Below are 56,856 nucleotides of genomic sequence, written 5' to 3'. Positions count from 1 at the left end.
CAGGGAGATGGATCGCACCAATGAATTATCAACAACTGCGTGAAAAGCTTTACCAGATCATTTTTGGCACAGATACACCCCTGGGGCAGCGTTTTGATATTTTTCTAATCTATGCCATTTTGATCAGTGTGCTGGCGGTTATTCTGACCACTGTAGATGCCTTGAATAGCCGGTATTCCACCACCTTTTTCGTGATTGAATGGTTTTTTACCGGGCTTTTCACCATTGAATACGCACTGCGTATATTCTGTTCCCCCAACAGGCCGAAATACCTGTTTAGTTTCTACGGCATTATTGATCTGGTCTCTATTATCCCGTCCTATCTGGCGTTGATGATTACTGGTGCCCATTACCTGATGATTATTCGTCTGGTGAGGGTGTTGCGCATTTTCCGGGTACTGAAGTTAGTGCGTTACCTGTCCGAAGCCGATGTGTTGATGCGTTCTCTACACCAGGCAAGGCGTAAGATTTTTGTGTTCTTCAGTGCAGTACTGGTACTTAGCACGTTGTTCGGCTGTCTGATGTATGTCGTCGAGGGCCCTGACAACGGTTTTAGCAGTATCCCCATCAGTATTTACTGGACCATTGTGACGATTACCACCGTGGGCTATGGAGATATTACGCCGCATACCGTAATCGGCCAGTTAATCTCAACGCTGGCGATGCTGACCGGTTACTCCATAATTGCCATTCCCACCGGGATTATCACGGCAGAACTTGCTAACGAAATACAGCGCGAGAAGTCCCTGTATCCCTGTCCTAATTGTGTCAAGGCCGGCCATGACCGCGATGCAATTCATTGCAAATGGTGTGGCGCGAGCCTAGGTACATTGGAAGAACGCCACCCGCCCACAAAGGAACTCTAGCCAGTGAATCACTGGTACCTGGACGCAGTGCAGAGACTTTCCTCTGGTCTGGAGCAGTTATCGGAGTTCTGGTTGTTGCTGTATGTGCTGATGGAGATCATCGGCATTATCTTTGCGCTTGAATCTATTTTTAAATCTCGAACTTCCCAGGGGGCAATCGCCTGGGCACTAGGCCTGGTCTTCCTGCCTCCACTGGTGGTGCCCATATATCTGTTGTTCGGGCAACGGCGCTTTTATGGCTACGTTGAAGCGCGGCGCAAGGGAGATCTAGAGATCCAGCGTATCGCCCAACGACTTTTGGCAGAAATGACTCAGCACTTCAGTTTGCCAGGTGAATTGCCCGCGGGTATGCAGCTGCTGGAAAAGCTGGCCCTGATGCCATTTACCCAGGGAAATCAGGTGAGTCTGCTGATTAACGGAGACCGCATTTTCAGTGAAATTTTTGCTGCTATCGACCGGGCGGAAAATTACATTCTAGTGCAATTTTATATTGTTCGAGATGATCAGCTGGGTAGAAAACTTCTCGAGCGGCTGGCTAAAAAGGCACAGCAGGGAGTCAGGGTTTATTTTCTGTACGATGCCATCGGCAGTTTTAGTCTTACCCGCCGTTTTTTGCGGCAATGTCGCAAATCCGGCATTGATATTCAGTCATTCCACACCTGGCGTTGGTTCCGGCGACGCCGCTTTCAGGTCAATTTTCGCAATCATCGCAAGATCGTTGTGGTGGATGGACATGAAGCCTATGTGGGGGGCGCCAATATTGGTGATGAGTATTGCAATGCCCATCGCCACCTATCTCCCTGGCGCGATACACACCTGAAACTGGAAGGTCCTGCAGTGCAGGGCGTTCAACTGTCTTTTATGGAAGATTGGCACTGGGCCACCGGGGATGTGCCGGCAATGAACTGGCACCCGGCCGGGGTTGATGGTGACAAACGGGTATTGGTGTTACCCACCGGGCCTGCTGATCTCCAGGAGTCCTGCCAACTGATGTTCCTGCATGCGATTAACAGCGCCAATCAGCGCCTGTGGATTGTCAGCCCTTATTTTGTGCCTGATGAATCTATCGTCAAGGCCCTCAAACTGGCTGTGCTCCGGGGGGTGGATGTTAAAGTGATGCTGCCCGGCATAACGGACAACCGCGTGGTGCAGTTATCCTCCTATGCGGTGCTTATGAGTCTGCGTTTTTCTGGCGTAAAGGCTTACCAGTATCGTGAGGGTTTTTTACACCAGAAGGTTGTGTTGGTAGATGATGATCGTGCGTATGTGGGTACAGCCAATTTTGACAACCGCTCCTTCCAATTAAATTTTGAAATCACCGTCATGATCCGAGACAAGGTTTTTGCGGGGCAGGTTGAACAGATGCTGGAAAACGACTTTCTCTGTTGCGAGGAATTGAGTGCCGCTGAACTGGAGCAGCGCAGCCTGCTGTTCAGGGCGACGGTAAAGCTTGCACAATTATTTTCACCAATTCAGTAGTTGTGCAAAAAATAGAGTACGATAGCGACTCTGCAAATTTGGATGGAAAATCCTATGTCACTGTTCTCGGAACTGTTAGGCGATTGCTCCCCGTACATCTTTAATCTGGTTTACGATATCGATGTTCGGATGCTGTTTATTGAGTGCCTGGATGATCCATCTGATGAAGAACCGTCGCTGCGTATCGTGTTTCCCGAGGTGACAGCGTACGCGGAGAGTAATCAGGCAGATGCGATGGATGATGAGCTGATGGATGACCTGGTGAGTATCGACTGGACCAATGAAAACCAGGTGACGATCTTGACGTGTAAAAAGGAAATTGTGATTGATATGACCGGAGCCCCGTTTACCGAAGAAATCGAGTAATCCCCGGCAGGGCGTTATTCCGGGGTCTCTTCGTTCTCTTCGTCCTCTGGCCCAAATACTTCTTCACGCCAGTTGGGGCCTACATTGTGCTCAATGTATTCACGGATGAGCTGACGAACCTTCTGGGAAGGTGTAACATCCTCTTTCGAGCAAAGCCTTTCAAAGGTTGCTTTCTTCTTCGGATCGATCAGTAACGTCAATCGGGCTGTACGGTTTTCCATAGGTGTGATCCACCGGTATCATTATTCTGTATGTTAATTAAGTTAACATTCTTCTGACAGCGTGTGATCGTAATTTGTCTGCGTGTTAATCTCAACCCTTAATTTCATCCAAGCAGCGTAATCAATATGGCTCATCGAGCACACCTGTTTTCCCTTAAGCTTGGTCATGGCTTGCGCACTGCGCTGGCGACTGAACCTTACACAAAAAACCGCTTGCTCAGTGATGCCATGGCTGGCATTACTGTGGGTATCATCGCGATTCCCTTGGCGATGGCATTGGCCATTGCCAGTGGGGTTGCCCCCCAGTACGGTCTCTACACTGCCATTATAGCCGGCCTGCTCATACCTTTGGCCGGTGGTTCCCGTTACAGCGTTTCCGGCCCCACGGCAGCATTTGTGGTAATTCTTTATCCTGTCGCACAACGGTATGGATTGTCCGGGCTGTTGGTGGCCACGGTCCTTGCTGGCTGCATGATGGTGATTATGGCCTTGTTGCGCCTGGGACGCTATATCGAATATATCCCCGAGTCAGTGACCCTGGGTTTTACAGGGGGGATTGCGGTAGTCATTGCCACCCTGCAGTTAAAGGATCTGTTAGGACTGCAGGGCATTGTTATGCCCTCTCATTTTCCAACAGACAACATCTATAAGTTTCTAGCAACTTTTGGCTTGGTGCTAATGGTTAGCTCACTGACTTTGTTGATCTATACCTATCAGGCAACGAATGATGTAGCTTTTAAAAATGCATCGGCAATATATGATTTGGATATTAGCAATAGACCTGACGAAGATAAGAAAAGAAGAGCGAAGCTCCTTAACCGGGAAGTTGAAATTACAGTAACCAATCGAAATGTCGCGAAGTGGTTCTTTTCAGGTCTATTTGGTCTTGGCTTTTTAGCTTCTATCGTTGGCTTCGAACGATGGTACAAATATATACAACCAGAGCACGATCGGGCGATAAAACTGCAAAACCAAAAGTTAGAGTTAGAGTTAGAGTTAGAGTTAGAGCTGGCCTCCCTTAACAAGTTAAGCCAGCAGGACGCGCAAAATACGCGCGCCCCTGCTTGAAGCGTTAGGCAACAAAACAACTTCAAGTCACAGTTTGAGGTCAGCTTGGTTGAAGTTCGATGATAGGCCGTAGTTGGAGTTCGTGTTGCTGAGAGTCAGCAATGAGATATGAGAATGGTGCCCAGGAGAGGACTTGAACCTCCACCCCCTTGCGAGGACCAGCACCTGAAGCTGGCGTGTCTACCAATTTCACCACCTGGGCATTCCGAGGAGCAATTGCTGCTCTTTCAGAGGTGGCGAACTATAGTGATCGTTCCTGCGATTGTCAATTATCGACAGTAAAAATATCCCGTTATCTTCGTTGTCTTACATGCCTTCGTCGGTACGAAAATCATTGGCTTGTGTGCCGGTATCTGCTGTTATGATATATAAACCTGAGCTGTTTCCTCCTGTTAGAGAGATTGAATGAAAAAACATGTTCGTAATGACCCTCATGCCGAGCGCGAGGCTGCCAAATACGACCGACCCATCCCCAGCCGTGAATATATTCTCGACTTCCTCAATGAGAGTACCGGCCCTCTGACTTACGAAGAACTATGCACGGAATTCGGCATTCAGGACGAGGATGCCCGTGAGGCGCTGCGCCGCCGGTTGATCGCCATGGAGCGTGATGGCCAGACAGTGCGCAATCGCCGCCATGCTTATGGCTCTCTGGACAAAATGAACCTGATCAAGGGGCGGGTCGTTGGACACCCCGAGGGTTTTGGTTTTGTGATTCCATCCAGCGGGGGCGATGATCTGTTCCTCTCCAGTCGCCAGATGCGACGGGTCATGGATGGCGACGAGGTCTTGGTCAGAATTGCCGGCTGGGACCGTCGCGGTCGCCCTGAAGGTTCTATTGTGGATGTGGTGGAGCACCACACCACCACGCTGGTTGGTCGATATTTTGTAGAAAGCGGCATTCATTTTGTCCGCCCCGATAACCCCCGCATGACCCAGGACATTCTGATCCCCACGGAGCAGCGGAGTGAGGTTGAGCCCGGGCAGATTGTGGTGGTTGAAATTACCACTTTCCCAAGCCGCAACAACCTGCCTGCAGGACGTGTGGTCCAGGTGCTTGGAGAGCACCTGGCGCCGGGTATGGAAATTGATATTGCCATTCATAATTACGGTATACCCAATGCATGGCCTGACGAGGTAATTGCCGAGGCTGAGGCCATTCCAGAGACGCTGTTGCCGGAAGATGGCCAGTACCGGGAGGATTTGCGCCAGATGCCGTTCGTTACCATTGACGGTGAAGATGCGCGGGACTTTGATGATGCGGTCTTCTGTGAGCCGCGCCGTAATGGGTGGCGTTTGCTGGTGGCTATTGCTGATGTGTCCCATTACGTTCAGGTGGGTAGTCCCCTTGATCGGGAGGGTTATCAACGGGGTAATTCCGTGTACTTCCCCCAGAACGTAGTGCCGATGTTGCCGGAAAAGCTGTCCAATGGCCTGTGTTCGCTGAACCCGAATGTGGACCGTCTGACCATGGTCTGTGATATGACACTGGATAACGGTGGCAATATCACCAAGTACCAGTTTTATGAGGCCATCATCCATTCCCACGGGCGGCTGACATATACTCAGGTTGCCGCCATGATCGCCCAGCGGGGCGATCGGGATAGCGGTGTTCGGAAACAGTTCCACGCGTTGACGGCACATGTGGACCACCTGCATGAACTTTATTTGATGTTATTGCAATCCCGAGAGGTTCGCGGTGCCATCGACTTTGACAGCCGGGAAACACGCATTCTGTTTGATGCTGAGCGCAAGATTCAGCAGATCATTCCCTCGGAACGCACAGAAGCTCACCGCCTGATTGAGGAATGTATGCTGTGCGCCAATGTGTGCGCGGCCAGCCTTCTGCAAAAGAGCAAACTGCCGGCGTTATACCGGGTTCACCAGGGGCCTCGCCAGGAAAAACTGGCAGACCTGAGAGAATTTCTGGGCGAGCTGGGGCTGGGTTTGCCGGGTGGCGATGAGCCAACTCCCAAGGATTTTCAGAGGGTTTTACGACAGGTGGCGGGGCGCCCAGATGCGGGCGTAATTCAGACGGTGATTCTGCGCACCATGAATCAGGCGGTTTACGATCCGGAGAACGAGGGTCACTTTGGCCTCAACTACCCGGCCTACACGCACTTTACCTCGCCGATACGCCGTTACCCAGACTTGTTGGTGCACCGGGCAATCCGCTACCTGATCCGCAAGAAAGGGCGAGCCAGCCACGTGAAAAAGGTGGACGGCGCCCCATTGCTCAAATCCGCTCAGATTTATCCCTATGACGAAGCCTGGATGGTAGGTGCTGGTGAACATTGCTCCATGACGGAGCGCCGTGCCGATGAGGCTACCCGTGACGTGGTCAACTGGTTGAAATGTGAGTATCTGTTGTCTCGGGTTGGCGAGGAATACAATGGCGTCGTGGTTTCGGTTACCGGTTTTGGCCTGTTTGTCCAGCTCACGGAATTGTTTATCGAGGGACTGGTACATATCACCGGCCTTCCGAAGGATTATTACTATCATGAGGCAGCGCACCACCGACTGGTGGGCGAGCGTACCAAGCGTGTATTTGGTCTGGGTGACAAACTGCTGGTGCGAGTCAGCAGGGTAGACCTGGATGAAAGAAAGATCGACTTTGACCTAGTGGAAGAGAACCGCCGAAAATCCAGAAAAGGCGTAACGGTGACCCCCAAGGCTCTGGAGATGGCGGTTGAACATGAGCAGGAAAGAACACGCCGTCAGCCCCGAGGAAAAAAACGCGCCACTTCCGGTCAACCCCCGGGGAGCACACCGGCATCCAAACCAGGTAAACCGAGACCTAAAAAAACGGGGAAATCCAGCAGTTCCAGGCGACGCAAGTCAACCGCCAAAAAGCGCTAGTGATGGTAAGCAAAAAGAACCGGGGCACCGGTTAAAGACGAGTTAAATAATGGCAAAAACAGGACAGGAGCAATCCCAGGCCCAGGGGCAGTGGGTTTTTGGTATGCATGCGGTGCAGGCAATATTGAAAACCTCCGCAGACAAGGTGCGGGCCTTGAAAGTCATGAAGGGGAGGGATGATCAGCGTCTGCAGAAACTGTTAAACCTGGCGGACATGCATAGCATTGAGGTGCTACGTGTGAGTCGCAAAGAGCTGGATCAGTTGACTGAAGGCGAGGGCCGCCACCAGGGCGTTGCCGCATTCTGCGAAAGTGGCGACATTCAGGACGAGCACTTTCTTTTTGGGTTGCTGGAGCAACTTCAGGTGCCGCCTTTCCTACTTGTGCTAGATGGTGTTACCGACCCCCACAACCTGGGGGCCTGCCTGAGATCTGCAGATGCAGCGGGTGTGCAAGCTGTGATCGTGCCTAAAGACAATTCCGTGAGCCTAACGCCAACCGTGCAGAAAGTGGCCAGCGGTGCTGCTGAAACAGTCCCCCTGATTGTCGTCACTAATCTGTCGAGAACCCTGAAGCAGTTGCAGGAAAAGGGTCTGTGGATTGTGGGCACTGCTGGCGAGGCAGACAGCCTGGTTTATCAGGCGGACCTGAACGGGCCGCTGGCGATCGTGATGGGTGCTGAGGAAAAGGGCTTGCGGCGGCTGACGCGGGAGCACTGTGATGTGCTGGTCAAACTGCCGATGGCTGGTGCGGTCAGTAGCCTGAATGTCTCTGTGGCTGCGGGTATTTGCCTGTTTGAAGCGGTGCGCCAACGACACTAACGACCGTGCCTTAGTGAGGAGAAACCCCTATTAACCGCCGTCGTCATCAAATTCCCCAGCGGGTTCTGGAGAACAACCAGATGGCCACCCGAAACCTGGTGTTGAATTTACCCAATGTGATCAGCGCTCTCCGGGTAGCGTTGATGCCGGTTTTGGTCCTTCTGGCGCTGGAGCAGAAAGTGATTCCCTTTCTGGGGGTGTTGGCTTTTTCACTGTTCAGCGATTGCCTCGATGGCTATCTGGCCCGTCGTTTAGGGCAGGTTACCGAGCTGGGGACGCGCCTGGATAGCTGGGCAGATCTGAGTACCTATGCTGCCATGTTGATGGGATTGAAAGTATTGTGGCCGGAGGTTTTTGTCCGAGAAGCCGGTTATCTGGTGGCCGCATTCAGCGCCTGGCTGGTGCCTCTCCTGGTGTGCCTGGCCCGATTCCGGTGTCTGCCGAGTTACCATACCTGGAGTGCAAAGCTGGTAGCCATTTTGTTGGCACCGGCTTATTTCGTGGCGGTGATTTGGGATAGCTCCCTGTTCCTGCGCGGGGTGTTGCTTTTTTATCTTTGGGTGGCTTTCGAGCAGCTGGTGATTACTTGTATCCTGCCCCACTGGCAGAGCAACGTGGCTGGATTCTGGCGTGCTGCAGCCGTGGCCCGCGGCAGCCAGCCCCTGGAAGAGCTGGCTGCAGGTCAAAGCGAGGGAAGTTCACCTTAGAAAATACAGTGCTTGGTGAAGTCGGCGGCTTCGTTGGCAGTCCACTCACCCTTGGGTTTTTCCTTCATGTCATTGCACCAGGCTTCACTGCCAACCTTGGCGCAACCAGCCAAAGACAGTGAGAAAATGGCGGCCAGCAACAGGGTAAACTTTTTCATCGATAACTCCTTTCCATAAACGTGCGTGAAGGCTGAAATCATAACTGCTCAGACTTCGCACTCCTAGTCTATAAGTGCCTGAATTTTCCTTGAAATTACAGTTTCATCCCCGTAGAATGCCCGCCCTTGGTCTACTTGGGCCAAGACACTCCTTGCTGCACCGCATGGGGCGGGCAGCTACTTACCCGTAAGGAGGCACAATGCGTCACTACGAAATCGTTTTTATGGTTCACCCGGATCAGAGCGAACAGGTCCCCGGGATGATTGAACGCTATACCGGTACAATTAATACCGGCAATGGCAAAGTCCACCGTCTTGAAGACTGGGGTCGTCGCCAGCTGGCCTATCCCATCAACAAAATTCACAAGGCTCACTATGTTCTGATGAACATTGAGTGTGGTCAGGACGTTCTGGACGAGCTGAATTCTAACTTCCGTTATAACGATGCAGTTATTCGCAGCGCAGTGTTTAGCTGCGACGAAGCGATTACTGCCGAATCGCCCATCATGAAAGCCGAAAAGTCTGAAAGCCGTTCCGAGCGCCGCGAGCCTCGTCCGTCTGACAGCGAAGGCGTCACTGAGAAAGCAGATACTAAGTCAGAAACAGACGAAGAAACTAAAGCGTCTGCTGATGAAGCAACGGAAGAGGAGGAATAAGCAATGGCTCGTTTTAACCGTCGTCGCAAGTTTTGCCGCTTCAGCGCGGAAGGTGCCCAGGAGATCGATTACAAGGATCTGGACACCCTGAAACAATACGTTTCCGAAACCGGAAAAATCGTACCAAGCCGTATCACTGGCACTAAGGCCAAGTATCAGCGTCAGCTGGCTACCGCCATCAAACGTGCCCGTTTTCTGGCTCTGCTGCCCTACACGGACAGCCATAAGTAAGTATTGGTAAAACCAACCTATGCGCGCCTTGGCTGAATTTATCATGCGCGGGCGCCTGCAGGCGGCACTGGTTGCCCTGGTAGGCAGTCTGGTGCCGATGCTCAGTCCGGCAACGGTCTCTTTGGTGACCTTGAGCCGGGGCGTAAAAGAAGGCCTGTTAGTAATGTTGTGGGGTTTGTTGCCCCTACTGATGGCCTTTTACGGCAGCGCTATCAACCCGGTGATTACGCTGGCGACCATGGCAGGGCTGCTGGTCGTTGTGACGTCATCAGAAGTACTCCGTGTCACCGTGTCGTGGACGAGTACCTTGACGGTGATGATGGCGCTCAGTGCGCTGTCGGTTTTGTTACTGAATCTGTTGTTTGATAGTTCGGTAGCGAACCTGGAAGTGGCTGTGGCAAACATGTTCAGCCAGTTGCAAAAACAGGCAGGAGATTCGGAAGCGGCATTCATGCCGGGCCGGACATTCCTGTTGGGTGTGATTGGCTATGTGGTTGCACTAACTACCGTGATCAGTCTGATTCTGGGTCGCTGGTGGCAGGCACAACTCTATAATCCCGGTGGTTTTCGGGAAGAGTTCCACGCATTGCGTTTCAACCGCAATGTGGGCATAGCACTACTGGCCGGGGTGGCAGTTTGTTACCTGTCGCCGGAGGAATACGCCAGTTGGGCAGGCCTATTGGGTTTGCCGTTGCTGCTCAGCGGCATCGCACTCGTGCATCATACGGTGGCTTTCTACCAGATAGGTGCACATTGGTTGGCAATTTTTTACGTGGGCTTGTTAATGATAGGTCCCTTGAGTTTGATACTGGTCGGTTTGGGATTTCTCGACAGTGTCTTGAATATACGCGCCAGGTTGGCAGCGCGGGCCAAGTAGCTCTGCCACCCCGGTGATAACAGGTTATTAAAGAGAGGATATCCGAGATGGAAGTTATTCTTCTGGAGAAAGTCGGCAAGCTCGGCACAATCGGTGACAAAGTCAATGTGAAGGCTGGCTATGGACGCAATTTCCTGATTCCACAGGGTAAAGCGGTGTTCGCCACAGCTGAGAACCTGGCTGAATTTGAAGCCCGTCGTGCAGAGCTTGAAGCCGCTGCCGCCGAGCAACGCAGCTCTGCTGAAGCACGTGGCCAGCAACTGGCAGCGCTGGATGCCATTGTCATTGCCAGCAATGCCGGTGATGAAGGCAAGCTGTTTGGCTCCATCGGCACACGCGATATTGCCGATGCCATTACTGCGGCTGGTGTTGAAGTGACCAAGAGCGAAGTGAAGTTGCCTGAAGGTGCACTGCGTGAAACGGGTGAATTCGAAATCGACATCCAGTTGCACGCCGAAGTGACCCAGCCTATCAAGCTGACTATCGTCGCTGAGTAATTCGGCAGTTCCCTGCCGTTTCAGTATCGGTAACAATACGGCACTGCACTGTAATCAGCGCAGTGCCGTTTTTGCATTGGCGAGAGACAGTAGATGGTTGATGAAAGGGGAACCACAGAGCAGCAGCTCCCTCACTCCATAGAGGCGGAGCAGGCTGTGCTCGGCGGCCTGATGCTGAGTAATGGTGCCTTTGATACTGTCGCCTCGGTCATTTCCGAAAAAGATTTTTTTGCCAGCGATCACCAGCTGATTTTTGAAACCATGCGGCAGCTTTCTGCTGAGCAGAAGCCGCTGGATCTGATCACGCTTTCTGAATCCCTTGAAAACAACAGTCAACTGGACCATGTAGGTGGTTCGGTATACCTGGCTGAGCTCGCCAACAATACACCCAGCTCGGCCAACATCAGCGCCTACGCACAGATCGTGCTGGAACGCTCAATCATCCGCCAGCTGATTTCTGCCGCTAGTGATATCGTCAAAAAAGGCTACAACCCCCTGGGGTGGGACAGCAGCAAATTGCTGGCCGAAGCGGAACGCAAGCTCTCTGATATTATCCAGAATCGCCCCAAGCAGGGCGGTTTCCTATCGGTCAATGACCTGCTCAAGCAGGCAGTTGAACGCATTGATCAATTATTTAATAACGATGAAGACATCACTGGGATCAGTACAGGGTTTGATGACCTGGATGAGAGAACGTCCGGTTGGCAGCCTGCGGATCTGGTGATTGTTGCCGGTCGTCCATCCATGGGGAAAACCTCGTTTGCCATGAACATGGCTGAGCATGCTGTATTGAACCAGGATAAGCCGGTACTGGTGTTCAGTCTGGAGATGCCCGCCAGCCAATTGATCATGCGGATGATGTCCTCTCTGGGCAAAATTGATCAGACCAAAATGCGCTCGGGCAACCTGTCTGAAGATGACTGGCCCAGACTGTCCAGTGCGGCATCTAGACTGAAAGATCGCCCCCTGTATATTGATGATACCCCCGGCATTACCCCCATGGAGTTGCGCAATCGGATACGCCAGATTGCCCGTGAGCAGGGTGATCCCGGTCTGATCGTGGTGGACTACCTGCAGCTGATGAGCGGTAGTGTGCCGACGGATAATCGCACCAACGAAATTTCTCAGATCTCCCGTGAGTTGAAGACCATTGCCCGGGAGTTTAGTTGCCCTTTAATTGCGCTGTCTCAGTTGAGTCGTAATCTGGAACATCGCCCCAACAAACGCCCGATCAATTCTGACCTGAGGGAGTCCGGTGCTATTGAGCAGGATGCGGACGTCATTGTCTTTATCTACAGGGATGAGGTGTACAACGAGGACAGCCCCGACAAGGGCGTGGCAGAAGTGATTATCGGCAAGCAGCGTAATGGCCCGATCGGCACCTGCAAATTGGCCTTCCTGGGCAAATACACACGGTTTGAAAATCTCGCCCGGGATTATTTCGCCGAGTAATCCTCGTCTTATCTGTTCGGAAACCCCATGCAAATATTTCATTCCATACAAGGCCTCCGTCAATCATTGTTGCAGTTACGCCGTCAGGGCAAGCGCATTGGCTTTGTTCCCACTATGGGGAACCTGCACGATGCCCATATTGAACTGGTGAAGCGGGCGCAGCAGACCAATGATATTGTGGTCTGTTCAATTTTTGTCAACGGCCTGCAATTCGGTCTCAACGAAGACTGGGACAAGTATCCGCGAACCTTTGAAGATGATTGCGCCAGGTTACGTGCCGTAGGCTGTGACTTCCTTTTTCACCCGGATGATAACGAGATGTACCCCAATGGCCTGGATACCCAGACCCGGGTTATTTGCCCCACGATGACCGATGTGTTGTGCGGCGCCAGTCGTCCCGGCCATTTCGAGGGGGTCACCACTGTGGTCACCAAGCTCTTCAATATCGTGCAGCCGGACGAAGCGGTTTTCGGTATCAAGGACTTCCAGCAGCTGGCGGTAATACGTCGCATGGTTGAAGACCTCTGTATGCCGGTCGAAATTACCGCGGCTCCCATTCATCGTGAGGCGGATGGACTGGCCATGAGTTCCCGCAACGGTTACCTGACGGCAGAAGAGCGTCCCCGCTGCAACCAACTCAACCGCAGCCTGAGTTGGGTTGTTACCCAGATAGAGGCAGGCAACAGGGATTTTCCGGCACTGGAGGCGGAGGCGAAAAGCCAGATTGAACAGGCGGGTTTCAAAGTGGACTACGTGACAGTGTGTAACAGCAAAACACTGGAACTTGCCGCGGAAGATGACCAACAGATTACGGTGCTGGGGGCAATGTACACCTCCCATGCACGATTGATTGACAACATTTCCCTGACGTAGAGGAATACCATCATGTTGAGCACCATGCTGAAAGGCAAATTGCATATGGCCAGCGTTACCCATGCCGAACTTTGGTATGACGGGTCCTGTGCCATTGATGCCAACCTACTGGAATTGGCAGGTCTGCGGGAGTTTGAGCAGATTGACATCTACAACGTCAATAATGGTGAGCGTTTTACTACTTATATTATTCGCGGCGAGCCTGGCTCAGGCATTATTTCCATGAACGGTGCAGCCGCACGCAAGTGCCAGGTGGGTGACCGGGTGATCATCGCCACCTATGCCCAATATTCCGAGGAAGAGCTGGCCAAGTACAAACCCCGTCTGGTTTATCTGAATGCCGACAATACCGTCGAGCGGTCTGACAATACCATTCCCGTCCAGGCGGCCTAAAGTTTCGAGGCCCAATCCGCAGGCAAAAAAAACCGGTGGTTGTGGCCACCGGGAAAAATTGCTGGAATGGAGAAAGCGTAAAGAAGTTGTTTAGGCAGAAGGTCTTCCCGCGGTTTTCATCGCCTGGGAAATTTCATCCAGTATTGCGGGATCATCGATGGTCGAGGGCACGTTGAAGGGCTCGCCATCGGCAATCTGACGCATGGTGCGACGCAGAATTTTTCCAGAGCGGGTCTTGGGAAGTCTTTGCACAATCAATGACTGATCGTAGCAACCCACGGCCCCAATTTTCGCACGCACCATTTGTTTCAGCTCCGCGGCGAGATCGTCCTTGCGAAGGGATGCGCCATCCTTGAGAACCACCAAGCCCAGGGGCAGTTGTCCTTTAAGGCTATCGCTAATACCGATCACGGCACATTCAGCGACCGCCGGGTGAGATCCGACAATTTCTTCCATTTGACCGGTGGACAGGCGGTGGCCAGCGACGTTAATGACATCGTCACAGCGACCCATGACAAAGAGATAATTTTCTTCGTCAAGGTAACCCTCGTCACCGGTCAGGTAATAGCCTGGATAGGTGTTTAGATAGCCTGCTTCAAATCGTGGGTGATTGCCCCAGATAGTGGCCAGCGTGCCCGGAGGCAGGGGCAGCTTAATGGCGATATTACCTTTTTCACCGCCACTCACCGGTTCACCGGCTTCGTTGAGAATCTGTACCTGGTAGCCAGGCATTGGCACCGTGGCTGAACCAGGCTTGGTGGGCATGGGTTCAAGACCTATAGGGTTTCCGGCTATGGCCCAGGCAGTTTCTGTCTGCCACCAGTGGTCAATCACGGGCAGCTTGGTTTTTTCTTTCAGCCACTCGTAAGTGGGGGGGTCCAGTCGTTCCCCAGCCAGGTAAATACGCTCCAGTTTCGACAGATCGTATTGCTTCAGGTTTTCAGCTTCAGGATCTTCCTTTCGAACTGCACGAAATGCAGTGGGTGCCGTAAACATGGTCTTTACGCCGTGTTCAGCACAGACCCGCCAGAAAGCACCGGAGTCAGGGGTCCTGACCGGTTTGCCTTCATACAGAATCGTGGTGCAGCCAGTCAGGAGGGGAGCGTAGACAATGTAGGAATGGCCTACCACCCAGCCCACATCAGACGCGGCCCAGTAAACATCACCGGGTTCGACGTTATAGACAACATCCATGCTGTAGCACATCGCGACTGCATGCCCACCGTTGTCCCGCACCACTCCTTTGGGTTTACCGGTTGTCCCTGAGGTGTAGAGGATATACAGCGGATCAGTACCTTTGACAGGAACCGGTTCCGCGGGTGTAGCACCTGAGACCAGATCCTGCCAGTCGACGTCCCGTCCGGGTTGCATGTCTGCCTGTGACTGTGGACGCTGGAGTAAGACCACATGACTGGGTTTGTGCTCAGCAATCTTGATGGCCTCATCAACCATGGGCTTGTAATCGATAACACGGTTGATTTCGATGCCGCATGACGCTGTCACGATGACTTTCGGGTGAGCGTCATCAATACGCACAGCCAGTTCGTCTGGAGCAAAACCGCCAAATACCACGGAGTGGATTGCACCCAGTCTGGCACAGGCCAGCATGGCGATGGCCGCTTCGGGCACCATTGGCATATAAATCACCACGCGATCACCTTTTTCCACACCCAGGCTTTTCAGTCCACCGGCAAACAGCGCTACTTGATCACGCAATTCACGGTAGGTGTAGGTGGCTTTGGTGTCGGTCACCGGGGAATCGTAGATCAGCGCGGCCTGTTCACCTCGACCCTGTTCCACGTGATAGTCGAGACACAGATAACTGGTGTTCAGCTCCCCGTCGGTATACCAGCGAAAGTATTCGTTCTCATCCACGCTGAGAATGTTGGTCGGCTTTTTATACCAGGCAATACGATTAGCCTGCTCTTGCCAGAATTGTTCAGGGTTTTCCAAAAACTGTTGATATTGTTTCTGATAGGCATTAACTACAGACATATTGAGATCCTTCCCCCAACCTTAAATTATTTTGCTGAATTGTTTGCCATGGGCACCGTGAGCGCAATACGACCTAGGTACAACAACTTAAGTAGCACATCACTTGCAACCTTCACGAAAATCATCGACTCTTCAGCCATGACAGGTTATGCGTTGCCATAAAAGGTTTCCGAGAAGCCATGATTTCTCAACCCTTGCTGTTGCTGATTGCCTTGAGTTGCGTGTTTCTTCTCGTGCTTGTTGCCCTATGGGCAGAGCGTCAACCTGACTGGCACAACCGTTTACGCCCCTATATTTATAGCCTGACACTGGCCGTCTACTGTTCTTCCTGGACATTTTTCGGAGCCGTCGGTGTGGCCTCCCAATACGCCTGGGCCTATATTCCCATCTATCTGGGACCCATGCTGGTGTTTGTGTTCGGTGGTCCGATCCTCCGCAAACTCGTCAATATTGGTAACCGGCAGAAAACCACTTCCATCGCCGACTTTATTGGTTCCCGTTATGGCAAACGTCAGTTGCTGGCTGCGCTGGTCACCGTGGTGGCTGTGGTCGGCTCCATGCCCTATATCTCGCTGCAACTGAAGGCGATTTCACTGGCTTGGGATACCCTGTCTGGACCGACGGAGACAAGTTCCGCATACCTGCCAGACAGCGTATTGGTAACCGCTCTGATGCTGGCACTGTTCGCAATGGTTTTCGGTACCCGGCACATTGAGGGACGCGAACGGAATCGGGGCATGATGGCGGCACTGGCTGTAGAGTCGGTGATTAAAGTGGTGGCCATGGTGGCGCTGGCTATCCTGGCGCTCGTTATGGCGAGTACCGTGGAACTCGGGCCATTGCTTTCCGATGATGTGCTGATGGACTCATGGTTATCAAACCCCGTCAACCCGCCATTTATCACCATGGTCCTGTTGTCGATGTTGGCGATCATCTGCCTGCCCAGACAGTTTCATGTCACGGTGGTGGAGTATCAGAGTGAGCGCGATCTTCAGGTAGCCCACTGGTTTTTCCCTCTTTATTTGCTGGTGATTATGGCGGTGGTGCTGCCGATCTCTGTGGTGGGCACCCATCTGTTTTCTGGTAGTGAGGTGGCGCCAGACACCTATGTTTTGAGTCTACCGATTAGCAGTGGTTCTGAATTGCTGGCCATTCTTGCCTTTGCCGGTGGTTTCTCTGCGGCGACGGGCATGGTGATTGTGGCCTCTGTGACACTTTCCATCATGGTGTCGAACGAAATCATCTTGCCGTTGCTGTTACGTTGGCGGAAGGATCAGTTTCGGCAGACGGCATACTTCATGGGCCAGCACCTTCGCTGGATTCGGCGGGTATGCATTCTTGCCATACTGATGGCCTCCTGGGTCATGTATCGGATGATGAGGGAGGAAGAGGCGTTGGCATCCATTGGTCTGGTGTCCTTTGCCTGTTTTGCCCAACTAGCCCCGGCGCTCCTCGGCGGAGCCTATTGGCGACGCGGTCATGCCAAAGGCGTTTATGCCGGGCTGGCCGTGGGATTTCTTTTCTGGTGGTATTGTCTGTTGCTGCCCACGCTATTGCCCACCGACGATGCGATTCTTGTTCAGGGGCCCTGGCAGCTCCAATGGCTGCGCCCCCAGGCACTTTTCGGAATGGATTTTCTTGATCCACTCAGCCATGGGGTTATCTGGAGTCTGCTGAGTAACCTGCTGATCTACATCGTTGTTTCGTTACTGGTCAGACAGGATGAACGGGACTGTTTCCAGGCTGCCGAATTTGTGGATGCGCCAGGTCCAACCCTTTATGGTGAAGACGATTACGAACTGTCTTCCATCAGGGTAGTGCAGTTGCGGCAATTGATGGAATCCTTCCTTAACCGCAAACAGCAGGCAGAACTGTGGCGTGGTTGTGAGGAACGTTATCAGCAGAGACTACTTGACAATGACCGGGCACCTGTCTTTGTCGTACGCCGGGTAGAGCGATACCTGGCGGCAATCGTGGGGTCGGCGTCGGCACAAAGCGCGATCACGCTTTTACAGAGGACCGAGCCTCTACAGTTCAGTGACTTGGCCGCTATTGTTGGCGGAACATCAGAGCAACTTCAGTTCAATCGTGACCTGCTGCAAACCACGGTTGAAACCATTTCCCAGGGCATTTGCGTGGTCGATGCCGATCTCAGAATCGTTGCCTGGAATCGCCGCTATGAGCAGATGTTTGATTATCCGGCTCGGCTACTCTATGTGGGATGCCCAATCAAATCGGTGTACGAATACAATGCCAAAAAGGGGCTATACCGGGATTCCGATAACCCCGAGAGCCAAGTAGAGCGCCGACTGGAATTGCTGCGCAATGGGGGTTCCCACCGATTTGAGCGCACATTGCCCAATGGCACCACCATTCAGGTTGTGGGAAATCCCATGCCCAATGGCGGTTTTGTTGCCAGCTTCACAGATATTAGTGAATACAAAACCGTGGTTAAGGCGTTGGAAGAGGCGAAAGCCACACTGGAAGATCGTGTTGCCCAGCGCACGGCAGATCTTTCCAACCTTAATTTTAAAATGGGGGAAGAAATCCGTTTACGTGCCCGCGCCGAGGAAGAACTGCGTGAACTGCATGCCAGTAAAAGCCGTTTCATGCAGGCGGCAAGTCATGACTTGTTGCAACCGATCAGCGCCGCCAAACTGTTTCTGACTTCCATTCAGCATCAAATTGCCGGCACTGACCAGGCATCGCTGGCCCATCATATTGGTCATGTGCAGAAATCCCTTGAAACGTCTGAAAATCTGATCTCCGCCCTCAGGGAAATCTCCGGCCTCGAAGGTGGCAAAATGCAACCGGATATCAAAAGTTTCTGTCTTCACTCCATGCTGGAAGAATTGGCTGCTGAGTTTGGTGCCCTGGCGTTGGAGAAGGGAATTGAATTACGTTTTGTGCCCAGCCGTAAGGTAGTGGCCAGCGACCCACATCTATTGCGTCGTATTTTGCAGAACTTCCTCAGTAATGCCATTCATTACACCAAACGAGGTCGTCTGTTGCTGGGTTGTCGCCGTGCCAACAACGGATTGAGAATTGAAGTGTGGGATACCGGTCCTGGAATTGCGCCCCATGCCATGGACAGAATTTTTATGGAGTTTGAACGGCTCAGTCCAGGCGCCACCAGCACCGACAAGGGACTGGGGCTCGGGCTGACCATCGCCAAGGGCATGGCGGATCTGATGCACCATGAAATTGGCGTCAAGTCAGAACCCGGTGAAGGTTCAGTATTCAGCATTCTGGTTCCCCTCGGGAACCCGGTGTTGGTTCCTGAAACACCGTCGTCAACACCCAAAGTGAGACCGGAATTAAGAGGGCTTCGGGTACTCTGTATCGATAACGAAGAGGAAATTCTTGAAGGAATGAAAAGCCTGCTTAGCCAATGGGGTTGCCAGGTGATGCTGGCAAAAGGACCAAAAGACTTGCAGGCGCTGGTGAGCAGCTATCCACCGGATATTATGCTGGTGGACTTTCACTTGGAGGAACACCTGACGGGTATTGAGCTGGTGCGCGAAATGCCACAAACCTGGCGTCATCGCCCCTGTATAGTCATCAGTGCAGATAACTCAGATGAGGTTCGCCAGCAGGTCGAACAGGCCGAGCTGCACTACATGTCCAAGCCGGTTTCCCCCGAGAAACTCGCCAAGCACATCACCGAATTGGTGCGGCCCACTAAGCCGGGCTAAAGCCACTGTCTTTAGAGTTCGCATTTTTCTGGCGCATAGCCGGTTAAATATCGGCTGTTACCGAGAAGCAACAAACCATTTTCTGGATGCCATGTGCGGTGCTTTTCCAGAAGGTTCTGGACGGCTAGACTAACGCCTTTAAATTTTTACCCATAAGGTGCCTGAAAAATGCCGACGTTCGATATCGTTTCAGAAGTAGATATGGTGGAGATCCGCAATGCTACCGAAAACACCCAGCGTGAATTGACAACGCGGTTTGATTTTCGCGGTGTAGCGGCCAGCGTCGAACTCAAAGACGAAATCGTTACCCTTGCGGCAGAGTCTGACTTTCAATGCCAGCAACTGATGGATATGTTCAGCAAAAACCTGGTGAAACGCAACGTGGATCCCTATGTGGTGGATGTGGATGAAGAGGCCCTGCACATTGGCAAAACATTCTCTCTAAAGGTGCGGTTCAAACAGGGTATCGACCAGCCCATGGCGAAAAAGATCATCAAGTTACTGAAAGATTCGAAGATGAAAGTGCAGGCATCCATACAGGGCGACAAAATTCGAGTTAGTGGCAAAAAGCGTGATGATCTTCAGCAGGCGATAGCGCTGATTAAAGGGGCGGAGCTTGGCCAACCCTTTCAGTACGAAAATTTCAGGGATTGATTTTCACCTGAGAGAAGTCGTCAGGTGCTTTGGTCGGGTGATTCCAGGTTCAGTTTGCTGATAGCGAGTACCGCCTGGGTCCGGGAACGTACATTCAACTTTCTGAAAATTGCTGTCATATGCGCTTTGATGGTGGCTTCGGTGACATCTAGTTCATAGGCAATCTGTTTATTCAGCAGTCCTTCTGCCAGCATCGTCAGCACCAGGTATTGCTGGGGCGTCAGGGAGGCAATCCCTTCCATAAGTTTTTGTTCATCATCGCCCGCCGGTGCGCTCACGCCTGCATGGGCCGGTAGCCAGGTTCCCCCATTCAATGCGGCCTGGATCGCAGTCTGGATAACATCAATACCGGAAGACTTCGGCAGAAATCCCTTCGATCCGAATTCCACCGCTCTCTGCATGATATCGGTGCGTTCATTGGCGGAAACCACCAGAACGGGAATCTGTGGAGCTTGCCCTTTCAGGTAGGCGAGGGCGCTGAAGCCGTGGGCGCCGGGCATGTGAAGGTCCAGTAACACCAGGTCGGCATCCGGGTGATCGCAAAGCTTGGTTTGCAAGCTGGCCATATCCTGAGCCTCGACAACCTCCACATCAGCATCCAGGCAATGTAGTACCCCTGATATGGCATTGCGAAACAGCGGATGGTCATCGGCAACGATATATTTTGACATGTAATTATTTTCAGCGTGCCAGTTCTTTTCGATGTTAGTCCCCGCTGCCGGTGCTGACAACCCTCCCGGTCTTTTTAATTTTTGCCATTTTCTGCCTCTCAACCCACCAATGTTGTTAGACATTAGTCGTAATTTTTCACAGAAATCGACCTTGGTCGCATACCCATAGAGACGCGTTGCAGTAACTCTGTCACTGCTTGATAAATCTATTGGGAGAGGACTTATGTTTACCAAGACAAAACTGGCGCTCGCAACAGCCGTTATGTTGCCTGCCGTGACATTCTCCGGACAGTCATTGGCAGCAGCGAGCAACGAGGACCTGTCTGCGAAAATCGAGATGCTGGAAGCACAGCTTGCGAAATTACAGCAACTGGTGACCCAGCAGGGGGAAAAACAGAAAGCCATTGAAACGACAGTCAGCAAAAAAGTTGATAGCCCCGTTTCCGGCATGAAATTGACTTATGGTGGCTTTGTTAAAGTCGATGCCATCAGCAGCAGTTATTCCGATGGTGAACGCGCAAGCTCTGCTATTGGCGATGACATTCTGGTACCCAGTACCATTCCGGTTGCCGGCAAGAGCGGTTCACGCCGTTTTGATGGGCATGCCAAAACCTCACGCTTCTGGTTTAAAACTGCGACGCCCACCAGCATGGGTAACATCAATACCCACTTCGAGATGGACCTGTTGACCTTTGATGGCGATGAGCGGATTTCCAACTCCGACCATTCACGTATTCGTCATGCCTACCTGAAGTGGGACTATAACGACAGCTCATCACTACTGCTGGGTCAGTCCTGGAGTACCTTTATGAGCACCATGGTTCTGCCAGAAACGGCAGAATTTATTGGGCCCACCTCAGGCGTGATCTTTAACCGTCAAACCCAGGCTCGCTGGAGCCATAAGTTGTCCAATGGCGGTACAGTTCACCTGGCACTGGAAAACCCCTCTACAGGCACCATTGATGGCGGCGCCGGTTTTTCAAGTAACAATTACGATGACAACAATGTCCCGGATTTCGTGGCTCGCTACGATGGCAACTGGGGTAAGTTCAGCTATAACATCGCCGGTCTGGCCCGTCAGATCACCTATGACACGGGTACACAGGACGAAGACAAATGGGGTTATGGGGTCAGCCTCTCCGGTAAATATGCCTTTGCTAACGGCGATGACCTGAAAATGCAATTTAACCAGGGTCACCTGGGTCGTTACACCGCGTTGCAGGCATTCCGCGATGCAGCCATCGAGTCTGATGGTGACCTGGACCTGATCGATGTCACCGGTGGATTTGTTGCCTATCGCCACCTGTGGACACCAAAACTGCGCAGTACCATTTCCTACGCCATGACACGCGCAGACAACCCCAGCTCAGTGGCAGATACCAACAACGAGGAAGTCAGCAACTACCTGGTTAACCTGTTTTACTCACCCACCACCAACCTCTCATTCGGCCTGGAATACCTGAATGCCGAACGTGAACTGGAAAATGGTGATGATGGTGATCTGAAGCGGGTGCAATTCACCGGCAAGTACGTTTTCCAATAGGCATTTGGCCTGGGTTTCGGGTCGGGTTAGACCAAGGTTGCAGAGACACGCTATGTCACCTCGGTTAATTTGGCAGTATCCGAAAAAAGTATAACAACGGGAGGAAAGACAATGAGTTTCCAAACTGACGAACATGCCAAAGCTTACTGGAAGGAAAACCTGCGTTTGCTGGTGACCCTGCTGGTGATTTGGTTCGCTGTTTCATTCGGGTTTGGCATCCTGCTGGTTGAGCCACTGAACGCCATCAAGATTTTCGGCTTCAAGCTCGGCTTCTGGTTTGCCCAACAGGGTTCCATCTACGTATTTGTGATTCTGATCTTCGTCTACGTGAAGAAGATGAAAGCGCTGGATCGCAAGTACAACGTCCACGAAGACGATGAGTAAAGGGGAGTGATCATGGATATTCAAGGCTGGACTTTTTTACTGGTAGGCCTCAGTTTCGCTCTCTATATCGGGATCGCGATCTGGGCTCGTGCCGGTTCGACCAAGGAGTTCTACGTGGCCGGTGGGGGTGTTCCGCCCGTGGCAAATGGTATGGCGACGGCAGCTGACTGGATGTCGGCAGCATCGTTTATCTCCATGGCGGGGCTGATCTCCTTCATGGGTTATGACGGTGGTGTTTACCTGATGGGCTGGACCGGCGGTTATGTTCTGCTGGCACTTTGCCTTGCACCTTACCTGCGTAAATTCGGCAAGTTTACGGTGCCGGACTTTATCGGCGACCGCTACTATTCACAAACGGCTAGAACTGTGGCCGTGATCTGTGCCATCTTCGTGTCGTTCACTTATGTGGCGGGACAGATGCGCGGTGTGGGTGTGGTGTTCTCCCGCTTCCTGGAAGTGGATATCGTCACCGGCGTATTGCTGGGTATGTGTGTGGTGTTCTTCTACGCGGTACTCGGCGGTATGAAAGGCATTACGTATACCCAGGTAGCTCAGTACTGTGTATTGATCTTTGCCTACCTGGTGCCTGCCGTATTCATCTCCATGCTGATGACAGGTAACCCGGTTCCGCAGCTGGGCTTCGGTGACACTCTGGCGGATGGCTCAGGTACATACTTGCTCGACAAGCTCAACGGGCTATCGACGGAGTTGGGCTTCACAGAATATACCTCGGGCAATAAGAGTATGATCGACGTATTCTTCATCACCTTCGCTCTGATGGTGGGTACTGCAGGTCTGCCCCATGTGATCGTTCGCTTCTTTACTGTGCCGAAAGTGGCTGATGCTCGTCGTTCAGCCGGCTGGGCGCTGGTGTTCATTGCCATTCTGTACACCACTGCTCCCGCTGTTGCTTCTTTTGCCCGTGTGAACATGATCGAAACCATCAACGGTTCCGATGGTCAGGGTGTGGTCTACGAGGAAGCGCCGAGCTGGATCAGCAACTGGCAGCAAACCGGCCTGATTGGCTGGGAAGATAAAAACGGCGATGGTCGTATGTTCTAGTCCGGTGATGACCGCAATGAGATGAAAATCGACCGCGACATCATGGTATTGGCTAATCCTGAAATCGCTAATCTTCCGGCTTGGGTAATTGCTCTGGTAGCGGCAGGTGGTGTGGCAGCGGCGCTGTCGACTTCAGCGGGTCTGTTGTTGGTGATCTCCACCTCAATATCCCATGACCTGTTGAAACGAAATCTGATGCCCAATATTTCGGATAAGCAGGAGTTGATGTATGCCCGTATTGCCGCAGCATGTGGTATCTCTGTGGCAGCTTATTTGGGTATCCACCCGCCGGGCTTTGTGGCACAGGTGGTGGCATTTGCCTTCGGGTTAGCAGCGTCCAGCTTCTTCCCCGCCATCATCCTCGGCATATTCCACAAGCGGATGAACAAGGAAGGTGCGATTGCCGGCATGCTCACAGGTATTACCTTCACGGCGGCCTACATCGTCTACTTCAAGTTCATCAATCCTGCGGCCAACACCCCGGATAACTGGTGGTTCGGTATCTCACCAGAGGGCATTGGTACACTGGGTATGATCTTTAACTTCCTGGCTGCCTTCGCCGTACAGAAAATGACCGGTGAAGCTCCCCAACATATCGAAGATATGGTGGAAAGCCTGCGCTATCCGAAAGGCGCTGGAGAAGCCCAGGGACATTAATGTTCAGGTGATAACTCGCCATTCCAAAATGGCCGCCCATAGGGCGGCCATTTTTTTGGACGGATACTAATTGGTGACGGCTTCCAAGTGGGCAAATAGCAGGATGACTGGTGTTGACCTGAGGGCCGGTTATTCTTAGCCTATACGGCATAATATTTTTCAAGGATGAAATGTCATGATTTATCAGTTGTCTCGTTTTCTTTCGTTTTTTATTTTTTGTTTTCTGAGTGTTTCTGTCACGGCTCAAGATTTAAAAGTTAATCTCGATTTGGGTGCTGAGCCCCATGGATTCGTGCATGACAGCGCCCGTGATCTTCTCTATATCTCCGTTCCTTCTACCCATGAAATTATTCAGGTTTCAACGGTCGATTACAGGATAATTGATACTTTTATTTTGCCTGACGATCCAATGGGCGTAGACATTAGCGACGATGGTAATCATTTGTTTGCGGCACTTAATCATAGTGGTTCCGTTGCAGTAATCGATCTGGAAAACAAAACTGTACGGCAGATTAATGTAGCGGTTTTATTAGGTGCGGCCAGTACCTGGGATGTTGAATATGTTGCAGGGGATAGACTCTTTGTTTCAGCAAACCCGGGAAGTGGTGGTCTAGCCTCTATTGTCGAAATTCGCTTGGCTGAAGGTGATGTAGCGCAAAAAGTGGCCAGCAATAGGTATTTCCGCGCAGAGCCCGTGTTTGCAGAGCAGAATGGACATTTTCTCTATGTAGGAGAAGGCTTTTCCCCTAACTCTCTCTACAAGCTTGATTTAAGTCAGAATGGTGTCCCTCTCGTATTAGAGGATGTACATGGCAGTGTTTATGGGGCGGACAAACTGGCTATCAGCCCTTTTGGCGATAGAATTCACACGACAGCCGGGCAAGTATTCAGAACGGAAAGTCTCACCCAAACAGCAGAAGTAAACCCAGGGCTGACGGATTATCTTGATGACAATAGTCAGTTCTATTTGGCAGAAGCTACCGATTTCTTTGGTTATGAATCTCGAACAGTGGTCGTTTCTTTAATTAGCACATCGACTTACTTTCCGGCGCAGGAATGGGAGTTTGACTGCGTGCTAAATGACCCCGAATTACCCTCCGACTTTATGGTTTTGCCAGAGCAGGCAGGTTTTCTCCTGCTAGCTAACCATTCACTCTGTGGTCTCATCACTGATCCAGGTGGGTTGGATTTAGATGCAGATGGTGTCATTGATACCAGTGATAACTGCCCGCAGGATCATAATCCCGACCAGTTAAATAGTGATGATGATGAATTCGGCGACGTTTGTGATCCCTATCCCTTGGATGATAATAACTTGATGGCTTGTCTGATTGATCTTGATGATCAAGAACTGACGATTGAGGAGCAGATTCGAACTATCGTTAATTTGAACCAGAGTGTTTATGCGTTAAACCAGACGATTGTTAGTCGGGATCAGACGATCAGTGACCTCAATCAAACTGTTGCTAGCCTGGAGCAGTCTATTGATCAATTAAACCTGACCATTCTTAGTCGTGATCAGAGCATCAGTGATCTTAATCAAACTGTTGCCAGTCAGGCACAGACCATTGATGCGTTAAACCAGACTATTGTTAGTCGAGATCAGACGATCAGCGAACTCAATCAAACTGTTGCGAGTCAGGGGCAGATCATTGATGAGTTAAACCAGACCATTGTTAGTCGAGATCAGACGATAAGCGACCTTAATCAAACTGTTGCTAATCAGGCGCAGATTATTGATGAGTTAACGGCTGAAAATCAGGTATTGAGGGAAGAAATTGATCGATTGATGAATCCTCCGCCTCCGGAAGGAGATGAAGATGGGGATGGAGTGCCTGATTCACAGGATCAGTGTCCCGGTACGACTGGCGGAAAGGTCGATGCAGATGGCTGTTCCAGAAAACAACGCTAATGAAGTATTGAAACCGGACATACTGTCCGGTTTTTCTACCTAGAAGCTTATGCTCGACTATAAGAGGTCCAGTACAGACGTAAAAAATTGGTAAGCGGTAAATATGAGCTGTCCTGTGCCCAAGATTTATCCTTGGGGCACAGGAATGGCTGAATCTTACTCAGCCGTAGTTGGGTCAATGACAGTTGAGATTTTTGAAATTCGGTTGGCGGGGAATTCACCCTGGCGCGCATGCTCACGAACGGCTTCTTCATTCGGTGCGATATAAATACAGTACACCTTGTCATCGGTGACGTAACTCTGAACCCATTGAATCTGTGGTCCCATGCCGTTGAGAACGCCACAGGATTTCTGGGAAATGGCCTGTAAATCCTGTGCAGTCAGATTGCCAGCTCCGGGAATATCTCTCTCTATCACATACTTGGGCATTCTAGGTCTCTCCTTATTATCGTTAGGTCAGCTACGCTGCGTTCCCTTGTAAACACAAGGGATTGAACAGTGCAGCATGCTCAATCAAAACGGCGTAAGTTTGCCGTCTTGGCAAGATTTGATGTTTATTGTGAGTGCAGGTTCCATGGGAACCACAACTGATCATAGACCAGTCTCCGGTGAGGAACAGGAAGTTCACTTCATGTCAGTCTGATTTTTTCCAGTTGATAATGATTTTTCAGGTCTGGTGGTGTCGGTTTGCAGTGCCGGAGCTGTCTATACTGGTTCGGATACCCTTAACAACTAATAGGTGTTTCCCCATGAGTGAAGAGTGGAAAGAAGCATGAGTCGAGCTGTGAGTTATCTACTGGCAGGGATATTCTGTGCCTGCTTGCCGACATTCGCTGATGAGGTGGATGTGACCCACTTGTTGTCCGCGCAGAAAAACTCCGGGGACTGGTTATCCTACGGGCACGATTACAGCAACCAGCGGTTTTCTCCCTTGAAACAGATTAACCGGCAAACGGTTAGTCACTTGGTACCCCGCTGGATTTACCAGACAGGTTATTCCGCTTCGTTTCAGGCAACCCCGCTAGAGGTTGACGGCGTGATTTACCTGTCGATGCCGTTTAATCATGTCAGCGCCATCAATGCCGCTACCGGTCAGGAAATTTGGCGCTATAAACACCGGCGCGTCAGTACCACTATGTGCTGTGGCCCAGCCAACAGGGGGGTCGCCGTAGCGCAAGGCAAGGTGTTTATCGGCACCGTAGATGCACGACTGATCGCCCTGGACAAGGCAACAGGAATACCGGTTTGGGATGTTCCTCTGGTTACGGACAGCGGTCCCACAGAAACGGTTGAGCAATTGGGTGCCGACAACCGCTTGCGAGAGAAAGCGACCACGGGCACTACCGGTGTCGGTGTGAATATGGCGCCGTTGGTGGTGAAGGATAAAGTGATTATTGGCATCACGGGTGTTGGATATGGGCTTCACCTGGAAGCGGAAACCCCTGATGCGCCTGTGGGGACCGTGGTCGGTTTTGCCGGGGATTTTGGTCGACCGGGATTCTATGCGGCTTTTGATGTCCACACCGGTAAACGTATCTGGCAGTTTGATACCGTGCCGGATTCCGGATGGGAGGGAGAGTTTCTCGAAACAACACCAGATGGGCTGCCTTTGCCACGTGATATCGCTGGGGAAAAGCAGGCCATGAAGCAATTTCCTGATGCCGGTAGGCACGGCGGGGGTTCGGCATGGACCACACCGGCGTTTGATCCCATCTCCAACCTGTTGTATGTCGGCATCGGCAATCCCTCACCCCAGATGGATGACAGTTCGCGACCAGGGGATAACCTTTACACTGTTTCCCTCGTTGCGTTGGATGCCGATACCGGGGAGTTGCGTTGGAACTACCAACAGGTGCCCCACGACCTGTGGGGGTATGACGTGGCCAGCCCGCCGGTATTGTTTGACTACCAGAGCAGAACGGGTCCGGTAGTGGCCGTTGGGCAGGCCGCAAAAACGGGCTGGTTCTACGTGCATGACCGCCTCACCGGTAAGTTGATGTACAAATCACAGCCGTTTGTTCCTCAGGAAAACCTTTTTGCGCCGCCTAGCCCCGAGGGCACTCGTGTCGCACCAGGAGCCATTGGTGGTGCCAGCTGGTCTCCCGTTGCCTACAACCCCTCTAGTGGATTGGCCTATGTGGCGGCCTCCCATGTGCCTGTGCGTTATACCGTAAAGTCACTCGCGGTGAATAAAGATGGAAAACCGCAACGTTACACCGAGCTGGAACCTATCAATGAGCCACAGTGGGGAACGCTGACGGCAATTTCCACCCGGGAAGGTGGCAAGATTCACTGGCAGCATAAAACCGAACAACCTCTGGTGGGAGGGGTTCTGGCGACTGCAGGAAATCTGGTTTTTATGGGTGAGGGTAATGGCTATCTCAGTGCCTATGATGCTGACAGCGGAGAACTGTTGTGGCAATTTCAGTGTGGTGCGGGGGTCAATGCGCCACCAGTGAGTTATGAAGTCAACGGGGTGCAGTACGTTGCAGTGGCCGCTGGAGGAAATTCTCTGTTCGGGTTTAAAGGGGGTGGCGCGCTGTTAGTGTTTGCACTCCCCAGTGGAGGCAAATAAAAAGCATAGCCGGGCTGCAGTTTGTCCAGTGAAGTGCTGCCTCTCTATCAGAACTTCACTGGACAATTGTCTTGGCAAGATTACAGGTCGTGCATACGCCCTGTTTGACTGGCCAGGCGCATGGCCTCATGTTTTTCCATGGCCAGCAGAGATTCAAGTAATTCCCTGACGGCATTGGTTTCTGCTTTGCCCATCAACGTGCGGTACAGGTCCATGACTTGCTCGTGGAAATTAAACACCTCCATACAGATGCTGTCGTAATCCAGGGATTCAAATGCCATGTTGCAGCTTTCACTGATGTCGATGGGTTTGTGGGAAAGGTAGTCGTAAACATAAGTGTGCATGGCTTTGGTATCTGCTTTTTCTTCAAAGCTCTCCACCATTTTGGCAATTTTGGCTTCGTGGTCTGACAGATATTCGAGCAACAATTTGGCACCTTCCTGTCTATGTTTCTCGGCACCGTGTGATAGGCACTTGGCCAGGTGGTCGTGGAGTTGGCGGGTCCAGTCGATCAAATCGGCAAATGTCTTGATATCCATCGAATTATCCTTGTTTGTGGTGTTGTCTGTTTATTTCTACGAGCGTTTATTGCTATCAGTTTAGTCCCAAAATTATCTGTTTGTTGTCAAAAAACGGAGGGATTTGATATAGAGCAAACCCCATATCTTCGAGGGGCCCAAGAGTGAGCAAAAAACATCAGTCAAGGACTTTGCCACGCAGAGCCTTGGTTTGCCCCCGACGAGTTTTACTGTCCATGCGCTTTTGTTTTGAAGCCTTGCTGGCCTTGGTTGGAATCCGGGTTTTCTGTACACGGGTGGCTTCTTCGATCAGAGCCTGTAACCGCTGTAAGGCATCAGTACGGTTTTTTTCCTGGGTGCGAAACTGCTGGGCCTTGATAACCACAATACCGTCGCTGCTGATACGTTTGTCTTTGAAGTCCAGTAATCGCTGCTTGTAGGCTTCGGGCAGGGAAGAAGCGTGTATATCAAAACGCAGATGAATGGCAGACGAGACCTTGTTGACGTTCTGGCCGCCGGCACCTTGTGCCCGAATTGCCGTGCATTCGATTTCGTCATCGGGCAGATAGATATTTGTCGCGATTTTCAGCACAGTATTGAGTACATAGAATGGTTTGCCAGTTATTAGCCTAACAGGCCAGAGAAAAAAAGCGTATTGCCCCTATCGGTTAACTTTGAACATGGCGGGATACCAGCATGTCTTATTCCACCTTAGCCTAATTGCCCCGTATCAAGTTGTAAGTCTACCTTTAGAGTTATTGTAGGCGTGTGTAAATGAAGGTATGCAGTTATGACTGTGAGTGTCGAAGTGGCGGCGGTTCGGGATTTCCTGGCCGAGTGCACACCCTTTAATGAACTGTCGGAAGAACACCTGACACTGGCTGCAGGTCACGTGCAGATTGCCTACTATCGTGCCGGCGAATCTACGGGGATTCTCGATTACTCCAACCCGAAATTGTTGATCGTACGCAGCGGGGCTTTTGAGGTTCGTAACGGCGAAGGAGAGCTGCTGGACCGGGTAGAGCCAGGTGGCTATTTTGGATATCCGTCATTGCTGACAGGTGATGCCATTACCAACCAGGCAGTGGTTATTGAAGACGGTTTGCTGTACCAGATTGACGCGGACACCTTTCAGCAATTGCGTTCGGTGAACCGGTCGTTTGATCGATTTTTTAATCAGGCCCATGCCAAGCGCCTGCGGCATGCAGTGCGTTTTCGTGAACAGAATTATCAGTTGACCCGCCGCGTTGGTGACCTGTCGTCCCGTGAACCTGTCACTGCACGGCCTGACCTGACGGTGGCTGAGGTGGCAGAAATAATGACCGCCCAACGGGTAAGTTCGGTGATGGTTATCGATGAGCGCCAGCAGCTGTGTGGCCTTGTGACCGACCGGGATTTACGGGCGAGGGTGGTGGCGGAGAGACGCGGCCCAGAGACACCGCTGTCGGAAATTATGACCCGGGAGCTTACCAGTGTTTCAGCAGAGAGCCTGGTCTTTGAAGCCCTGCTGCTCATGACCGAGCACAATATTCACCACTTGCCGGTCACCGCCGACGGCCAACCGGTGGCCATGCTAACCACGACTGATCTGGTGAAAGCGCAGAAGGCAGATCCGGTTTTTCTTATCGGTGAAATCGGGCACCAGGATAGTGTGGAGGGTCTGAAAGGTGTATCCCGGGATATTCCCGAGTTGTTACGCAGCCTGATTCGTGCCGAAGCCAGTGCGGATCAGATAGGTCGGCTTTTGACCACGGTGACCGATGCACTGACTCGACAGTTGATCAAGCAGGCAGTTGAGAAATACGGCGAGCCTCCGGTGCCATTTGCCTGGTTGGCTTTCGGTTCCCAGGGGCGCAGGGATCAGACAGCGATCTCAGATCAGGACAATGGCATGCTGATCGGAGATGCGGTCACCCAGGGCGATGACGAGTACTTCCTTGCTGTTGCCAACTATGTCAATGATGGCCTGGATGCCTGTGGTTACAAGTACTGTCCGGGCGAGATCATGGCTTCGACCCTCGATTGGCGGCAGCCCCTGGTGGGTTGGAAAAAACAGTTTTTGCGCTGGATAAACCAGCCCTCTTCAAAAGCATTAATGCATGCCAGCATTTTTTTCGATATGCGCTGTGTGTATGGCGATCAATCACTTTTCGATGATCTGCAGGCCACGGTTTGCGATGCCGCCCGCGGCAATGAAATTTTTCTCGCCAACCTGACGGCCAATGCCTTGAAGTTAACCCCGCCCATGGGATTCTTTAAGAACTTTGTGGTGGAACACAGTGGTGAACATAAAAACACCCTGGATGTGAAACTGCGGGGGATCATGCCCATTAACGATATTGCGCGGATTTACGCCCTGTCGATAGGTTCCCGTCAGGTTCATACCCTGGAGCGACTACAGGAAGCGGTTTCCAGCAAGTTGCTGACGCTCAAGGATTCCCGCAACCTCACCGATGCCCATGAATTTATTTCACGTCTGCGTCTGGTGCACCAGGGGGAACAGCTTCGCGATGGCGTGAAACCGGACAACCATCTGAACCCGTCAACGTTTTCTTCCCTGTCCCGTCACCAGTTGAGGGATGCCTTTGCAGTAGTCAACAATGCACAGTCAGCACTGCGGGTTAAATTCACCCATGGGTTAATGTAATGCTGGGTCGTTGGACTACCCGCTGGCGACAGCGACAGTTGCTGGCGAAATGCCCCGAGTCGGCGATGCACAATTACCTGCGGGGTGAGTTGCCGGATCTTCGTTGTGAGATTCGCCAGACAGGCTTTCTGGCGGTGGATCTTGAAATGACAGGAATGGATGCCGGCACCGACCATATTCTCAGCATTGGTTATGTACCAGTGGACGGCTTTCGGGTCGTACTCAGCGGTGCCTGCCATCGCCTGGTAAGCAGTGATCAGGGCGTTGGGCAAAGTGCTGTGATTCACGGCATCCACGATCGGGATATCTTGCAGGCGGGCAATCTGCGCGAGGCCATGGATTCCTTTTTATCTGCTCTGCAGGGACGGGTGATGCTGTTGCATTGCGCCACCCTGGACATGGGCTTTCTGCAACAGGCCTGTAAGGCAGTTTACGGAATACCCTTACTGGTCCCTGTGGTAGATACCATGGCTCTGGAAGACCAGCGTTTGCAGCGAAACAGCAACGGCCAGCACGGCCAGAGCCTGCGTCTGTCGGAATCTCGCCGCCGCTACAATTTGCCGGATTACCATGCCCATAATGCGTTGGTCGATGCCGTGTCCACGGCAGAGTTGTTTCTCGCTCAGGTGAGCCACCGTTTTGGCAGACAACCCGGCAAGTTAAGTCAACTGCCTGCGGTGTTTTACAGTTAGCTTATTTTATAACCACTTTTTTTTCTAAATGGCTGTTATATCCTCCCTTTTGCTGACGCTTGTTATGCAAAGGTCGAATAGATGCTAGGCTTGACCTCCATTACTCTGAATCCTATAGAACATATATAAGTAAGGGAGGATTCCATGTCTGACACTAATGTTCGCCCCGTCCCCGGCGATTTCGCCAGCGAAGCCCACATTGATAACGAGACTTACCATGAAATGTATCGGTGCTCGATTGAAGAGCCCGAGGTTTTCTGGGCTGAACAGGCGAAGAAATTCATTGATTGGGAGAGTCCCTGGAGTGAGATCAATACCTTTGATTTCATGACGGGAGAGGCGAGCTGGTTTACCGATGGCAAGCTGAATGTCACGGTGAACTGTATCGACCGACACCTGGCCACGAAAGGTGATCAAACAGCGATTATCTGGGAGGGTGATGACCCTGAAGAGAGCGCCTATATCACTTATAACGAACTGAGCGAACAGGTCAACAAGCTGGCCAATGTGCTCAAGTCACGGGGTGTAAAGCGCGGTGATCGCGTCTGTATCTACATGCCAATGATCCAGGAAGCGGTGTATGCCATGTTGGCTACCGCGCGCATTGGTGCTGTGCACTCGGTGGTGTTTGGTGGCTTTTCTCCCGATGCCCTGAAAGATCGTATTCTGGACTCCGACTGCCAGGTGGTCATCACCTCCGATGAAGGCCTGCGTGGTGGTAAAAAAGTCCCCCTGAAAGCCAATGCCGATGCGGCATTACGTCACTGTCCGAATGTTCACACCTGTATTGTTGTGGAGAGAACCCGTGGTCTGGTGGAATGGAATGAAAAGCGCGATGTCTGGTACCACGAGGCCATCGCCGAGGCCAAGGATTACTGTCCGCCGGAACACATGGATGCCGAGGATCCGTTGTTTATCCTTTATACCTCTGGTTCAACCGGCAAACCGAAAGGCGTGTTGCACACTACCGCCGGTTACCTGTTACAGGCGGCAATGACCCATAAATACGTTTTCGACTACAAAGAAGGCGATGTTTACTGGTGTACCGCTGATGTCGGCTGGGTCACAGGCCACAGCTACATTGTGTACGGCCCTCTATGTAATGGAGCCATTACCCTGATTTTCGAGGGGGTCCCTACCTATCCCGATGCTTCGCGTTTCTGGCAGGTGGTAGAAAAACACAAGGTTAATATTTTCTATACCGCGCCCACTGCCATCCGCTCCCTGATGGGTGCGGGCGACGAATTTGTTACAAACACCGATCGCAGCTCCCTGCGTTTGTTGGGCACGGTGGGTGAACCCATTAACCCGGAAGCCTGGGAGTGGTATTACAAGGTGGTTGGCGAGGAGCGTTGCCCTATTGTTGATACCTGGTGGCAGACAGAAACCGGCGCTCATATGTTGACGCCTTTGCCCGGAGCCATCGACATGAAGCCCGGTTGCGCCACAGTACCTTTCTTTGGAGTACAGCCTGTGTTGCTGGATGCCGACGGCAAGGAAATAGAAGGCCCCGGTGAGGGTAACCTGGCCATCAAGGCCTCCTGGCCCTCACAGATTCGTGGTGTGTATGGCGATATGGGCCGCTATCAGGAAACCTATTTCTCGGCATTCAAGGGCTATTACTTTACCGGTGACGGTGCCCGCCGTGATGAGGATGGTCACTACTGGATTACCGGTCGTGTCGATGATATACTCAATGTTTCCGGTCACCGTATGGGAACGGCCGAAGTGGAAAGTGCGCTGGTACTGCACCCCAAAGTGGCTGAGGCTGCCGTGGTGGGTTGCCCACACGATATCAAGGGTCAGGGTATTTATGCCTATGTCACCCTGATGAGTGGTGAGGAACCCTCTGATGAACTCCGCAAGGAACTCATCAGCATCTGTGTGAAGGAAATCGGCCCTATTGCCAAGCCGGATTACATTCACTGGGCGCCGGGTTTGCCCAAAACCCGTTCCGGTAAAATCATGCGCCGTATCCTGCGCAAGATTGCCGCCAATGAATTGGAGAACCTGGGTGATACTTCCACCCTGGCTGATCCATCTGTGGTTGATGACCTGATTGAGAATCGGCTGATCCGCTAACTGCCGGTTCAGCAGCTCTCACCGAAAAAAGCCCGCAGAGCGGGCTTTTTTTATGGCATTTATTATTTGTCAGGTGATCTCTAAAAAGCCCTGTTTTCATCTGGCACTACCGTTTTGCCAATACGGATGACTGTTTGCCCAGTATTTTCAGTTGCCAGGAGTTGCTCAATGTCTCTAAGCGTTAAAAGTCCAGTTTGAGTATCTATATGGGCCACCACACTGGCAGCATTTTTCGTGGCAACCCAAAGCGCTTTTGCGGAGTCGTTGCCTTCGAGCAGTTGCGCCACGATGGTCGAGGCAAAAGCATCTCCGGCCCCAGCGGTACCCTTGGGTTCTATTAGAGCCGCAGGGCAGTAAAGTAACTGTTTGCTGTCGAACAGGTAAGCGCCATCGCCGCCATCGGTGAGGGAAAAGAAGCGTGGTCCGGTGCTGCAGATCATCGACATCACATCGTTGAGGGGCAACCAGTAATCATTGACATGCAGGCCTGATCGCATCAGCGGTGGTTTTATTTCGATGTCTGTCGCCAACAGGGGGAGTTTGGTATACAGCCTCCTGTGGGTCAGGGACAACAGGTCAATGGTTTCCTGCTTGTTGAGTGACAGGTAGTCAATATCTTCCGCCACACTCAGAAACTGCTCGATGGATTCCTCGTCTCTGCCCATGCAGGGATTCAGTGCCACCAGACAGCCAGCGCTTTTAGCCAGTTCCACAATGCGGGGCAGGGCGTGGCGGGAAAGACTGGAAAGGCAACCCACATAGACCAACCGATAGCGACTGAAATCGATATGCGGTAGTTGCCCTTCAATTCCACTGTTTTCACCGCGCTTGGTGAATAAGGCGGCGTTTTTATCGTGGGAATAGATCAGGATTGAATTGCCGGACTGCCAGTCTGGTTGGGTGAAAAAGTAGTCGACACCCACGCCCTCGTCGATAAGACGCTGGTATATTTTCCTGCCGTTCAGGTCATCGCCGGCCAGGGCCAGTACATCCACGGCCAGTCCCTGCCTGGCCATGGACACGGCAACATTGGCTGCTCCCCCTCCCACGTGGCTGGAAATGCTTTCCGCTTCCACTTTTCGTCCCTGTTCCAACAGCAGGAAAGACGTTTCCCCATTGTGTAGGGAAATACGCTCAATGGCTTCCTGGGCCACGGAGACGATGTTGTCGATAGTGACGGAACCGATAACCAGCACACGATCGGTTATTTCTGTCACAGTTTATCTCCCGGTCAATAAAGCTGTTTCTATCACTATAGTGTGGCCTGAAAATCCTGGCGAGAGAGAGTGAAATTAAAATAAAAAAAGCCCCGACATTTGGGGCCTGGGGAGAATCTGGACACAGCATGCCATCCAGATTGATGAGCCAACTGTACGTTTTTCCCAAGTGTCGGGTTTGCCTCTCCGGTCGAAGATATCCAGAACACTGGCAGGTCCCTGGCTAGGAGTGCCGAGTATTCCCCTTCGTCTTCTCAATCATCCAATCTTGCGCGGGAATAGAGAGGTTAGATCGTGGCTCAATGGACGGGTGTTTTTGGGGAAATAAACGCTCTGTGAAAGCGAGCAGGTGAAGGTGAAGCGCGTTAAACTGAAACCCTGATTGATTGCCAATGGTGTGACAGGCGTTCACAGCAATGTGGTTAGCAGCGAGCAACCATGACGGCTAGGAGGCAAAGAATGGATTTGTACTGGGGTAGTGTGGTCACGCCAATGGGTGGGGCGTTATTGGTCGGTAGTCGGCAGGGCATCCAACGTCTCTGGTTTGAAGATACGGCACAGGGTGTAACTCTGGCAGGGTGTCAACGTGCGGATGGGCGAGCGCAGGCTGTGTTCGCCTCATTGATGAGTGAGCCGGCCACGACAGTGGAACAGTTCGATGTTCAGGGTACGGCTTTCCAGCGTCAGGTCTGGCAGGCGCTGTTGGAGATTCCCCTTGGGATGACAACTACGTACCAGGTAATAGCAGACGCCATCGACCGTCCTAAAGCTGTGCGTGCTGTGGCCAATGCCATTGGCGCAAACCCCATTGCTTATTTCATTCCCTGCCACCGGGTGGTACGCAGTGATGGCGGCCTCGGGGGCTACCGCTGGGGCGTGGAGCGCAAAAGGGCGATATTGGACTGGGAACGGGATCGGGTTTCCAGGGCCGCGTAAAGCCCACTCCGTGAAGGCATAAAAAACCCGGCAATTGCCGGGTTTTTTGGAGAAGGTTGTGGGTAAACCTAGCAGCCTTCTTCTTTCAGGTAGCGCTCGCGGGAAGCCGTGATTTCAGAGCGGGCTGCTTCAGCGTTATCCCAGCCGTCGACTTTCACCCATTTGCCTGCTTCCAGGGCTTTGTAGTTTTCAAAGTAATGCTTGATCTGGTTGATGAGCAGTTCCGGTAGGTCACCGATTTCCTGAACATGATCATAAAGCTTGGTCAGCTTGGTGTGCGGTACGGCCAGCAGTTTGGCGTCGACACCGGATTCATCGGTCATGTTGAGAACACCGATGGCGCGGCTGCGAATCACGGAGCCTGGCATTACCGGGTAAGGTGTCACGACCAGTACATCCAGGGGATCACCGTCTTCAGACAGTGTTTGCGGGATGTAGCCATAGTTGGCTGGGTAGAACATGGGCGTAGCGACAAAACGGTCAACAAAAATAGCGTCGCTGTCTTTGTCGATTTCGTATTTGATCGGGTCGTGGTTGGCGGGAATTTCGATAACCACATTGATATCAGTTGGCAGGTCGTTGCCAGCGGGAATTTTGTTGTAGCTCATGTTTCGTGTTCTCTTTTCTAGCGGTTTGTGAAGCTGCTTTACGAAGTGGCGGGATTATACTGGCCACATGGGGCCTTTGCCAGTTACACCTTGGTCTACTACGGTTTTCAGCTATGGGGATTGCGGCTAAAGTAGTGGCAGAAGACCCGGTAAAAGCTGCAGTAAAGTGGTTGGCCGGCCGGGGCGCCAAACCGGTCTGTGGGCAGGTTGCTTGATGGGTATCAATTACCCCCGGCTCAAGCACGTTAGACTGTGCGTTTTTTAACCCAATTCAGGAACCTATTCAGTGACGAGCAGCTCCGTGGTGTGGGACCGACAGTTAATTGATCGTTATGATCTGTCCGGCCCCCGTTATACCTCTTACCCGACGGCCCCCCAATTCCATAATCAATTTGGCGAGGCCGATCTGCGTCAGGCCATCACGCGCAGTAATGCCGCCGGTAGACCACTGTCTCTGTATTTCCATATCCCGTTCTGCAGCACCGTCTGTTATTACTGTGCCTGCAATAAGATCATCACCGCCAATCGCAAGCGTGCCATGCCCTATCTGGAGCGCCTGATGGAAGAAGTGGCCCGCCAGGGTGCATTGTTTGACCGTTCCCGACCCGTACATCAATTGCACTGGGGTGGTGGCACGCCAACCTACATCAGCGATGACGAAAAACGTCTGCTGATGGCGGCTACCCGTGAGCACTTTAATCTGCTGGAAGACGACAGCGGGGAATATTCAATCGAAATTCATCCAGGAGATATGGATGTTGCCACTATCGGCTGTCTGAGAGAGCTGGGTTTCAACCGCCTCAGTATGGGTATTCAGGATTTTGACCCCACCGTACAGCAGGCAGTGAATCGCTTTAACTCCGTAGAGGAAGTCAGGGAACTGGTACAGGCGGGCAGAAATGAGGGATTCCACTCCATCAGTATGGACCTGATCTACGGGCTGCCGCACCAGACCTGGAACACCTTTGAACGCACTCTGGCGAGTATTATTGATCTCGCCCCTGATCGACTTTCAGTGTTCAACTATGCCCACCTGCCACACTTGTTCAAAGTGCAGAAACAGATTGATGAATCGGCGCTGCCCAGTGCTGAAGAAAAGCTTCTGATGATGGAACGCATTACCGAGGTTTTGCTGGGTGCCGGTTATGTGTACATCGGTATGGATCATTTTGCCCGCCCCGATGATGAGCTGGCTGTGGCCCAGCAGCAGGGATTGTTGCAGAGAAATTTTCAGGGTTATTCCACCCACGGGGGTTGTGACCTAGTGGCGTTCGGGGTGTCGGCCATCAGCGCCATTGATAATGTTTTTGCCCAGAACCACAAGCAGATTGAAGACTACCAGGGCGCCATCGATGCCGGGCGCCTGCCGGTGGTGAGGGGCTTTGAATTAAGTGCAGACGACCTGTTGCGGCAAGAGGTGATCAAACAGTTGATCTGTCAGTTTGAACTGGATTTTGTCGATATTGAATGCCGTTTTGATATTGATTTTAAAGACTATTTTGCTGCTGAGCTGGAACAGTTACAGCCTATGGCGGCCGATGGCCTGGTGGCGTTAACGGCCTCGGGCATCCGTGTGATCCTGGCGGGGAGACTGCTGATTCGTCGTATCTGCATGACCTTTGATGCCTACATCAACCAGTCCCGGTCAGAAATCCGCTATTCAAAAATTATTTAGCTCCGACCATTGTGCGGTCGGTTCATTCGCGTAAAATTGCACCGTCGCATGCCAATCGCATGCGTCATTTCCTAAGGGGTGGCATTAGCCTGAGACATCTTCGGATGGACCCTTTGAACCTGATCCGGATAGTACCGGCGTAGGGATAGGACGCAAAAATTCAAACGTTCACTCCTCCCATATCCGGGTCTCCATAACATTGTTATAGAGGCTCAATTTCATGAAGTTCTGTAAAAAGTCCGATGCCATCATCGGCGCGCTGTTTTTTATCAGTGGCCTATTCGCCACACAAGCCCTGTCAGCAACCGCCGTGGAAGAGGTGGTGGTCACCGCTGAATTCCGGGGGCTGTCGTTGCTCGAAACGGGAAGCAGTATCAGTGTTATCGACGACAAGACCATTGAACGTCGCGGTGCCACCCATATCGAACAGATTCTGAACCTGGCGCCCAACGTCAATTTTTCCAGCGGCTCGTCACGGGGAAAATACGTACAGATTCGCGGTATTGGTGATCGCAGTCAGTTTGTAGCGCCGATGAATCCTTCTGTGGGTTTGCTGATCGATGGCATAGATTTCAGTGGTGTCGGTGGTGCCGCCACCACCCTCGATTTGCAGCAGATAGAGATTCTGCGTGGTCCGCAGGGCACTCTGTACGGTGCCAACGCCCTGGCGGGCCTGATCAATATACGTTCCAACGATCCCACGGATATCTTTGAGGGTAGTGTAGAGACGACCATCGCCGAATACGAAACCCGCACCACCAGTGCGGTATTGAGTGGCCCGATTTCAGAGTCACTGGGCTACCGGCTGGCGGTTCAGGGTCACCGCACTGATGGCTATATCGACAACGATTATCTTAACCGCCACGATACCAGTAACCTCGACGAGCTGACGGCCCGGGGCAAGCTTGACTGGCGCGCCAGCGATGACTGGCAGGTCAATCTGACGGCGTTCTATCTGGATGCTGACAACGGTTATGACGATTTCTCATTGGATAACACCCGCCATACGTTGTCAGATCAGCCGGGTGTGGATCGTCAGGAGTCCACAGCACTGGCGATTGAAAATATCTGGCGCGGATTTCAGGGTTTTGATGTTATCGGCCTTGTCAGCTACGCCGAGAACAATCTCGAATACAGTTTTGACGAGGATTGGACCTATAGCGACATATGTGCGGGCCAACCCTGTGATGGCTGGGCGTACAGTTCCTTTGACCGTTACCTCCGTGACCGCGAAAACGGTACCGTGGATATTCGCCTGGTCTCCAAGGACGATGGCCGCCTGTTTCGCGATTCTACGGACTGGGTGCTGGGGTTTTATTACCGGTTTCAGGATGAATCCCTGTTGCGGGAATACACCTATGCCAGTGGGGACTTCAAAAGTGATTTCGAGACCCGCAACCGGGCGATCTATGGTCAGTTGGGGAGTTGGCTGACGGATAACCTGAAACTCACCAGTGGATTGCGGCTGGAGTTTCGCAATGCGGAATATGAGGACAGTGATCTGGTCAATCACGACAACAGCGAGCGCCTGTGGGGTGGTCGCCTGGGCCTGGAATACCATGTGACACCACAGACCATGCTCTATGGTCTGGTGTCCCGCGGTTACAAGGCCGGAGGTGTGAACAGTGATCCCGCGCTGGAGCCCTCGGCCCGGGATTTTGATACGGAATACCTGTGGAACTTTGAAACCGGTATCAAGGGTGACTGGCTGGAACGGCGCCTGCAGCTGCAACTGGCACTGTTTTTTCAAAAACGTCGTGAAATGCAGGTCAAGCAATCACTGGTAATACCGATTTCCGGTTCATCCTGCCCCTGCAGTTTCACCGATTACTACGACAATGCTGCCCGAGGGGAAAACTACGGCGCGGAACTGGAAGTTGTCTGGCAGGCTGACGAGCGTGTTCAGCTCCACGGTAGCCTGGGTTTGCTCAGAGCCACCTTCAAGGACTTTGAAAGTTATACCCATGTTGATGTTGATCGAGACTCAATAAATCCAGTACCCAAAGATTTGAGTGGTCACGAGCAAGCTCATGCCCCGTCCTATCAGTTTGCTGTCGGCGTGGATGTGGATCTGACAGACAGGCTAACTGCCGGACTTGAAGTTGAGGGCAAGGAGTCGTTTTATCTGTCACCGCGTCACCACGCCAAATCTAACCGTTATGAACTGGTCAATGCGCGGCTGGATTATAGTTTGCCGCAGTGGACTTTTTCCCTGTGGGGGAGAAATCTGGCAGATCGTGATGTGGTAGTACGTGGGTTCGGCAGTTTCGGTAACGATCCCCGCAAGTTTTACGTCACTGAACCCTACTATCAGTTCGGTGAGCCGCGTATTGTGGGAGCCACAGCGAAATACCGTTTCTAGGAGGGAATGCACATGCAAGTCACCATTGATGTCAGCATGTACCCGAACCGGGAGGAATTTATTCCTCCCATTCGCGGGTTTATTGAGAAAATTAATACCATCCCCGGGTTGACCGTGGAGACATTCCCAACCTCCACGGTGGTGCAGGGGGAGTACCAGCTGGCCATGCAGGCAGTGCAGGATACGATTGCGGCATGTCGCGAAGAATACGGCATGGCGGTTTACGTGATGAAAGTCATCCCCGGTTATGAGGCACTCTAGGGTGCCGCCCTGGCTGAATCTGGAGCTTGCCGCGGCACTTTTGTCACTGGCCTACCTGGTGTTGGCCATGCGTGAGAACAGCCTCTGCTGGTATTGTGCCTTTTTTGGTACGGCGATCTATATCTGGATTTTTGGCGGGGTGAAGCTCTATATGGACTCCCTGCTTAATGTCTATTATCTGGTCATGGCCGTTTATGGCTGGTACCAGTGGCAGCGGGGAGGAAAAAATCACCGCGGTCTGGCCATTTCCAGCTGGCGGATGCGCCATCACCTCTTTGCGCTGCTGGGGGTGCTGCTGTTGTCCGCCATTTCGGGCTACCTGTTGAAGATAAATACCGACGCCCAGTGGCCGTATCTGGACTCTTTTACGACCTGGGGCAGTGTCCTGACCACCTATATGGTGGCAAGAAAAATACTCGAAAACTGGTTGTACTGGATCATCGTTGACGGGGTTTCTATTTACCTCTATCTGGACCGGGCGCTGTTTTTCACAGCGGCGCTGTTTGCCATTTACCTGGTGCTGGTGGTCATCGGTTACTTCACCTGGAGAAAACATTATTTCGGACAATATCAACAGGAAACTCCAGCGGACGCTGTCTGACTGGCAACGCTGGCAGGTACCTTTGCCGGCCAAGCCTAGATTAATAAGAGCGCTTCAGGGTGGGCGAACCAATCAGAGCTTTCTGGTGGAATGTGGTGCGCACTTGGGAGTGGTGCGTATCAATGCGCACAATAGTACAAACCTCGGCATTGACCGGGAGCGAGAGCTGAGCCTGCTGCGGTTATTGCAAAGCCTGGAATGTGTTCCCCGCATCTGGTTTGCCTCACAGGAGGTGCTGGTCACGGAGTTTGTCGATGGCAGGCAGTGGCATAGAGATTCCTTGCAACAACCCGGCCTGAGGCGCCGATTGGCACGGTTAATAGAACGTCTGCAGGGTATTACATTTACTGCATACATGCCCCGATTCAGCTATCGGGTGCACTGCGAGAATTACCTTCAGCAATTGGAGGATACATTCCCGGATGGGGCTGCAGTTGTGGCATTGGCAGCAACCCTGGATGAGGGAGACTGGCAACCGGTGATCAGCCATCACGACCTGGTGCCGGAAAATATTGTTGAGACGGAACGAGGTCTGGTGTTATTGGATTGGGAGTATGCCGGCTGGGGACACCCCGCCATGGATGGAGTGCGCCTGTACGGTCGTGATTTTCCACACCCCGATACCGAAAAGGTCTATGAGTTGCAGCAGGCCATGGACCGCCTGTGGCAGGCGGTCCAGAACCAGCTTATCAATACCGTTTGAGATCACGAATCAGACGGTAACTGGCTCAGCATGTAGTTAACCGCCTGGGCTATTTCTTCACCCTGGGTGATCCTTGGTCCCCAGATCTTGGCATTGCCAATTCGGTGTCTGCAGTTTCCTCTGGCGGGTTGTACACCATCCGCCCAAAGAAAATACCGATTTCAAACAGTAGCCACATGGGCACAGCCAGCAGTGTTTGGGAAAGCACGTCTGGTGGTGTCAGCAGCATGCCGAACACGAAGCAGACCACAAATACGTAAGGGCGTTTACCGGCCAGTTTGTCGGGCTCAATCGCTCCTACCCAGGAGAGAATGACGACTCCGATGGGGATTTCAAAACTGATACCGAAGGCAAAAAACAGTTTCAGGACAAAATCCAGGTAGCTGCGAATATCGGTCATCACCGCAACTCCTTCGGGACCGATACTGGTGAAGAACATAAATACCAGTGGAAATACTACGTAATAGGCAAATGCCATCCCGCCATAGAAGAGCGCTACGCTGGAAAAGAACAGTGGTAGCACAATTATCTTTTCTTTTCGGTATAGCCCCGGGGCGACAAAAGCCCATACCTGGTAAAGGATAAAGGGCATGGCGGCGAATAGGGATAACACCATGGTCAACTTGAAGGGGGTCAGGAAAGGGGAGGCCACATCGGTGGCGATCATGGTGGACGATTCCGGCAGATGTACACGTAGCGGCTCGGAAATGTAGAGGTAAAGATCATTGCTAAAGGCAAATAAGCCGACGAAAATCAGCAGAATTACTACCAGGCAACGTACCAGGCGATTTCGAAGTTCGATGATATGGTCGACAAAGGGCTGGTTGAGCAATTCCTCGTTACTCATTTCTGATCCTGCTGGGGTGTCTCGCTGTTGTTGGGTGATGTCGAGTTTTCATTGCCTTCTGGGCTGGAAGAGATATCTTCTAACGTAGTGGCCTTGGAGCGTTCAAACGCCTCGGTACTTTCTTTGAGGTCTCGAAGAATTTTTTCGTTGTGAAGCTGGCGGCGAATGTCATCCATGCCCACTTCGTTTTCAAGGTCCCGTCGCAGGTTGCCAAACATCTGGCGGGCACGTCCCCACCACAGAGCGAGGGTACGCATGGCCTGGGGCAGGCGCTGTGGTCCCATCACCACTAAGGCCACTGCTGCAATCAGTAACAGTTCGGAGAAACCGATATCAAACATGGCTCAGTCACCGGCTCGTAGTGAGCCATCGTGCGCCTGGGGGAGGGTCATTCCGAAGAGCCTTTTTTGGCGTCTTTTACTTCGTCAGTTTCATTCTCCGCGGGTTTGTCCCCGGCAGCATCCGCACCGTCACTGGACACGGAGTCCTTGAAGCCTTTAACGGCACCCCCAAGGTCAGAGCCGAAGTTCTTCAGTTTTTTGGTGCCGAAGATGAGAGCAACGATCACCAGAATAATCAACAGTTCCTGCCAGCCAAAACCCATATAGATTTACCCCTAAGTCGAATTGGTCAACCCCGGCTGGCTTTTTCTTCCAGACCGGACAAATTGAAACGGCGCTCCAGCTCACGGAGTACCGAATCGGCATTTTCGCCCAAGTGCGAAAGCATCACCAGTGAGTGAAACCACAAATCTGCAGTTTCGTAGATGAGTTTGGAGGCGTCTGCTCCCTGAGCGACATCCCGTGCGGCAAGAATGGTTTCCACCGCTTCCTCACCGACTTTTTCAAGAATCTTGTTTAGCCCTTTTTCGTGCAGGCTGGCCACATAGGATTCCTCGGGTGAGGCCTGCTTGCGTTCTTCCAGAACCTGGGTGAGTTTCTCCAGTACATCGTTCATGAGTAGATTTCTCCGGGATCTTTCAGTACCGGGTCAACGGTGTGCCACTGACCATCTTTGAGCACCCTATAAAAGCATGATTCTCGACCAGTGTGGCAGGCTATGCCGCCCAACTGCTCGATTTGCAGAACAATGACATCACCATCGCAGTCGAGGCGAATCTCACTGACGGCCTGCATATGGCCTGACTCTTCACCCTTGCGCCACAATTTTTGCCGGGATCGAGACCAGTACACGGCGCGCTGTTCTTTGGCCGTCAGGCTCAACGCCTCACGGTTCATCCAGGCGACCATCAAAATACGACCGGATTTGGCGTCCTGGGCTACTGCCGGTAGCAGGCCATCTTCATTCCAGGCAATGTCATCAAGAAAGTCGGTCATAGGAGGCCATTATGACAGTTCAATACGCATCGGCAATACAGAGTTTCAGGTGTTTACCTGAATAGTAAAAGGACTATGCCTACGCCGGCGATTAGCAGACTACCGGTGGGCATCTGTAGCAATTGGTCCAGCCATTGAGGAAATGCGCTGCCAAGCCCGATGCCCACCAAGGCAGCACCAGCCCACAGTCGCCAGGGTGATTTGCAGTTGTCCGGGCGCGATATCGGGGGTGTTGATGGGGCATTTTCCCTGGCCTGCAACCGTTCCAATGTATGGAAAATCAATTGTGGCACCTGGGGAAATTGTTCCAGCCATTCCGGACCGTGACGCTTGAATTGCTCCACTAGTGCATTGGGTTGGAAGCGTTCTTTCAGCCAACGCTCCAGGAAAGGGTGGGCTGTGGCCCATAGGTCGAGATCGGGGTAGAGCTGCCGTCCCAGACCTTCGATATTCAACAGGGTTTTTTGTAACAGCACCAGTGAGGGCTGCACCTCCATGTCAAAGCGGCGGGCGGTGCGGAATAGGCTGACCAGCAGCTGTCCGAAGGATATCTCCCGCAACGGGCGTTCAAAAATGGGTTCGCAAACTGTGCGGATGGCCGCGGTAAATTCTCCGATATTGGTACCTTCCGGCACCCAGCCGGAGAGGACGTGCAGTTCGGCTACTTGCTGGTAGTCGCGCCGGAAAATGGCCAGCAGATTACGGGCCAGGTAGTACTGGTCCGCTTCAGTGAGGGTGCCCATGATGGCGCAGTCCACTGCCAGGTAGCGGGGCTGTTGCGGATTTTTGGCATCGACAAAGATATTGCCCGGATGCATATCAGCATGAAAGAAATTGTGTTCAAACACTTGGGTGAAGAAAATTTCTACCCCACGTTCCGCCAGGGTTTTGAAATTGGTCTGCTGCTGTTGGAGAGTGCTGACGTCGGTTACCGGGGTGGCGTAGATACGCTCCATCACCAGTACTTTTTCATTGGTGTGAGACCAGAACACTTCCGGCACGTAGAGCAGGGGAGAACCTTCAAAATTGCGTCTTAACAGTGAGGCGTTGGCACCTTCACGTTGCAGGTTCAGCTCATAAAAAATGGTATTTTTGTAATCGCTGACTACTTCCATGAGGCGCATGCGTCGCCCATCAATGGTGTTTTTTTCCAGCCAGCGAGCAATGGTGAACAGCAGTTTGATGTCCTGTTCGATGACTTTTTCGATACCAGGACGAATGGCCTTGACCACCACTTCCCGGCCATTGGGAAGCACCGCCGCATGTACCTGTGCCACTGAGGCAGAGGCCAGGGGTTCGCGGTCAAACTGCAGAAACAGATTGTCAATGCTGTCTCCCAGCGCCTCTTCGACAATGGCGACAAAGTGGGCCTTGTCAAAGGGCGGCACATTGTCCTGCAGCTTGTCCAGTTCACTGCAGATATCGGGTGGAATCAGGTCAGGTCGGGTGGAGAGTAGTTGACCAAACTTGATGAAGATCGGGCCGAGGTCTTCCAGTGCTTTTCGTAGCCGTTCACCCCGGGGAGCTGAAGGCTGTGGCAGCAGGCGGGTGCCGGCAAGTAGCAGGCGTGCACTGCGGGGTAATTTGTCTCTGTCAAAAAACAGGTCCAGACGGTAGCGGGTAACCGTGCGCAGGATGGTGCTGAGTCGGTGAATACGGGACATGATCAGCCTGTTTCGCCATCGCGTTGGTCTAGACGGACCTTCAGCCGGTTGATGTGGGCTGCCAGTCGGTCTGTATCTTCGGACAGTAGTTTTACTTTTTGACTGAAATGCGTCATTTCCGCGCGGCCGGGTGTGAGCTTGGCCTCTTCCTGGCTGAAAGCTGCTGCGGCACTGCCGGCACGCTCGGCGGCCTGTTTTTGCCAGTTGGCAGCGCTGCGCAGGGATTCCCCTACGAGGTGTGCCGGCACATCGCCGATCAACTTGGCCAGGGCCGCCTCCCAGTCCACCTCGAGGTTTGCAAAGATCCTGCGAATTTCCCTGAGTAGGTCGTGGTCGCCACGTACCTCCACCCCGGTGCCATAAAACGATACCCGATCCTGTCCGTCCACCGCCAGCGCCGCCAATGACAGTGCAGAGCCTTTCAGGGTCGTATCCGCCGTGCCCTCATAGTGGGACATCAGGCTTATTCCCTGTTCGGTATGAATGATGTGGAACGTCAGCGGGGGCAGCGTACATTCGACAGTGAGTACCTTGCCCGCCAGACAGGCAATGGACTGCAGCGTGGCCGGGTCGTAGGCCAGTGCGTTGTTAATGGCGGTTTCCACAGCCATCAGTGCACTGCTGTGCAGAGCCGACAGGGGGTTCTGTTTCAGGAAATCAAACATCAGGGTTTGAAGCCCCGGTGCAGGGCAACAATGCCGCCGGTCATGTTGTGGTATTCACAATTGGTAAACCCTGCCTCTTGCATCATGCCCTTGAGGGTTGGCTGGTCCGGGTGCATGCGAATGGATTCCGCCAGGTACTGATAGCTTTCAGCATCGTTGGCCACCAGTTTGCCCATGCGGGGTAACAGGTTAAACGAGTAGAAGTCGTAGGCTTTTCCGAGCAGATTGCTGGTGGGTTTGGAAAACTCCAGCACCAGCAAGCGGCCACCTGGTTTCAGCACCCGCAGCATGGAACGCAAGGCCAGATCCTTGTCGGTCACGTTGCGCAGACCAAAGGCGATAGTGATGCAATCAAACGTATTATCACCGAAGGGCAGGTACTGGGCATCGGCCTGGGCATAGCGGACGTTGCTGGCAACGCCGTGATCCATCAGCTTGTCCCGGCCTACTTTCAACATGGAGTCGTTGATATCCGCCAGTACCACCTCGCCATCTGGACCGACCAGGCGTGCAAACCTGGCCGCCAGGTCGCCGGTGCCCCCGGCAATATCCAGGATGCGCTGACCAGGTCGGACCCCGGACATCTCAATGGTAAATCGCTTCCAGAGGCGGTGAATACCCCCGGACATCAGGTCGTTCATCAGGTCATATTTTGCCGCCACAGAGTGGAAGACATCGGCCACGCGTGCGGCCTTTTCCTGGACGGGAACAGTTTTGTAACCGAAATGGGTGGTCTTGTTGTCAGTCATTGCCGGCTGCCGGATAAATAAAGGCCGACATTGTACACCGACACTGGCGGAGTGTCCCTTGGCGGGAGGCTCGTCAGCGGGTTTTCCTGACAGGGATCAATATCGTTGAGGCAGCTATGGATCAACCGATGTAGCGTTCCCGCTTCGACGATTTGAGGCGGGCCAGGTCGACGATGATCAAACCGTCTACACAGTTGGCAAAAGCTGGGTCGATGTTGAAACCGGCAAACTGCACGCCGCCCAGCTCACAGACTTCGGTGTACTGCTTGAACAGGGTGGGTACGCTCAGATTCATATGGGCCAGTTCGCTCTTCAACTGGGTGAATTCTGCCTTCTGGTCTTTTCCGGGGAATTTCTCCGCCAGCTCTTCCAGTCGCTCGGGGCTGATGCGATAGGGCAGGATGGGCTCCACCAGTTTTTGCAGGCTGGGATAGTGGCGGCTGTAGAAATACACCAGCATCTCCATGGCCCACTCCGGGTAGCTGTTGCTAAGGGTCACTGGACCGAACAAATAGCGGTAGTGGGGATTCTTGCGCAGAAAGGCACCGATGCCGTACCACAGGTAGTCGAGGCTGCGTCGGCCCCAGTACTTGGGTTGGACGAAGCTGCGACCCAGTTCCAGGCCCCGCTCCAGATAGGGTTTCATTGATGTGGTGTAGTGAAACAGTTCAGTGGAATAGAGCTGCTCTCTACCCATCTGTTCAAGGCTCAGGGTGGCGTCGCAGAATCGGTAGGCCCCGGCAATTTCCAGTTCCTGTTCGTCCCACAGTAGCAGGTGGAAATAGTGCTGGTCGTAGCCGTCGATATCCCGGCGGCTGCCGGTGCCTTCGCCTACAGCACGGAAAGCAATTTCCCGTAGCCTGCCCACTTCGCGCATGATCAGGGAGTCCGGCTGGTAACGGTAGAGGTAAATCTGCTTACCGTCACCGGTTTCACCCAGCAGTTCACAGCACTTGACTTCATCCCGGAGCAGAGCACGATTTTCCGGGTGGGCAATGGCGCTGACGGTGCCAAAAATACCCTTCTTGTCCTGACCGATGCGGTACAGGTGGCGTTTAAAAAGTTTGGTCTTTTCCCGCAAGGGCACGTTGATGCGCTGGTAGCTGTCGTAACTGACCGGTTCACCGATGCGTACGTCCACGCAGTTGCGTGCTTGCTTAAACATTTCCCGCACCAGCAGCAGAGTGGAGAGCGGTTTTACCAGCAGTGACACACTGTAAAAGAGTGCGGAATTCCGGCCATCCACAAACACCGGCAGCACCGGTGCCTTGCTGTGGATGGCCATACGCAGAAAGCCACTGCGCCACTGACCATCGCGTATGCCTTGGGGTCCGAAACGGGATACTTCCCCGGCGGGAAAGATAATCACGGCACCCTCGTTGTCCAGGTGCTCACGGATGGCTGTTAGGTTCTGTCGGGTAGTGTTTCCGCCCATGTTATCCACCGGCAGCAGCAGCTTGTGAAGGGGCTTGATGGTAAACAACAGTTCGTTGGCCACCACCTTCACGTCCGGCCGTGTTTCTCTTACCAGCTTCAGTAGTGCCAGTCCGTCGAGGGAGCCGATAGGATGGTTGGCGATAATGACTACCCGGCCTTGGGCGGGAATGCGATGGCGTTCATGGTCGCGTACGGTGTAGCGGAAGTCGAAGTAATCCAGTACTTGTTCGACGAAATCAAAGCCGTGTAGGTAGGGATAGTCCTGTTCAAATTGTTGGAAGCTCTGTTCCCGGAACAGCATTCGCAATACACGGATAATGGGTCGTACCAGCTTGGGGTGGCGCTGGTAAAAACCGGGGTAACGATCCTGGATAAAATTTTCGACATTAAGCATGACTGGCTCTGCTCCTTTTCTGCCAGCCTATAACGGTTTGGTGACAATTTTTTGATGGAGTGATGTCAGAATTGTGTCAGTCAGGATGTGGTGGTGTGCATTTCCGGCAACAGTATCTGCTCCCGGAAAATAACGGCTCGGGCCTTTCCCGCTTTTTTTGCCTGATACATGGCGGCATCGGCTTCATTGATCAGTGTATCGGCTGTGATGTTAGGGTCGAGGTCAATAAAGCGGATGCCAATACTGGCAGAGACACTCAATGTTTCACCGTTGAACTCGACGGTTTTTACCACAGCGTCTAAGAGTCTTTTTGCCACGAACTTTGACCTAGCAAGCGCTTCATCCGATTGTCTCCCCAGGTTGCTGAGTACGACGACAAATTCATCTCCTCCCAGCCGGCCGACGATATCTTCCGTGCGCACGATGGCCTGCAGGCGTTGGGCAATTTCCACCAGTACCGCATCACCGGCCTCGTGGCCGTGCCGGTCGTTAATGGGTTTAAAACCGTCGAGATCCATCACCATCAGGGCGCCGTGCAGATCGTGTCGTTGAGCATTGGCCAGAGTTTTTCCTACATGCACAGAGATGAGACGCCGGTTGGCCAGCTTGGTCAGGGGGTCGAGGCAGGAGATATATTCAATCTGGTTCAGGGCATTCTGGTATGCGCAGACATAGGGCTTCACAACCCAGAAATAAATTATCGGCGTGGAAATCACCACCAGCGCAAAGGCGTTCAGTGTTGATGCCTGGAACGTACTCAATTCAAGGGCCAGACTGTTATATAACGCCCTGACCAGAAATTCTGCGCCGAGTACCACCCCGACAACACGTACTGTTACCTGGAGCTTGCTGGGCAGATCGAATTTTTTCATGAAAGCGCAACGGCACTCATCACTTTATGAGTCTTTGATCATATTTCCCTTGCCGAGAGATAACAACCGACATTGGTGAAAAAGCTATATCAGTGATGTCACCGGCCGTACGTACTTGAGTCCAGTTGCGGTGGGAGTTTGTCAAATGTCGCTATACCGTTGGGAACAACAGCCCAATCAGCGACTAGCTTCAGTTAAAGACAGCATGCTCAGTGATGTGCTTATACTTTGCCTTACCTGATGAAGCCCCGCTGAGCCCGGCGTAACAAATGTTACTGGATAAACCGAAGAGTTAACCCATGGTGCATAAGGTGAGTAAGGTTCAGGGTGTAATGGTTCGCCGCCACATTCTGAATATGCTCGATGGTAAACTTGCAGAAATGTCAGCCTGCAGCAAGCAGATCCTGTGAACAGCCTTCTGATGGGGGGTTATCCTTGTTGCCTTAACCCAACCCTTTACCATTGACGTTGAGGCGCAGGGTTCATCCAAACGACATATATTCAGATTAGAATGGTCCCGATCACTTCCCGGACATTCAGAGAGAAACAACGCTATGCCCGTCATCTGTGCAACCGCTGAAGCAGCTCTTGCCCCCATACGCTCGTCAGACCGCATCTGGTGCCACTCCATGGCGGCAACTCCTTATAAAATGCTGGAAGCCCTGGCAGTAAAAGCAAAGGATCTTAAGGATATCCAGCTGTTACAGCTGCACCTGGAGCACGCGGAAGCGGTCTGTCAGCCGGAACTGGATGGACACCTGCGCAACCGCTGCTACTTTGTCAGCCACAGCACGCGAGAGTTGGTGAATCAGGGCAAGGCGGATTATGTGCCCATGTTCCTCTCGGAAATACCGAAAATGCTTCGCAATGGCCGCCAGCCGGTGGATGTGGCTCTGATTCAGGTATCACCGCCGGACCGCCACGGCAATTGCTCTCTGGGGGTGTCGGTGGAAGCCACGCTGGCTGCCACCAGTGTGGCCAAGACGATCATCGCACAGATAAATCCGCAGATGCCCCGCACCCATGGTGATGCAGCTATTCCGTTTGACACGATTGATTACGCCGTCGAAATTGACAGTGATATTCCCTGTCTGGACGTGGGAACCCCCAACCAGACACATTTGCAGATTGGACGCCTGGTTGCAGAGCTGATTCGCGATGGAGATTGCCTGCAGTTGGGCATTGGGGCAATCCCGGATGCGGTATTAGCCCATCTTGATGGTCATCGACATCTCGGTATCCATACGGAGATGTTTTCCAGTGGTGTCTTGCCGTTGATGGAGAAGGGTGTCGTCGATAACAGCAATAAGGTCGTTCATCCGGGGAAAATAGTCACCAGTTTCGTGCTCGGTTCACGGGCGCTGTATGACTTTGTGGATGACAACACCGAAGTTGTTTTTCTCGATACTGAATACGTGAACAATCCCGCAGTGATTCGCAAAAATCCCCGGGTGATGTCCATCAACAGTGCGATCCAGGTGGATTTGAGTGGCCAGGTGTGTGCTGATTCCATCGGCGACCGGGTTTACTCGGGCTTCGGTGGGCAGGTGGATTTTGTGACCGGATCTCAGATGTCAGAAGGTGGGCGTTCCATCATCGCTTTGCCAGCCACTGCGTTGTCAGGCAAGCAGTCGCGCATCGTTAGCCACCTGGCCAGTGGTGCAGGGGTGGTGACATCCCGAGCCCAAGTGGATTACGTGGTCACAGAGTTTGGTGTGGCGCATTTATACGGGGCCAGTCTAAAGGAACGGGCTGAAAAGCTTATCAATATTGCGCACCCGGACTTTCGAGAGGCTCTGGCAGCGGCGCACCGACAGGCTGGTTGAGCTAAATCTGATGATTCCGACTGTAATGATACGGAGTGTTAAGTTCGTTGAGGCCTAGTTTTTTGGACTGCGCGGGTCCATTAGCTTTACGGGTTGGGTGTTGGCATCTCGAAATTTCCCCGATTGGGTCAGCTTGTCTAGGTAATGTTGCCAGTACTGTTCATGGTTTTGGGCGAGATCTCTCAGGTAATCCCAGCTGAAGATGCCACTGTTATGGCCGTCACTGAATGTCAGTGTCAGGGCGTAGTTGCCGGAGGCAGCGGCGCCCGTGACCTGGATACCCTGTTTGCCGTGTTGAAGTACTTCCTGTCCGGGACCATGTCCTTTCACCTCCGCACTGGGTGAATGAACCCTCAGGTATTCACCCGACATGGTAAAGCATGCCCCATCCGGATACTCCAGGGTGAGGCTGCCATCTTCCTTGCCAACTTTTACTTTATTGGGCAACACAATGATTTGCCTTTACGTTTGACGAGCAGAATGTACTGAATTAGAGAATAAACCGAGACAGGTCTTCATCTCGGGATATTTCCGTGAGCTGCTGGTCAACAAATGTCGCATCAATATTCACGGGCTCGTCTTTGCCACCCCGATCCGATGCCTCGAAAGAAATGTCTTCCAGCAGCCTCTCCATCAGTGTGTGCAGGCGTCGGGCGCCAATATTCTCGGTGCGCTCATTGACCTCAAAGGCAATCTCCGCAATGCGTTTAACACCGTCCGGCTGGAAGTTGACGTTTAACGCTTCTGTCGCCAGTAGCTCCCTGTACTGCTCGGTGAGGGAGGCGTTGGGTTCGGTGAGAATGCGCTCAAAATCCTCGCTGCTGAGGGATTGCAGCTCCACACGAATGGGCAGTCTGCCCTGTAGCTCGGGGATCAGGTCAGAGGGTTTAGAAAAATGGAATGCCCCTGAGGCAATGAACAGAATGTGGTCGGTCTTGATCATGCCGTACTTGGTGGTGACGGTGCTGCCTTCAATCAGTGGCAGCAGATCCCGTTGTACGCCCTCACGGGAGACATCGGCGCCGGAGGTCTCGCCGCGTTTGGCGACCTTGTCGATCTCGTCGATAAAGACGATGCCGTTTTGTTCGGCCGATTCCACAGCGCGAACTTTCAGCTCCTCTTCGTTGACCATGCTTACAGCCTGCTCTTCGGTCAGTTGTTTCATCGCCTGGGCTACAGTGACCTTTTTACGCTGCTTTTTGTCTTTGCCCAGATTGGAAAACATGTTTTGCAACTGATTGGTCATTTCTTCCATGCCGGGGGGCGCCATGATTTCAACGCCCATGGGAGTGGCGCTGATATCAATTTCAATCTCCTTGTCATCCAGTTCGCCCTGACGCAGTTTCTTGCGGAAAACCTGGCGGGTACTGGACTCTGCCTCACTGGATTCCCCGTCCCTGGCAGGTGGCAACAGAGCGTCGAGAACCAGTTCCTCGGCAGCATCCATTGCCCGTTGCTGAACCTTGTGCATTTCACTTTCGCGCAATAGTTTGACGGAGGTTTCAACCAGGTCGCGGATAATGGATTCCACATCTTTGCCCACATAGCCGACCTCGGTAAATTTGGTCGCTTCAACCTTGACGAATGGGGCGTTGGCCAGTCGCGCCAAGCGGCGGGCGATTTCGGTTTTGCCGACCCCTGTGGGGCCGATCATCAAAATATTTTTAGGGGTTACTTCGTTGCGCAGCTCGGGTTCAAGCTGCATGCGCCGCCAGCGATTTCGCAGGGCGATGGCCACGGCCCGTTTGGCGGCATCCTGGCCGATAATATGGCGGTCCAGTTCGTGAACAATTTCTCGGGGAGTCATATTGGACATGCTGTAAATCTCTCTGATACCGGCCGCATCATCTGGTGTGTCTGTGCTGGGCCGGAAATAACTTTTCAATCAATGCCAAGGGGGGGGGGTACCACCTTTGGCATTGATCAGTAATCCAGTTCTTCGATGGTGCGATTGTGGTTTGTGTAGATGCAGATATCGCCAGCGATTTCCAGGCCTTTTTCGACAATGGATTTTGCGTCGAGCTCGGTATTTTCCAATAGAGCTCGGGCCGCAGACTGGGCGAAGGCCCCGCCGGAGCCGATGGCGATCAAGTCATTTTCAGGTTGGATCACATCGCCGTTGCCAGTGATGATCAGGGAGGCCTCCTTGTCGGCCACAGCCAGTAATGCCTCGAGCTTTCTCAGAATGCGGTCAGAACGCCAGTCTTTGGCCAGCTCTACCGCTGCCCGGGTCAGGTTACCCCGGTGCTGCTCTAGTTTGGCTTCAAAGCGTTCAAACAGGGTAAAGGCATCGGCTGTACCACCGGCAAAGCCCGCGATGACCTGATCATTGTGCAAGCGACGAACTTTGCGCGCATTGCCTTTCATGACGGTGTTGCCCAGGGTCACCTGGCCGTCGCCACCGATAACTACCTTGCCGTTGCGACGTACGGAAAGAATGGTGGTGCCTCGATATTGTTCCAAAAGAATCTCCTGTGGATTTGTTCTGGGTAGCTGCCTGAGTCGATAGATGGGGGCGTAGCCGGTGAATTCAATGGTTAAACTCGCTGATTAACGAGATCTTTCCAGATCGTCCGCGAGGTAGACCTCGCCATTAATCAGTGTGCAGGATTTGGCCTTTAGAGATTGGTTGTGGCAGGGGCCTGCCACACAGAGGCCGCTGTCTATTTCAAAAAGGGCACCATGGGTGCTGCACTGAATATATTCTTTTTCCAGATCCAGAAACTGGCCTGGTATCAGGTTGAGGGGCGCCCCGATATGGGGGCAACTGTTGCGAAAAACCTGTACTGATTGTCCGCGACGTACGGCAAAGCAGGCCTCGCCCTCAATCTCCAGGTCAATGCCGCCTGGGTTGGGTATGTCTTCCAGGCGGCAGAGAGGACTGGCCGTCATCAAACGCCCCGGCGCAGGGCTTCAATACGCTCATCCAGTGGCGGGTGAGACATGAACAGGCGAGTCGCGTGCTGTTTCCAGCCACTGGAGATGCCGAAGGCGGTCAGTGTGTCGGGCATCTGGTTGGGGACATGGGCCTGGGTTTCTTCCTGCAGGCGTTGCAGCGCAGAAATCATCGCACCGCGGCCGGCCAGATGCGCACCGGCAGCGTCGGCGCGGAATTCCCGCCAGCGTGAAAACCACATGACGATCATGGAGGCGAAAATACCCAGTATGACCTGTAATACCATCACGGTGACAAAGTAACCGATGCCGTAGCCGCGTTCATTTTTGAACACCGCCTTGTCGATGATGGAGCCCAGAATACGGGCAAAGAACATCACGAAGGTGTTCAGCACACCCTGAACCAGGGACAGGGTGACCATATCGCCGTTGGCAACGTGGCCAATTTCATGGGCCAGGACGGCGCGCACTTCTTCCTTGTCGAAGCGGTGCAGAAGACCTTCGCTGACAGCTACCAGTGCGTTGTTCTTGTTCCAACCTGTGGCAAACGCATTCGATTGCTGTGCTGGAAAAATACCTACTTCCGGCATGCCGATGCCGGCTTTGTTGGCCAGATCACTGACGGTTTCCATCAGCCAGCGTTCGTCCGGTGTCCGGGGTTGCTCGATGAGTTTAGTGCCGGTACTCATCTTTGCCATCCACTTGGATATCAGCAGGGAGACAAAGGAACCGCCAAAGCCGAACAGGCCGCACATGACGAGCAACTGGGACAACAAAAGCCAGCCCCTGCGCAAGCCCAGCCATCTCGTGAGCACAGGCAATGGGAGTCGGTCAACCAACGGCGCCCACACAAATTTGAACGAGTAGCCCAGCGCGGCCCAGCTGAAGAAAGTCACGGTTGCGCGTTCCACGCCCGCCTCCCGCAACCACAACGACAAAGACGAAAAGATCAACAAAATGGGAATGCCTGCCGAGAACCCCAAACACAGCATGATCAGGGTTTTGCGATCGGCGATGATGGCAAGGCTCTCACGCCAGCCCACGCGCACAGGTGAGGTGTTCATACGGTGCAGGTTGATCGTTGGGCGGGTGAAGTGATCAAGTGCCGCCCACGTAAGGGTTGCTTACACGCTCTCGGCCAAAAGTGCTTTCAGGACCGTGCCCTGGAATAAACACGGTCTCGTTGCCGAGTGGCCA

Annotated in this window: 54 protein-coding genes, 1 tRNA gene, 1 pseudogene and 1 riboswitch; of the genes and pseudogenes, 31 read left to right on the top strand and 25 right to left on the bottom strand. The window is 52.7% G+C overall.

Annotated features, from left to right (window positions below; all coding sequences use genetic code 11):
* Positions 1–20: 20 nt before the first annotated feature.
* Genes ACYZYZ_RS08400 through ACYZYZ_RS08390 form a run of 3 tightly spaced genes read left to right on the top strand, consistent with a single transcriptional unit; the run spans position 21 to position 2,711 of the window.
* Positions 21–866 carry an ion transporter gene (locus ACYZYZ_RS08400; RefSeq protein WP_305169201.1) on the top strand — a complete coding sequence of 282 codons (846 nt, stop codon included), beginning with the start codon at positions 21–23 and terminating at the stop codon, positions 864–866.
* Positions 867–869: 3 nt separating this feature from the next.
* On the top strand, positions 870–2,345 hold the full coding sequence (cls, locus tag ACYZYZ_RS08395; protein WP_461483941.1) for a cardiolipin synthase: 1,476 nt from the start codon (positions 870–872) through the stop codon (positions 2,343–2,345).
* Positions 2,346–2,399: 54 nt separating this feature from the next.
* On the top strand, positions 2,400–2,711 hold the full coding sequence (locus ACYZYZ_RS08390) for a hypothetical protein (protein ID WP_305169199.1): 312 nt from the start codon (positions 2,400–2,402) through the stop codon (positions 2,709–2,711).
* Positions 2,712–2,725: 14 nt separating this feature from the next.
* Here the strand turns inward: ACYZYZ_RS08390 and ACYZYZ_RS08385 are convergent, their stop codons facing one another.
* The gene (locus ACYZYZ_RS08385) at positions 2,726–2,932 is read right to left on the bottom strand and encodes a CopG family transcriptional regulator (RefSeq protein WP_305169198.1); all 207 of its coding nucleotides are present in this window, start codon (positions 2,930–2,932) and stop codon (positions 2,726–2,728) included.
* 126 nt (positions 2,933–3,058) lie between these two features.
* On the opposite strand from ACYZYZ_RS08385, the gene ACYZYZ_RS08380 reads away from it, so the two are divergent.
* Positions 3,059–4,000, top strand: coding sequence for a SulP family inorganic anion transporter (locus tag ACYZYZ_RS08380; protein ID WP_461483940.1), 942 nt, complete (start codon positions 3,059–3,061; stop codon positions 3,998–4,000).
* Between the two features lie 115 nt (positions 4,001–4,115).
* On the opposite strand, the gene ACYZYZ_RS08375 is transcribed toward ACYZYZ_RS08380, so the two are convergent.
* Positions 4,116–4,202 (bottom strand) — tRNA-Leu (locus ACYZYZ_RS08375).
* Positions 4,203–4,405: 203 nt separating this feature from the next.
* Here ACYZYZ_RS08375 and rnr point away from each other — a divergent pair.
* The 3 genes from rnr (at position 4,406) to ACYZYZ_RS08360 (ending at position 8,386) form a co-directional block, all read left to right on the top strand.
* Positions 4,406–6,859 carry a ribonuclease R gene (rnr, locus tag ACYZYZ_RS08370; protein ID WP_461483939.1) on the top strand — a complete coding sequence of 818 codons (2,454 nt, stop codon included), beginning with the start codon at positions 4,406–4,408 and terminating at the stop codon, positions 6,857–6,859.
* A gap of 49 nt (positions 6,860–6,908) precedes the next feature.
* Positions 6,909–7,679 carry a 23S rRNA (guanosine(2251)-2'-O)-methyltransferase RlmB gene (rlmB, locus tag ACYZYZ_RS08365; protein WP_305169180.1) on the top strand — a complete coding sequence of 257 codons (771 nt, stop codon included), beginning with the start codon at positions 6,909–6,911 and terminating at the stop codon, positions 7,677–7,679.
* Positions 7,680–7,759: 80 nt separating this feature from the next.
* On the top strand, positions 7,760–8,386 hold the full coding sequence (locus tag ACYZYZ_RS08360) for a CDP-alcohol phosphatidyltransferase family protein (protein ID WP_461483938.1): 627 nt from the start codon (positions 7,760–7,762) through the stop codon (positions 8,384–8,386).
* Here the strand turns inward: ACYZYZ_RS08360 and ACYZYZ_RS08355 are convergent.
* Complete coding sequence (locus ACYZYZ_RS08355) at positions 8,383–8,544, bottom strand: DUF3012 domain-containing protein (RefSeq protein ID WP_305169178.1); 162 nt, start codon at positions 8,542–8,544, stop codon at positions 8,383–8,385. The genes ACYZYZ_RS08360 and ACYZYZ_RS08355 overlap by 4 nt on opposite strands.
* 200 nt (positions 8,545–8,744) lie before the next feature.
* Here ACYZYZ_RS08355 and rpsF point away from each other — a divergent pair, with 200 nt between their 5' ends.
* From rpsF to panD, 7 genes are all read left to right on the top strand, one after another.
* Positions 8,745–9,200: a 30S ribosomal protein S6 gene (gene rpsF / locus ACYZYZ_RS08350; protein ID WP_305169177.1), complete on the top strand. Its 456-nt coding sequence runs from the start codon at positions 8,745–8,747 to the stop codon at positions 9,198–9,200.
* Between the two features lie 3 nt (positions 9,201–9,203).
* The gene (gene rpsR / locus ACYZYZ_RS08345; RefSeq protein ID WP_305169176.1) at positions 9,204–9,431 is read left to right on the top strand and encodes a 30S ribosomal protein S18; all 228 of its coding nucleotides are present in this window, start codon (positions 9,204–9,206) and stop codon (positions 9,429–9,431) included.
* A 43-nt stretch (positions 9,432–9,474) separates the two neighbouring features.
* The gene (locus tag ACYZYZ_RS08340) at positions 9,475–10,308 is read left to right on the top strand and encodes a hypothetical protein (protein WP_461483937.1); all 834 of its coding nucleotides are present in this window, start codon (positions 9,475–9,477) and stop codon (positions 10,306–10,308) included.
* 47 nt (positions 10,309–10,355) lie between these two features.
* A complete protein-coding gene (gene rplI, locus ACYZYZ_RS08335) occupies positions 10,356–10,805 on the top strand; it encodes a 50S ribosomal protein L9 (protein ID WP_305169174.1) in 450 nt (149 codons plus the stop codon).
* A gap of 93 nt (positions 10,806–10,898) precedes the next feature.
* Entirely contained in the window at positions 10,899–12,257 is a 1,359-nt protein-coding gene (gene dnaB / locus ACYZYZ_RS08330; protein ID WP_305169173.1) for a replicative DNA helicase, read from the top strand.
* Between the two features lie 27 nt (positions 12,258–12,284).
* Entirely contained in the window at positions 12,285–13,130 is an 846-nt protein-coding gene (panC, locus tag ACYZYZ_RS08325) for a pantoate--beta-alanine ligase (RefSeq protein WP_305169172.1), read from the top strand.
* Positions 13,131–13,142: 12 nt separating this feature from the next.
* Positions 13,143–13,523 carry an aspartate 1-decarboxylase gene (panD, locus tag ACYZYZ_RS08320; protein ID WP_305169171.1) on the top strand — a complete coding sequence of 127 codons (381 nt, stop codon included), beginning with the start codon at positions 13,143–13,145 and terminating at the stop codon, positions 13,521–13,523.
* A gap of 90 nt (positions 13,524–13,613) precedes the next feature.
* Here the strand turns inward: panD and ACYZYZ_RS08315 are convergent, their stop codons facing one another.
* Entirely contained in the window at positions 13,614–15,518 is a 1,905-nt protein-coding gene (locus ACYZYZ_RS08315) for a propionyl-CoA synthetase (RefSeq protein ID WP_461483936.1), read from the bottom strand.
* Between the two features lie 179 nt (positions 15,519–15,697).
* Between ACYZYZ_RS08315 and ACYZYZ_RS08310 the strand changes: the two genes are divergently transcribed.
* On the top strand, positions 15,698–19,213 hold the full coding sequence (locus tag ACYZYZ_RS08310; RefSeq protein WP_461483935.1) for a hybrid sensor histidine kinase/response regulator: 3,516 nt from the start codon (positions 15,698–15,700) through the stop codon (positions 19,211–19,213).
* 168 nt (positions 19,214–19,381) lie between these two features.
* Positions 19,382–19,867: a YajQ family cyclic di-GMP-binding protein gene (locus ACYZYZ_RS08305; protein WP_461483934.1), complete on the top strand. Its 486-nt coding sequence runs from the start codon at positions 19,382–19,384 to the stop codon at positions 19,865–19,867.
* A gap of 20 nt (positions 19,868–19,887) precedes the next feature.
* Here ACYZYZ_RS08305 and ACYZYZ_RS08300 read toward each other — a convergent pair whose 3' ends face one another.
* On the bottom strand, positions 19,888–20,538 hold the full coding sequence (locus ACYZYZ_RS08300) for a response regulator transcription factor (RefSeq protein WP_461483933.1): 651 nt from the start codon (positions 20,536–20,538) through the stop codon (positions 19,888–19,890).
* A gap of 223 nt (positions 20,539–20,761) precedes the next feature.
* On the opposite strand from ACYZYZ_RS08300, the gene ACYZYZ_RS08295 reads away from it, so the two are divergent.
* From ACYZYZ_RS08295 to ACYZYZ_RS08280, 4 genes and pseudogenes are all read left to right on the top strand, one after another.
* The gene (locus ACYZYZ_RS08295; protein WP_461483932.1) at positions 20,762–22,081 is read left to right on the top strand and encodes a DcaP family trimeric outer membrane transporter; all 1,320 of its coding nucleotides are present in this window, start codon (positions 20,762–20,764) and stop codon (positions 22,079–22,081) included.
* 111 nt (positions 22,082–22,192) lie between these two features.
* A complete protein-coding gene (locus ACYZYZ_RS08290) occupies positions 22,193–22,465 on the top strand; it encodes a DUF4212 domain-containing protein (protein ID WP_461483931.1) in 273 nt (90 codons plus the stop codon).
* Positions 22,466–22,477: 12 nt separating this feature from the next.
* Positions 22,478–24,184 (top strand): annotated as a pseudogene (locus ACYZYZ_RS08285) (sodium:solute symporter family protein).
* Positions 24,185–24,359: 175 nt separating this feature from the next.
* Positions 24,360–26,096, top strand: coding sequence for a YncE family protein (locus ACYZYZ_RS08280; protein WP_461483930.1), 1,737 nt, complete (start codon positions 24,360–24,362; stop codon positions 26,094–26,096).
* A 156-nt stretch (positions 26,097–26,252) separates the two neighbouring features.
* Here ACYZYZ_RS08280 and ACYZYZ_RS08275 read toward each other — a convergent pair whose 3' ends face one another.
* Positions 26,253–26,525, bottom strand: coding sequence for a DUF4242 domain-containing protein (locus tag ACYZYZ_RS08275; RefSeq protein ID WP_461483929.1), 273 nt, complete (start codon positions 26,523–26,525; stop codon positions 26,253–26,255).
* A gap of 343 nt (positions 26,526–26,868) precedes the next feature.
* Between ACYZYZ_RS08275 and ACYZYZ_RS08270 the strand changes: the two genes are divergently transcribed.
* Positions 26,869–28,671: an outer membrane protein assembly factor BamB family protein gene (locus tag ACYZYZ_RS08270; protein WP_461483928.1), complete on the top strand. Its 1,803-nt coding sequence runs from the start codon at positions 26,869–26,871 to the stop codon at positions 28,669–28,671.
* Positions 28,672–28,751: 80 nt separating this feature from the next.
* Here the strand turns inward: ACYZYZ_RS08270 and ACYZYZ_RS08265 are convergent, their stop codons facing one another.
* Both ACYZYZ_RS08265 and arfB read right to left on the bottom strand, forming a co-directional pair.
* Positions 28,752–29,210: a hypothetical protein gene (locus ACYZYZ_RS08265; RefSeq protein ID WP_305169163.1), complete on the bottom strand. Its 459-nt coding sequence runs from the start codon at positions 29,208–29,210 to the stop codon at positions 28,752–28,754.
* 157 nt (positions 29,211–29,367) lie between these two features.
* Positions 29,368–29,781 carry an alternative ribosome rescue aminoacyl-tRNA hydrolase ArfB gene (arfB, locus tag ACYZYZ_RS08260; RefSeq protein ID WP_461483927.1) on the bottom strand — a complete coding sequence of 138 codons (414 nt, stop codon included), beginning with the start codon at positions 29,779–29,781 and terminating at the stop codon, positions 29,368–29,370.
* 198 nt (positions 29,782–29,979) lie between these two features.
* Between arfB and ACYZYZ_RS08255 the strand changes: the two genes are divergently transcribed.
* From ACYZYZ_RS08255 to acs, 3 genes are all read left to right on the top strand, one after another.
* A complete protein-coding gene (locus tag ACYZYZ_RS08255; protein ID WP_461483926.1) occupies positions 29,980–31,836 on the top strand; it encodes a DUF294 nucleotidyltransferase-like domain-containing protein in 1,857 nt (618 codons plus the stop codon).
* Positions 31,836–32,528 carry an exonuclease domain-containing protein gene (locus tag ACYZYZ_RS08250; protein WP_461483925.1) on the top strand — a complete coding sequence of 231 codons (693 nt, stop codon included), beginning with the start codon at positions 31,836–31,838 and terminating at the stop codon, positions 32,526–32,528. Before ACYZYZ_RS08255 ends, ACYZYZ_RS08250 begins: the two co-directional genes overlap by 1 nt.
* Positions 32,529–32,672: 144 nt before the next feature.
* Positions 32,673–34,610: an acetate--CoA ligase gene (gene acs / locus ACYZYZ_RS08245; protein ID WP_461483924.1), complete on the top strand. Its 1,938-nt coding sequence runs from the start codon at positions 32,673–32,675 to the stop codon at positions 34,608–34,610.
* 80 nt (positions 34,611–34,690) lie between these two features.
* Here the strand turns inward: acs and ACYZYZ_RS08240 are convergent, their stop codons facing one another.
* Positions 34,691–35,827 (bottom strand): carbohydrate kinase family protein, encoded by a 1,137-nt coding sequence (locus ACYZYZ_RS08240; RefSeq protein ID WP_305169158.1) that lies wholly within the window; start codon positions 35,825–35,827, stop codon positions 34,691–34,693.
* Positions 35,828–36,286: 459 nt separating this feature from the next.
* Between ACYZYZ_RS08240 and ACYZYZ_RS08235 the strand changes: the two genes are divergently transcribed.
* Positions 36,287–36,763, top strand: a complete 477-nt coding sequence (locus ACYZYZ_RS08235; protein WP_369427754.1) for a methylated-DNA--[protein]-cysteine S-methyltransferase — start codon at positions 36,287–36,289, stop codon at positions 36,761–36,763.
* 68 nt (positions 36,764–36,831) lie between these two features.
* Here the strand turns inward: ACYZYZ_RS08235 and ppa are convergent, their stop codons facing one another.
* Positions 36,832–37,371, bottom strand: a complete 540-nt coding sequence (gene ppa, locus ACYZYZ_RS08230; protein ID WP_461483923.1) for an inorganic diphosphatase — start codon at positions 37,369–37,371, stop codon at positions 36,832–36,834.
* Between the two features lie 286 nt (positions 37,372–37,657).
* Here ppa and hemN point away from each other — a divergent pair, with 286 nt between their 5' ends.
* The 5 genes from hemN (at position 37,658) to ACYZYZ_RS08205 (ending at position 42,973) form a co-directional block, all read left to right on the top strand.
* Complete coding sequence (hemN, locus tag ACYZYZ_RS08225) at positions 37,658–39,046, top strand: oxygen-independent coproporphyrinogen III oxidase (RefSeq protein WP_461483922.1); 1,389 nt, start codon at positions 37,658–37,660, stop codon at positions 39,044–39,046.
* A 64-nt stretch (positions 39,047–39,110) separates the two neighbouring features.
* Positions 39,111–39,209: riboswitch (TPP riboswitch) on the top strand.
* Between the two features lie 57 nt (positions 39,210–39,266).
* Positions 39,267–41,408 (top strand): TonB-dependent receptor, encoded by a 2,142-nt coding sequence (locus ACYZYZ_RS08220; protein WP_461483921.1) that lies wholly within the window; start codon positions 39,267–39,269, stop codon positions 41,406–41,408.
* Positions 41,409–41,420: 12 nt separating this feature from the next.
* Positions 41,421–41,669, top strand: a complete 249-nt coding sequence (locus ACYZYZ_RS08215) for a hypothetical protein (protein WP_305169154.1) — start codon at positions 41,421–41,423, stop codon at positions 41,667–41,669.
* Positions 41,656–42,270, top strand: a complete 615-nt coding sequence (pnuC, locus tag ACYZYZ_RS08210; RefSeq protein WP_461483920.1) for a nicotinamide riboside transporter PnuC — start codon at positions 41,656–41,658, stop codon at positions 42,268–42,270. Before ACYZYZ_RS08215 ends, pnuC begins: the two co-directional genes overlap by 14 nt.
* Before the next feature lie 22 nt (positions 42,271–42,292).
* Positions 42,293–42,973 carry a phosphotransferase gene (locus ACYZYZ_RS08205; protein WP_305169152.1) on the top strand — a complete coding sequence of 227 codons (681 nt, stop codon included), beginning with the start codon at positions 42,293–42,295 and terminating at the stop codon, positions 42,971–42,973.
* Between the two features lie 49 nt (positions 42,974–43,022).
* On the opposite strand, the gene tatC is transcribed toward ACYZYZ_RS08205, so the two are convergent.
* The 10 genes from tatC to ACYZYZ_RS08155 form a co-directional block, all read right to left on the bottom strand.
* Positions 43,023–43,820 (bottom strand): twin-arginine translocase subunit TatC, encoded by a 798-nt coding sequence (gene tatC, locus ACYZYZ_RS08200; RefSeq protein WP_461483919.1) that lies wholly within the window; start codon positions 43,818–43,820, stop codon positions 43,023–43,025.
* On the bottom strand, positions 43,817–44,161 hold the full coding sequence (gene tatB / locus ACYZYZ_RS08195; protein WP_461483918.1) for a Sec-independent protein translocase protein TatB: 345 nt from the start codon (positions 44,159–44,161) through the stop codon (positions 43,817–43,819). The genes tatC and tatB overlap by 4 nt, the downstream gene beginning before the upstream one ends.
* Before the next feature lie 47 nt (positions 44,162–44,208).
* Positions 44,209–44,424 (bottom strand): twin-arginine translocase TatA/TatE family subunit, encoded by a 216-nt coding sequence (gene tatA / locus ACYZYZ_RS08190; RefSeq protein ID WP_461483917.1) that lies wholly within the window; start codon positions 44,422–44,424, stop codon positions 44,209–44,211.
* A gap of 26 nt (positions 44,425–44,450) precedes the next feature.
* Entirely contained in the window at positions 44,451–44,777 is a 327-nt protein-coding gene (locus ACYZYZ_RS08185; protein ID WP_461483916.1) for a phosphoribosyl-ATP diphosphatase, read from the bottom strand.
* Entirely contained in the window at positions 44,774–45,157 is a 384-nt protein-coding gene (gene hisI / locus ACYZYZ_RS08180; RefSeq protein WP_461483915.1) for a phosphoribosyl-AMP cyclohydrolase, read from the bottom strand. The genes ACYZYZ_RS08185 and hisI overlap by 4 nt, the downstream gene beginning before the upstream one ends.
* Before the next feature lie 53 nt (positions 45,158–45,210).
* Positions 45,211–46,821, bottom strand: coding sequence for a ubiquinone biosynthesis regulatory protein kinase UbiB (gene ubiB / locus ACYZYZ_RS08175; RefSeq protein WP_461483914.1), 1,611 nt, complete (start codon positions 46,819–46,821; stop codon positions 45,211–45,213).
* Positions 46,822–46,823: 2 nt separating this feature from the next.
* A complete protein-coding gene (locus ACYZYZ_RS08170) occupies positions 46,824–47,486 on the bottom strand; it encodes a ubiquinone biosynthesis accessory factor UbiJ (protein WP_305169145.1) in 663 nt (220 codons plus the stop codon).
* Positions 47,486–48,235 (bottom strand): bifunctional demethylmenaquinone methyltransferase/2-methoxy-6-polyprenyl-1,4-benzoquinol methylase UbiE, encoded by a 750-nt coding sequence (ubiE, locus tag ACYZYZ_RS08165; RefSeq protein WP_461483913.1) that lies wholly within the window; start codon positions 48,233–48,235, stop codon positions 47,486–47,488. The genes ACYZYZ_RS08170 and ubiE overlap by 1 nt, the downstream gene beginning before the upstream one ends.
* A gap of 121 nt (positions 48,236–48,356) precedes the next feature.
* On the bottom strand, positions 48,357–50,066 hold the full coding sequence (olsF, locus tag ACYZYZ_RS08160; protein ID WP_461483912.1) for a bifunctional ornithine lipid synthase OlsF: 1,710 nt from the start codon (positions 50,064–50,066) through the stop codon (positions 48,357–48,359).
* An 80-nt stretch (positions 50,067–50,146) separates the two neighbouring features.
* Complete coding sequence (locus ACYZYZ_RS08155) at positions 50,147–50,938, bottom strand: diguanylate cyclase domain-containing protein (protein WP_461483911.1); 792 nt, start codon at positions 50,936–50,938, stop codon at positions 50,147–50,149.
* Positions 50,939–51,567: 629 nt separating this feature from the next.
* Between ACYZYZ_RS08155 and ACYZYZ_RS08150 the strand changes: the two genes are divergently transcribed.
* Complete coding sequence (locus ACYZYZ_RS08150) at positions 51,568–52,764, top strand: acetyl-CoA hydrolase/transferase family protein (protein WP_461483910.1); 1,197 nt, start codon at positions 51,568–51,570, stop codon at positions 52,762–52,764.
* Positions 52,765–52,818: 54 nt separating this feature from the next.
* On the opposite strand, the gene ACYZYZ_RS08145 is transcribed toward ACYZYZ_RS08150, so the two are convergent.
* The 5 genes from ACYZYZ_RS08145 to htpX all read right to left on the bottom strand — a co-directional run bounded on the left by ACYZYZ_RS08145 (position 52,819) and on the right by htpX (position 56,723).
* Positions 52,819–53,214, bottom strand: a complete 396-nt coding sequence (locus tag ACYZYZ_RS08145) for a gamma-butyrobetaine hydroxylase family protein (protein ID WP_461483909.1) — start codon at positions 53,212–53,214, stop codon at positions 52,819–52,821.
* Positions 53,215–53,254: 40 nt separating this feature from the next.
* Entirely contained in the window at positions 53,255–54,580 is a 1,326-nt protein-coding gene (hslU, locus tag ACYZYZ_RS08140) for an ATP-dependent protease ATPase subunit HslU (protein ID WP_461483908.1), read from the bottom strand.
* Positions 54,581–54,687: 107 nt separating this feature from the next.
* A complete protein-coding gene (gene hslV, locus ACYZYZ_RS08135; RefSeq protein ID WP_305169138.1) occupies positions 54,688–55,227 on the bottom strand; it encodes an ATP-dependent protease subunit HslV in 540 nt (179 codons plus the stop codon).
* An 87-nt stretch (positions 55,228–55,314) separates the two neighbouring features.
* The gene (locus ACYZYZ_RS08130; RefSeq protein ID WP_305169137.1) at positions 55,315–55,656 is read right to left on the bottom strand and encodes a Rieske (2Fe-2S) protein; all 342 of its coding nucleotides are present in this window, start codon (positions 55,654–55,656) and stop codon (positions 55,315–55,317) included.
* Positions 55,656–56,723 (bottom strand): protease HtpX, encoded by a 1,068-nt coding sequence (gene htpX / locus ACYZYZ_RS08125; RefSeq protein WP_461483907.1) that lies wholly within the window; start codon positions 56,721–56,723, stop codon positions 55,656–55,658. The genes ACYZYZ_RS08130 and htpX overlap by 1 nt, the downstream gene beginning before the upstream one ends.
* Positions 56,724–56,856: the final 133 nt, after the last annotated feature.

Origin of the sequence: Porticoccus sp., from assembly GCA_023261185.1 — a bacterium.
Taxonomy (GTDB): Bacteria; Pseudomonadota; Gammaproteobacteria; order Pseudomonadales; family Porticoccaceae; genus Porticoccus; species Porticoccus litoralis.
This window is presented reverse-complemented; position numbering and strand designations above follow the sequence as displayed.

Excerpts from the sequence above, each read along its gene's own strand:
- ACYZYZ_RS08400 (WP_305169201.1), top strand. The coding sequence starts at position 21 with ATGAATTATCAACAACTGCGTGAAAAGCTTTACCAGATCATTTTTGGC.
- olsF (WP_461483912.1), bottom strand. The coding sequence starts at position 50,066 with ATGCTTAATGTCGAAAATTTTATCCAGGATCGTTACCCCGGTTTTTAC.
- ACYZYZ_RS08250 (WP_461483925.1), top strand. The coding sequence starts at position 31,836 with ATGCTGGGTCGTTGGACTACCCGCTGGCGACAGCGACAGTTGCTGGCG.
- ubiE (WP_461483913.1), bottom strand. The coding sequence starts at position 48,235 with ATGACTGACAACAAGACCACCCATTTCGGTTACAAAACTGTTCCCGTC.
- ACYZYZ_RS08300 (WP_461483933.1), bottom strand. The coding sequence starts at position 20,538 with ATGTCAAAATATATCGTTGCCGATGACCATCCGCTGTTTCGCAATGCC.
- acs (WP_461483924.1), top strand. The coding sequence starts at position 32,673 with ATGTCTGACACTAATGTTCGCCCCGTCCCCGGCGATTTCGCCAGCGAA.
- ACYZYZ_RS08380 (WP_461483940.1), top strand. The coding sequence starts at position 3,059 with ATGGCTCATCGAGCACACCTGTTTTCCCTTAAGCTTGGTCATGGCTTG.
- hslU (WP_461483908.1), bottom strand. The coding sequence starts at position 54,580 with ATGTCCAATATGACTCCCCGAGAAATTGTTCACGAACTGGACCGCCAT.
- ACYZYZ_RS08390 (WP_305169199.1), top strand. The coding sequence starts at position 2,400 with ATGTCACTGTTCTCGGAACTGTTAGGCGATTGCTCCCCGTACATCTTT.
- ACYZYZ_RS08155 (WP_461483911.1), bottom strand. The coding sequence starts at position 50,938 with ATGAAAAAATTCGATCTGCCCAGCAAGCTCCAGGTAACAGTACGTGTT.
- panD (WP_305169171.1), top strand. The coding sequence starts at position 13,143 with ATGTTGAGCACCATGCTGAAAGGCAAATTGCATATGGCCAGCGTTACC.
- rlmB (WP_305169180.1), top strand. The coding sequence starts at position 6,909 with ATGGCAAAAACAGGACAGGAGCAATCCCAGGCCCAGGGGCAGTGGGTT.
- ACYZYZ_RS08185 (WP_461483916.1), bottom strand. The coding sequence starts at position 44,777 with ATGAACGATGTACTGGAGAAACTCACCCAGGTTCTGGAAGAACGCAAG.
- ACYZYZ_RS08305 (WP_461483934.1), top strand. The coding sequence starts at position 19,382 with ATGCCGACGTTCGATATCGTTTCAGAAGTAGATATGGTGGAGATCCGC.
- ACYZYZ_RS08220 (WP_461483921.1), top strand. The coding sequence starts at position 39,267 with ATGAAGTTCTGTAAAAAGTCCGATGCCATCATCGGCGCGCTGTTTTTT.
- ACYZYZ_RS08170 (WP_305169145.1), bottom strand. The coding sequence starts at position 47,486 with ATGTTTGATTTCCTGAAACAGAACCCCCTGTCGGCTCTGCACAGCAGT.
- ubiB (WP_461483914.1), bottom strand. The coding sequence starts at position 46,821 with ATGTCCCGTATTCACCGACTCAGCACCATCCTGCGCACGGTTACCCGC.
- rplI (WP_305169174.1), top strand. The coding sequence starts at position 10,356 with ATGGAAGTTATTCTTCTGGAGAAAGTCGGCAAGCTCGGCACAATCGGT.
- tatC (WP_461483919.1), bottom strand. The coding sequence starts at position 43,820 with ATGAGTAACGAGGAATTGCTCAACCAGCCCTTTGTCGACCATATCATC.
- ACYZYZ_RS08295 (WP_461483932.1), top strand. The coding sequence starts at position 20,762 with ATGTTTACCAAGACAAAACTGGCGCTCGCAACAGCCGTTATGTTGCCT.
- ACYZYZ_RS08150 (WP_461483910.1), top strand. The coding sequence starts at position 51,568 with ATGGCGGCAACTCCTTATAAAATGCTGGAAGCCCTGGCAGTAAAAGCA.
- ACYZYZ_RS08215 (WP_305169154.1), top strand. The coding sequence starts at position 41,421 with ATGCAAGTCACCATTGATGTCAGCATGTACCCGAACCGGGAGGAATTT.
- tatA (WP_461483917.1), bottom strand. The coding sequence starts at position 44,424 with ATGGGTTTTGGCTGGCAGGAACTGTTGATTATTCTGGTGATCGTTGCT.
- rpsR (WP_305169176.1), top strand. The coding sequence starts at position 9,204 with ATGGCTCGTTTTAACCGTCGTCGCAAGTTTTGCCGCTTCAGCGCGGAA.
- ACYZYZ_RS08280 (WP_461483930.1), top strand. The coding sequence starts at position 24,360 with ATGATTTATCAGTTGTCTCGTTTTCTTTCGTTTTTTATTTTTTGTTTT.
- panC (WP_305169172.1), top strand. The coding sequence starts at position 12,285 with ATGCAAATATTTCATTCCATACAAGGCCTCCGTCAATCATTGTTGCAG.
- htpX (WP_461483907.1), bottom strand. The coding sequence starts at position 56,723 with ATGAACACCTCACCTGTGCGCGTGGGCTGGCGTGAGAGCCTTGCCATC.
- ACYZYZ_RS08290 (WP_461483931.1), top strand. The coding sequence starts at position 22,193 with ATGAGTTTCCAAACTGACGAACATGCCAAAGCTTACTGGAAGGAAAAC.
- rpsF (WP_305169177.1), top strand. The coding sequence starts at position 8,745 with ATGCGTCACTACGAAATCGTTTTTATGGTTCACCCGGATCAGAGCGAA.
- ACYZYZ_RS08355 (WP_305169178.1), bottom strand. The coding sequence starts at position 8,544 with ATGAAAAAGTTTACCCTGTTGCTGGCCGCCATTTTCTCACTGTCTTTG.
- ACYZYZ_RS08235 (WP_369427754.1), top strand. The coding sequence starts at position 36,287 with ATGGATTTGTACTGGGGTAGTGTGGTCACGCCAATGGGTGGGGCGTTA.
- ACYZYZ_RS08385 (WP_305169198.1), bottom strand. The coding sequence starts at position 2,932 with ATGGAAAACCGTACAGCCCGATTGACGTTACTGATCGATCCGAAGAAG.
- ACYZYZ_RS08315 (WP_461483936.1), bottom strand. The coding sequence starts at position 15,518 with ATGTCTGTAGTTAATGCCTATCAGAAACAATATCAACAGTTTTTGGAA.
- rnr (WP_461483939.1), top strand. The coding sequence starts at position 4,406 with ATGAAAAAACATGTTCGTAATGACCCTCATGCCGAGCGCGAGGCTGCC.
- ACYZYZ_RS08265 (WP_305169163.1), bottom strand. The coding sequence starts at position 29,210 with ATGGATATCAAGACATTTGCCGATTTGATCGACTGGACCCGCCAACTC.
- ACYZYZ_RS08360 (WP_461483938.1), top strand. The coding sequence starts at position 7,760 with ATGGCCACCCGAAACCTGGTGTTGAATTTACCCAATGTGATCAGCGCT.
- ACYZYZ_RS08275 (WP_461483929.1), bottom strand. The coding sequence starts at position 26,525 with ATGCCCAAGTATGTGATAGAGAGAGATATTCCCGGAGCTGGCAATCTG.
- ACYZYZ_RS08130 (WP_305169137.1), bottom strand. The coding sequence starts at position 55,656 with ATGACGGCCAGTCCTCTCTGCCGCCTGGAAGACATACCCAACCCAGGC.
- ppa (WP_461483923.1), bottom strand. The coding sequence starts at position 37,371 with ATGAGCTACAACAAAATTCCCGCTGGCAACGACCTGCCAACTGATATC.
- ACYZYZ_RS08270 (WP_461483928.1), top strand. The coding sequence starts at position 26,869 with ATGAGTCGAGCTGTGAGTTATCTACTGGCAGGGATATTCTGTGCCTGC.
- ACYZYZ_RS08310 (WP_461483935.1), top strand. The coding sequence starts at position 15,698 with ATGATTTCTCAACCCTTGCTGTTGCTGATTGCCTTGAGTTGCGTGTTT.
- hisI (WP_461483915.1), bottom strand. The coding sequence starts at position 45,157 with ATGACCGACTTTCTTGATGACATTGCCTGGAATGAAGATGGCCTGCTA.
- tatB (WP_461483918.1), bottom strand. The coding sequence starts at position 44,161 with ATGTTTGATATCGGTTTCTCCGAACTGTTACTGATTGCAGCAGTGGCC.
- dnaB (WP_305169173.1), top strand. The coding sequence starts at position 10,899 with ATGGTTGATGAAAGGGGAACCACAGAGCAGCAGCTCCCTCACTCCATA.
- ACYZYZ_RS08340 (WP_461483937.1), top strand. The coding sequence starts at position 9,475 with ATGCGCGGGCGCCTGCAGGCGGCACTGGTTGCCCTGGTAGGCAGTCTG.
- pnuC (WP_461483920.1), top strand. The coding sequence starts at position 41,656 with ATGAGGCACTCTAGGGTGCCGCCCTGGCTGAATCTGGAGCTTGCCGCG.
- ACYZYZ_RS08255 (WP_461483926.1), top strand. The coding sequence starts at position 29,980 with ATGACTGTGAGTGTCGAAGTGGCGGCGGTTCGGGATTTCCTGGCCGAG.